Consider the following 56,072-nt stretch of genomic DNA (forward strand, 5'->3'; position numbering starts at 1 on the left):
GGCGGCCTCCCTCTTCGCCCTGTCCCTGTCGTCCGTCGCTCCCGCCCACGCGGCTTCGCCGTCCGGTCCCACTCCGGTGCCGGTGAAGGACCTGCCCGCGGGCCGTTACATCGTCACCCTCGCCGACGAGCCCATAGCCGCCTACCGGGGAGGGGTCGACGGCATACCCGGCACCGCCCCCGCGCCCGGCGGCAAGGTCGACCTGGCCGACGCGGACGCCGTGCGCTACCGCACGCACCTCACCGGCGAACACCGCGCCACCGCCGCGTCGGTGGGCGCGCGGATCGAGCGCCACTACTCGGTGGTCACCAACGGCTTCTCCGCCGACCTGTCCGCCAGGCAGGCGGCCCTGCTCACCAAGAGCCCAGGGGTGCTATCGGTCACGCCGGACACCCTCAACAAGGTCGCCGACGACACGAACTCCCAGGACTTCCTCGGCCTGACGGGGCGACACGGCCTGTGGGAGGCCCTCGGCGGCACCGAGGCGGCCGGCCGAGGCGTCGTGATCGGCGACATCGACACCGGGATCTGGCCGGAGAGCCGCTCCTTCGCGGCCGCTCCCCTCGGCGCCGCGCCGCCCACCGCGAAGGACCCCTACCGTCCCTACCGCAAGGGTGACAACGTCGTCATGCGCAAGGCGGACGGCGGCACCTTCACCGGGACGTGCCAGACGGGCGAGGAGTTCACCGCCCGCGCCTGCAACAACAAGCTGGTCGGCGCCCGCTTCTTCGGCGCCGCCTGGCTGGACATGGTGCCGCCGGAACGCCGCGCCGACTACGTCTCCCCCCGGGACGGCGACGGACACGGCACCCACACGGCGTCCACCGCGGCCGGCGACAACGGTGTCGACGTCACCGTCGAGGGACAGCACCTCGGGAAGGTCTCGGGCGTCGCACCGGGCGCGGCCGTCGCGGTCTACAAGGCGTTCTGGACGGGCAAGTCGCCCTCGGACTCCGGTGCCATGACCTCCGACATCGTCGCCGCCATCGACCAGGCGGTCGCCGACGGCGTCGACGTCATCAACTACTCGGCCGGCTCGATCATCGAGACCGGCCCCGACTCCCCCGTCCAGGGGGCCTTCCGCACAGCGGCGGCCGCGGGCATCTTCGTCGCCGCCGCGGCCGGCAACGCCGGTCCGGACACCGCCTCTCTTGACAACGTTGCCCCGTGGACGACCACGGTCGCCGCCAGCACGCTGGCCCCCTACGAGGCCACCGCGCGCCTGGGCAACGGCGCCACCTACGTCGGCGGCAGCACCACCGTCCGGTCCGCGCTCGGCCCGAAGCCGCTGGTCCGGTCCGAGAAGGTGAGGACGGCCGCCGCCTCCACGAGCGACGCGGCGCTGTGCAAGGACGGCACCCTCGACCCGGCGAAGGTCGCCGGCACGATCGTCGTCTGCGACCGGGGCGTCAACCCGCGGGCGGACAAGTCCCAGGAGGTCGCACGGGCCGGCGGCGTCGGCATGATCCTGGTGAACACCAGTGACCTCGACACCAGCGGCGACCTGCACGCGGTGCCCACGGTGCACCTCAACACCCCCGACGCCACCGCCGTACGGGCCTACGCCGCCACCGACGGGGCGCAGGCCAGTCTGGTGCCGGGCGGGAACAGCGGGCAGCCGTACCCGCAGATCGCGCCGTTCTCCTCGCGGGGGCCGTCGACGCAGAACAACGGTGACCTGCTGAAGCCCGACATCGCCGCCCCCGGCGTCGGCATCCTCGCCGCGGTGGCGCCCGCCTCCCACCACGGCCACGAGTTCGACTTCGAGTCCGGCACGTCCATGGCGGCCCCGCACATCGCCGGCCTCGCCGCGCTGTACCTGGCGAAGCACCCCGCGTGGTCGCCGATGGCCGTGAAGTCCGCGATGATGACGACCGCCTCCGCCACCTTGACGGCGAGCGGTGCGAAGAGCACCGACGCCTTCGCCCAGGGCGCCGGTCAGGTGCAGCCGGCCGACATGCTCGAACCGGGCCTGGTCTACGACTCCGCCGAGAAGGAGTGGCTGGCCTACCTCGCGGGGCTCGGCCTCGACACCGGCACGGACGTGAAGGCGGTCGACCCCAGCGACCTCAACTACCCGTCCATCGCGATCGGCCGGATGGTCGGCTCGCAGACCGTGACCCGCACCGTCACCGCCGTGGCCCCGGGCACCTACCGGGCCTCGGTCTCCGTGCCCGGTGTGAAGACCACCGTCAGCCCGTCCGTGCTGCACTTCAGCAAGGCCGGCCAGAAGGCCACGTTCACGGTGACCTTCCAGCTGACGACCGGGCGCTCCGGCGACACGGTCACCGGTGACCTCACCTGGCGGCACGGCCGTACCGAGGTGCGCAGCCCGATCGTGCTGACGCCGTGGAGCCTGATCGCTCCCGACAAGGTGTCCGGTCCCGCGGGGAGCGGCAGCGTCTCCTTCGAGGTGACGCCCGGCTCCACCTCGCTCACCCCGACCGCCCGCCGCCCGGTGGCGGGTGCCCCGGTCCGCGGCACGGTGTCCACGGACGACCCCGAGAAGTACTTCGAGCTCACCGTGCCGGAGGGCACGGAGGCCGGGCAGTTCTTCGTGACCCCCGACAACCCGGAGGCGAAGCTCAGCATGGTCGTCATCCACGACCCCGGCGACGGGCGCAATCCGTCCATCGTCGGGGACTTGGCACTGGACATGACGCGTCCGGTGGTGAGCGTGCCGAGCATGAAGCCCGGCACGTACCAGGTCGCGGTGATGACGCTGGGCAGTCAGCCGCAGCTGGGGGACATGACGTTCTCCCTCCAGTCGAACCTGGTCGGCCCGGGCAGCACCCCGGCGGGCGGCACCTTCACGGTGACCCCGCAGCGCGCCACCACGAAGCCGGGCGTCCCGCTGACGCTGACCGCCTCGTGGCAGGGGGTCCCGTCCGACCGGCCCGCCACCGCCTACATCGCCTACCCGAACGCGGCCGGCACCCTGGTCACCATCGGCTGACCCCACCGCACACCTCGGTGCCGGCCCCCCTCGTGACGAGGGTGGCCGGCACCGAGGTGTCGACCGGACTACCGCCCGACACGCCGGACGTGAGCGCATCCCCCGCATGGCCTGGTCGGTAGACGTTGCGTATCCGAATGACGAGCAAGTGCAACGCAGTTGCGCAGCATCTCGTGACATCCAGTTGATCCGCGTCACAAAACACTGACCACCGCCCAGGCATACCCCGCCGCCTTCCAGGACGACCTGGTACGCACCTACCGAGGCTTCCTCGACCGGCGTCGGGCCGAGCTCCCCAAGAGGAATATCGCGAGCCGACCGCGGCGGAGAGGCACGACTTCCAGCAGCACTTCGAGCTCCGCAAGGTCTCCCTCGGCACCCGCGGGCGCCCTTGTGGCACCCCCTGCAAGCACGAACACGCCCCGTTGACTGAACGAAGCCTGGAGATTGCCCAGTTCAGTGGGCGGATGGAGTCATTGGGCACTACGTTCACCGGTCGTGATGAACGATGCTCCCCGACGAGATTTGGCAGCCCTGGCGGTTCCCCAGTGGGGTCGGCTGATGGAGACCGGCAACCGGTACCAGCCGTACCGGCTGATCGATCCCGACGGAGCGGCCGTCGAGCCGGTCACCGTCTACTTCCAGGAGTTGCTGGCGGCCGGGAAAGCGCCCTCGACGGTTCGCTCCTACGGGATGGATCTGCTGCGGTGGTGGCGGTTCCTGCGAGCCGTGGATGTTCCCTGGGATCAGGCGACCCGCCGGGAAGCCCGGGATTTCAGCTGCTGGATCCAGCAGACCGTCAAACCCAGGAAGGCAAAGGCCCAGGGACCGCGGGCGGTAGGGGAAGCCGGTGCCGCGAACCCGGTCTCCTCCGGCCTGATCCGGCCCAACGGTCACGGCTGACTGACATCCGTGACAACCTGATCGCCCGGATCGCTGAGGCGGAGCGGGAAGGATGGCTGGGCGAAGTCGAGGGCCTCCAGGTCAGCCTCGCCGGCGCGCAAGACAAGCTGGACCAGCTCGATGCCGAAGCAGCCCGCCGACCCTCCACAGTCGATCTCGGCATGCCGACCTTCGCCGACGTCGCCATCCGCGCCACCACTACGTCGACGGACCAAAGCTGCCCCCGAAATCCATGGTCGCCACGAAGCTGAACTGCCTACGCTCCAACCCATGCGAACTGTTTTCGTGTTTCCCGCAGGTGAGCGAGCTGCGACCGTCGCCTTGCTCGATCGGCATCTGCCCGGGCAGCGCGATCCGTGGACTCTGGACGGCAACCTCTACATCGACATCGCCGATGAGCAGATCGGCTACCTCTTCTCCGATTGGGATCCTGAGGATGTGGCGATCCTCGAAGCGGCCGTCGGACATCACCCCACTTGGGCGGTGCAGATCGACATCTCCGGGCGGATCGACGGCACCACCCGCCCAGCGCGGCCGCCTGGTGGAGATCCGCGACAACCTCCTCGACCGGATCGCCGAAGCCGAGAAAGAGGGCTGGCTCGGCAAAATCGAGGGCCTGCGCGTCAGCCTCGCCAGCGCCGAATCCAGAATCGACCAGATCGACTCCGCGCCCGGCAGCGTGGCGATCAACCTCGGCATGTCGCGCAAGGCCCCGGCTCACCCCGCCCAGAAGGAGGGAGCAGCGTCGCTGAGACAATCGCGGGATGATCAGCAATGAGATCCGGTTCGATTGCCAGCACCGGGACGACAGGGGTCTGCTCGTGGTCGTCCCTCACATCGACGGAGCACCACTCACCGAGCTGATCGATGAGTACGAGATCGCGGCCGGGATGCAGCCTGCAGGTGATGCCTACGGTGGTCTGATTCCGGAGTTCTTCCGGTTCGGCCCGATGCAGGACCACTTCCTCGGACTGTCCACTAGCGCGATGGGGCCGAAGACCCCCGTCCTCGGTTGTGAATGCGGTGAGTGGGGGTGCTGGCCGCTCATGGCCCGCATCACCGCGACAGCGGATCTCGTAACCTGGGACGCCTTCGAGCAACCCCACCGCAAGACCCGCGACTACGTGGCATTCGGTCCGTTCCAGTTCGACCGCCACCAATACGATGGCGCCTTGCAGGCCCTGAGCGCGGTGATCTACTCCGCCGCCGACGACACGAGCGCATGAACACTGCCGTCAGTCCGTCTTGCCGCACATGAAGTCCAGGGGCGGAGGCCAGCGGCGGGGGACTCGTCCTCACCCGTCGGCGACGGGCAGGTTGTGCCACCAGTGACCGCATCCGCCGGAGCAGAAGCGTTCGCGGCGCCGTTCGTCTGCGACCGCGAGGACCTCGACCAGTAGCCGGAACGCCTTGCGTCGTTCGTCGACAGGGGTGAGGCCGGCGATCTTCCCCAGTTGCTGGTCGATCGGGCCGCAGGTGATCAAGACCGCCGGGGTGTGCGTCGGGCGCAGCCCGGCACGTCGGATGCTCTCCGGTCCGTCTTCGGTGACGTCGCGCGCCTGCACGCAGTGGTGGCGCAGGAACAGGAGTATCTCGGCCTGCTCCTCCGGGCTGTGGGTGTCGAACCACTCGATGCCCTGTGACATCGGGCGCAGTCCTTGGGCAAGTTCGTTGAGGATGATGTCCCGCTCGGTCATGATCAGCTCCCGCAGGCCAACGAGGCGAAGACCTCAGCGGTCTCGTCGACGAAAGCGCACAGTTGCTGCACGGCCTGCCGACAGTCATGCGGGTCGAGAGCCGCCACGGCCCGGACTTCAAGCCATCGGTCCCAGGGACCGGCCGGGGCAAGGAACCGTGTCGTGTACTCGGAGCCGAGAATCTCATCGAGGTAAAGAAGCGTCCCAAGGACGGCTGCCTGGTCGTAGTCGAGATCGGGACGCGACAAGTAGTGATCAAGGTATGCGCTGAGCAGTTCGGCATCCGCTGCAGTACCGAACTTCGCAAGGGCGACGCAGTATGCCGCGCCCGCATACGGCCCCTCGCTGGCCAGCAGGAGCCGACCTATGAGCTCGCGGAACTCGGACCTGTGGGCCACAGCAACCAGCCAGGCGGCAGTCTTGCGCTCGCGCCATCCACCCTCGAAGAGGACGCCGAGCTCCGCCGGAGTGATTTCGTACGCAGCCTGAGCCAGATCCCGCACAAACGCGGAGCGCTCAACCGGGCTCAACCGGAAAACGCTCCCGCCCAACCGAAGGTATCGCCGATCAGGCGTGACGAACCGCCGAACCAGATCCTGCAACTCGGGATCGCTCTGGACATCACGCATAGCCGCATCCTGGCCCGGGACGGTACTCATGTGCCACAGGTTTGCCGACTGCCTCAACGGACCGTAGTTACTGGTTCAGAGAAGCCTGCATTCGCTGCCCCGTTCTCCAGATGAACCCCCGCCGGCGGCCCCGCCTCATCGAGATCATCCAGAACCTCCGCGAGCGCATCACCGAAGCCCGCGGGAAGTCTTCACCGACGACACGCCGCCGCCTCACCTGGACGGGCGTGGCGACAGGGCTGACAGGGCTGACAGGGGCAGTGTCAACGGCGAGGACGGGCCATCGCTGGGGTGAGCCGAAAAGTGGCCATGAGAGGTAACGGGGCGCGTAGCGCAGGTCTGCGGCACCAGCAGAGCGCCGCGCTGAGCTCACCGCCCACAGCGACGACACCTCCGCTCACCGGGTGCTGGGGCCCCCGGCACACAGTGATTGTTCGATCAGCGCGCTGGCCGCGTCCTCCTGCTCCAGTATGTGCTCCTGGGTGTCGCCGCGGGCCTCGGACATGGAGACCACAGCGCTTCGACTCCCGTCGTCGGTGACGCCGTTGAGGGTGATGAAGCCGCCGTCCCCGCCCTCATGGCTCCAGTAGGTTCCCCCGCATCCCAGGGGGCGTTCGACCAGGCCGAGCCCGTATCGGCCGTCCGGCCACAGCTCTTGGACGTCCGCACTCACGGCGACGGTCCGCTTCATCTTGGCCAGCTGCCGTGCCGGCAGCAGGCGGCCGTCGAGCAGCGCGCGGAAGAAGCGGTTCTCATCCCGAGTGGTCGTGACCCATGAAAGGTTCGCGTAGTCCACCGGTCTGGTCGGTGACATCCACCCTGGAACCGGGGCCGAACAGCTGGTAACCCTGGGCGTGAGGCCGGGGCAGGGTGGGCGAGGCGCCCATCCACCGGGTCTGGTCGAGGCCCAGCGGCCGCAGGATGCGGTTTTTGATCTCCTGGTGAGCGGGGTGACCGGTGACCTTCTGGAGGATCATGTCGAGCAACACGTAGCCGGTGTTGGAGTACGCCCAGCCCTTGCCGGGCACGAAGTCCTCAGGCTCGTGAGCCATGGCGAGGTCGACCAGCTGCTCAGGTTCGTAGATGATATGGCGCTGCTGGTAGTACTCCTTGGGCGTGGTGTATCCGGGCAGGGCGTCCCGGATACCGCTGGTGTGCTGGAGCAGGTGGCGGATGGTGACCTGGCTGCCGTCGTTGCCGTTGCCCCGCACCACTCCGGGCAGCCAGTGGTCGACCGTGTCGTCCAGGGACAGTCTGCCCTCGGCCTCCAGTTGGAGGACCACGGTGGCGACCAGCGTCTTGGACGTGCTGGCCATCCGGAAGTAGCCGCTGGAAGAGACGGGGCGGCCGGTGTTCAGGTCGGCGGTACCGCTGGTGGCGACCGACTGCCGACCGTCAGGCGCGATCACGCGGGCCTGCACACCGCTCACACCGAGGGCGTGGATCGCCTCGGTGTCCCGGCGTAACTGCTCCGAAGGGGAGGTACCGGCGGGCTGAGCGATGGCGGGGACCACCTCGGCGCTGAGCAGCGTAGCGACACCGAGTGCCATGACCAGGTGCTTTCGCAGAGTCGAAGTCATGGCTGGACGCTAGTGTCACCCCCCACGGGGCGCGATCCGGCGGACCCCAAGATCGGAACGGGGGATACCCCCCGGGCCGTCGCCGGTCTGGTGTCGACCTGCCGAGCGCGGTGCCGGTTCTCGCATCCAAGAGCACCGAACGGCCCGCCCTCGGCCGGGGCCGCTCTCTTGTCGCAGGAGCCTCTACCTTGGTCGTTTCCCAGATCCGGAAAAGTTCCTCATCAGGAAGATCCTCTGTTCTCGGACACCTCGGCGATGCCGTACTCAGGGCTGAGCCCGTCCACAGCGAGGCGGAAGAGGCGGTCGGCCTGCGTCCCGGGGTCCTTGTGGTGCTCGGTGGCCAGGGCGATGCCGACGGCGAGGGTCAGCAGGTCGTGAAAGGTGACGTGCGGTGCAACCGCCTTGTCGCGAATGGCCCGCTGGAGAAGGGGCGTTCCGGCCGACCTTGTCCGCCGCCTGGGGTGTGCCCTTTACCGCGCCCTCCATGAGCCTGGAGGAGGCCCTCGACGCGGGCATGCCGGCGTGGGGAGCCGGACACGAGTGGAACAACACGGTCCTTCAGCCCGCCCGGCCCGAGTTCGCACGGGAGTTGGGCATCCCGGTCACCACCTTCGCCGAGTGGGCGGATAAGCAGCTGACACCCGTGTCCGGCTAGGGCCGCGCGCTTCGCGGGCGGGCACCTCCCGCAGGGACACAGGGCCGCGCCGGTCCGCTGTTTCGGTGTGTCCGCGCTGTGCAATGATCCTGGCGGGCCCAGGTGCGCGTGAGCCGCGGTGCCGTCGGCGGGCTCCGGCACACGAGAGGAACGGACGGACGTGACCGCGCAGGGACCGGACGACGGCGGAACGCCGCAGGATCGGGAGGACGGCGTGCCGCCCCTGTCCGACGACGTCTGGCAGCGGTTCCTCACGGACGACGAGCACGCCATCCGGGCCTCCGCCCCGAAGGAACCCTCCGCGCGGCAGCGGGCGTCCGGGCGCCTGCCGCAGCCGGCGGCCCGCACCGACGACGGCGCGGGGCGGCGCTACGACGCCGCGGACGCGGTCGGTGACCTGTGGCATCCGGACGACCCCTGGGAGGGCCCGTCCTGGCGGGAGCTGGACGGGCGCGCCCGGATGCGCCGGGTCGGCCGCGTCGTGGGCACGGCCGCCGCGATCGCCCTGGCCCTTGGCGCCTGGTCCCAGCTGTCCACCGGCGCGGGCACCCCGGCCGAGGGGCCCGGCGACACCGTGCTGCAGCAGTCGGAGGACGCCCCCGCGACCCTGCCCGCGGTGACGTCCCGGCCGGCGGGTCTCACCACACCGTCCGCCCCCGAGATCCAGGCGGGCTGACACGCCGTCGGCCCCGCACCGGCCACGACGGGCACGGCACGGGGCCGGGGTGCGCCGGTTCAGTCTCCCAGCGCGGTGAGGACCACCGACTTGGCCTCCTCCTGCACCTGGCGGAGGTGGTCGGCGCCCCGGAACGACTCGGCGTAGATCTTGTACACGTCCTCGGTGCCCGACGGCCGGGCGGCGAACCAGGCGTTCTCCGTGCTCACCTTGATGCCGCCGATGGACGCGCCGTTGCCCGGCGCCTCGGTGAGCACGCCGGTGACCGCCTCCCCCGCCAGGGTGTCCGCGGTCACCTGCGCCGGCGAGAGCTTCGCGAGGCGCGCCTTCTCCTCGCGGGTCGCCGGGGCGTCGATGCGCTCGTAGGCGGGCTCGCCGAAGCGCGCGGTCAGTGCGGCGTAGTGCTGGGAGGGCGTCTTCCCGGTGACCGCGGTGATCTCGGAGGCGAGCAGCGCCAGGATGATGCCGTCCTTGTCGGTGGTCCACACCGATCCGTCACGGCGCAGGAAGGACGCCCCGGCCGACTCCTCGCCGCCGAAGCCGAGGCTCCCGTCGACGAGGCCGTCGACGAACCACTTGAAGCCGACCGGCACTTCGACCAGGTCACGCTTCAGGTCGGCGGCGACCCGGTCGATCATCGCGGAGGACACCAGGGTCTTGCCGACACCGGCGCCGGACGGCCACCGCTCGCGGTGCGCGTACAGGTAGCCGATGGCGACGGCCAGGTAGTGGTTGGGGTTCATCAGGCCGGCGTCCGGGGTGACGATGCCGTGCCGGTCGGCGTCGGCGTCGTTGCCGGTGGCGATGTCGAAGCGGTCGCGCTGCCCGATGAGGGACGCCATGGCGTACGGCGAGGAGCAGTCCATGCGGATCTTGCCGTCCCAGTCCAGCGTCATGAACCGCCAGGTGGGATCGGCGAGCGGGTTCACCACCGTGAGGTCCAGGCGGTGCTGCTCGGCGATCCGGCCCCAGTAGGCGACGGACGCCCCGCCCAGCGGGTCGGCGCCGATGCGGACGCCGGCGGCGCGGATCGCGTCCAGGTCCAGTACGTTCGGCAGGTCCGCGACGTAGGTGCCGAGGAAGTCGTACCGTCCGGTCCCGGGCGCGGCGAGGGCGCGGGCGTACGGGATGCGGCGGACGTCCTTGAGGCCGCCGCGGATGATGTCGTTGGCCCGGTCCTGGATCCAGCCGGTCGCGTCCGAGCCCGCGGGGCCGCCGCTGGGCGGGTTGTACTTGAAGCCCCCGTCGGCGGGCGGGTTGTGGGAGGGGGTGACGACGACGCCGTCGGCGAGTCCCGTGCCGCGCCCCCGGTTGTGGGTGAGCACGGCGTGCGAGACGGCCGGGGTGGGCGTGTAGCCGTCGGCGTCGTCGATCAGCACCGTCACCCCGTTGGCCGCGAACACCTCCAGGGCGGTGACCCGCGCCGGTTCGGACAGGGCGTGGGTGTCCGCGCCGAGGAAGAGCGGCCCGTCGGTGCCCTGTTCGGCGCGGTACTCGCAGATGGCCTGGCTGGTCGCGGCGATGTGGTCCTCGTTGAACGCGGCCGCCAGCGACGAGCCGCGGTGCCCCGAGGTCCCGAACGTGACGCGCTGCCCCGGGTCGTCGAGGTCGGGGTGGAGCGCGTAGTACGCCGTGACCAGCCGAGCGACGTCGACGAGGTCCTCGGGGCCGGCCGGACCGCCCGCTCGCTCGTGCTGCATGTGCCCACTCCTCCGCAAAGGTCGGTTCTTACGCTTGCGGAGACATCTTTCCCCGCCGGAGCGTCGCCGCGCGAGTGGGCTCGATCCGCTCCGGCCCCCGTGGTGTCAGATACGTCCGCCGGTCATCCGGGTCAGCGGGCCGTGGGTGTGACGTTCCGCACGGCGGCCCACCGCGTAGGAGGCGGCGGTCAGCGCGGTCAGTCCGGCGGCCGCGCCGGCGGCGACGAGCCGGCGGTTGGCGACGACCGTCCAGGCGGTCTTGGCGCCCGCGGCGACCTGTCCGGTGGCGCTGACGACGGCGCGGCGGCCGGCCTCCACGCCCTTGGCCGCGGACTGCGCGGCGCCGTTGGCCACCCGTGCCGCGCGCTCGGTGCCGGACGCGGCGGCCGACGCGGCGTCACCCGCCTTGTTCGCCACGCCGTTGGCGGTGCTCTTCGCGGGCTCGGTCGCCTTGTCGGTGGCCGACTTGGCCTTGGACGCCGTGGACCGGGCGGTCGAGGTCTTCTGGTTCGCATTCTTGTTCTGTTCGGTCATGGACACCGGTTTGCCGCTGACTCCTTCGGCAAACACATCCGTGACACGAGCAGGGTCCGCGAGCGCGGTGCTTCAACGGGGGGGGAGGTAAGGGGGATTGACGACGGGGCCCCGGCGGGCTCCGGGCGTGCAGAAGGCGACGCACGCCGTCGAAGGTCCCGCCGGCCGCACGCGCACCGGACGACACACCCGGCCCCCGGCCTCCGTCGCGTCCGGTGGCCGGGGCGGTGAATCACCGCCCCGGCCCAGGGCTGTACCCGCGCCCAGCGGGTAGGTGGAAGGCGGCGAGTACACCGCCGACGCCCAGTGAGAGGAGCAACCATGCCCGGCATGGTGGAGCGCATCAAACAGTTCGCCCGAAGCCCCCAGGGACGCCGCACGGCCGAGCAGGTGCGGCGGGCCGCGTCCGACCCCCGTCGGCGGGCGCAGGCCCAGCGGCTGCTGGGACGGCTGCGCGGCGGCCGGCGCTGAGCCGTCCCCTTGCCCGAGCGGTCCGGTACGCATCCGTCCGGACCGCCGGCCGAAGACCCGAGAGGACTCCATGAACGAACAGTCGGTGCGCACCGTGGGCTGGGCCCGCTCCCTGCCGATGGGCCAGGGAGTGAAGGCGGCCCGTGACTGGGCGCAGGACCACCTCGCCTCCCTGGGGTGGGACGAGACCGCGCCCGATACGGCCCACGCCGTGCTGCTCACCGTGTCGGAACTGGTCACCAACGCGCATGTGCACGCCCGTACGGACGCGCAGTTGGTCATGTCGTGGGACACCCGTTGCCTGCACATCTCGGTGCACGACGGTTCCACCGCCCTGCCGACGCCCCGGGAACCGGACGACGAACGGGTCGGCGGACGCGGCATGCTCCTCGTCGACGTCCTCGCCGACACGTGGGAGGCCCGCCCCTGCCCCCACGGCAAGACGGTCACCGCCTGCTTCCGCGCTCCGGAGGGCGTCGGCGCCGTGTGATCAACCCCGCCGCGGGGCGCGGAGCCGGCCCGGCCTACGATCGGTCGGGCCGACCCCCGCAAGGAGCCCCGCCCGGTGACCGCCGTACTGCCCCCTCAGCCCACGACCCCCGCACTGCCGGCCCCGCGCCGCCTGACCCGTACCGAGGACGGTGAGCTGCTGCACGCGCTGCTGTGGACCGCGGGGCCCGGGCGGCGCACGATCAGCAGCGCGGTGCTGGGCGGCGGCATCGGCGAGCGGGACTGGATCCTCAACGCGCAGGTCGCGCACGGCTACCGGCGCACCGACCCCGAACGGCACCTGGCCGCCCTCGCCGCCGCGGCGGGGGTGCGAGGTGACGGGGTGGGGCTGATGACGGCGGCCGACGTGTCGGCGTACGCGCACGCGGGCGACGGCGGTGCGGAGGCGTTCGTGACAGCGGGGGTGGACGTGCGCGGCTGGGCCGCCCGCCCCGGGGAGGGCGCCGCGGGAGTGCAGGACCCGGGCACGATCAACGTCGTGGTGGCCGTACCGGCCGCGCTGACCGACGCGGCCCTGGTGAACGCGGTGGCCACCGCCACGGAGGCGAAGGTCCAGGCGCTGGTGGAGGGCGGGTACGACTGCTCCGGCACGCCCACCGACGCGGTGTGCGTGGTCGCCGACACCCCGGGCCCGCATCGGGAGGCACATGCCTTCGCGGGGCCCCGGTCGCTGTGGGGGGCGCGGCTGGCGCGCGCCGTGCACCAAGCCGTGCGGCAGGCCGTGGTGATCGCCGACCGGGACGGCCCCGCCGTCCGCGGCCAGGCATGACACGCCCGGTGGGGGGTACGCGGCGCTCCATGGACTTCCTCGCCGACCAGGCAGGTTGCCTCGCGAGCACGGATGGGGGACCGTTGCCGCCGTACCTGCTCACGCCGACGAAAGAGGGGGTGGGTGCGCGGCGCGCACCTCGTCCGTGATTTCTTCACCGGATTCCAGTGCCGGTCCGTGCCAAGCGCGCGACGGATCCATCCCCACGTGGGACGACGCGCCCTGCCCTGTTCTGGTGCTGGACCCACGCGGCCGCATCGTCGGCCGTAACCGCGCCGCCCGCCGCCTCATCGCGGCCTCCCCCACCACCGGCCTCCCGCCGTCGTGGCTGGCGGACGCGCACCGGCGCCATGTCGCCGGAACCTCCGACCCGACGGCGGCCACGCCGGCCGGGACCTTCGGCGACCGCGCCTACGAGGCGCGGCCGTCCCCCACCGGTGACGGTGCGGTGGCCTGGTGGCTGTTCGACCGCACCGACCTCGAACGGGCCGAGACCGCCGCGCGGGAGACCCGTAAGCAGGCCGACGCCACCTCCGACCTCTTCAGCACCCTCCTGTCCTCCCTGAACGTGCCGCGCTGCGCGGAGGTCGCCGCGCGGATGGCGACCGACCACCTGGCCGAGGCCGCCGTGCTGATCACCCCGCCGACCGGCCACCGGTACGCCGTCACCCACGCCCTGCGCGGGCGGCGGGTGGTGCAGGAGACCCGGCAGATCGACCCGCTCTCCGTCCCCGGCCTGGACGAGGCACTGCGCGGTTTCCCGCCGGTGCCGGCCCGCTGGATCAACCCGGCCGTCATACCGGACTGGGTGATCCCCGAGGGCTTCTCCGGACCGCTCGGGTCCGTGCTCGTCACCCCGCTGCCCGGCCACGGGGTGCCCGCCGGCGCGCTGATCCTGCTGCGGTCGGACACCGAGAAGGGGTTCACGCCCGAGGAGGAGGGATTCGCCCGGCTGTTCGCCTCACGCGCGGGCACCGCCCTGTCGGCGGCCCGCCTCTACAGCGAGCAGACCGCCATCACCGGCACCCTCATGCGGGAACTGCTGCCGCCGCCGCTGAGCCGCGTGCACGGCGTCGACTACGCGGGCCGCTACCGCACCGCCATGGACCACGAACGGGTCGGCGGCGACTTCTACGACGTCCACCCGGGACCCGACGCCTCCGCCGAGACCTTCGTGGCGCTCGGTGACGTGGCCGGCAAGGGGCTGGACGCGGCGGTGCTCACCGGGAAGATCCGCAACACGCTGCACGCGCTGCTGCCGCTGGCCTCCGACCACCTCCGGGTGCTGCGCATGCTCAACGGCGCCCTGCTCACCTCCCACCACGCCCGGTTCGCCACGCTGGTGCTGGCCTCCGTGAAACGCCAGGAGGGCTCCGTACGGCTGCGGCTGACCAGCGCCGGGCACCTCCCGCCGCTCGTGGTGCGCACCGACGGCCGGGTCGAGGAGGTCCCCACGCAGGGCACCCTCGTGGGCGCGCTGCCCGAGGTGACCGCCAGGACCGTGGAGACCGTCCTCGCGCCCGGCGACATCTGCCTGCTCTACACCGACGGCATCACCGAGGCCCGCGGCGGACCGCTGGGCGGCGAGCTGTTCGGCGAGGAGCGCCTGCGGCAGGCCCTCGCGAGGTGCGGGGGCATGCCGGGCGAGGCCATGGTGGAACACGTACAGATGCTGGCGGCGCAGTGGCTGGAGCCGGGGAGCCGCCACGACGACATGGCCGTCGTCGCCATCGGCGCCCCGCGCATAGGTCGCGCCACGGACGACGAAGCGACCGGTGCGGACGCACGAACGAGGAGGAACGGATGAGCGGCCCGCGGGCCTCGCACGCCGAGCCGGCGGAAGCGCTGTGGCGGGCGGTGATCGACGGCGACGAGTACGACGCCGTCGAGGTCGTCCGTGCGGCCCTGGCCGACGGCTGGCAGGAGGAGGACCTGCTGCTCGACGTGGTCGCGGCCGTGCAGGCGAAGATCGGCGTGGAGTGGGCCGCCGACCGGATCTCCGTCGCGCAGGAGCACGCGGCGACGGCGATCAACGAGCGGGTGATCACCGCCCTGGTGCACCAGCCGACGAGCACCCGCCCCACCGCGCGGCGGGGCCGGGTGACGGTCAGCTGCGTGGACGGCGAGTGGCACGCGTTCCCGGCCCGGCTGGTCGCCGAGACGCTGCGGCTGCGGGGCTGGCAGGTCGACTACCTCGGCGCGCAGACGCCGACGCCCCATCTGGTCGCCCACCAGCACCACACCAACTCCGACGCCGTGCTGCTCTCCGGGTCGATCCCGACCCACCTGCCGCGGGCGCACACCGCGATCACCGCCTGCCGGTCCGTCGGCGTGCCGGTGGTGGCCGGGGGCCGGGCGTTCGGCGTGGACGGGCGGTACGCGCGTGCCCTGGGCGCCGACGCGTGGGCCCCGGACGCGCGGGGCGCGGCGGCGGTGCTGGAGGCCGGCCTGGCACGGCCGACGGGGGCCCGGCAGGCCATCGACGACCTGCCGCACCTGGCCGACCAGGAGTACAGCATGGTCGCCCAGTCGCGCGGCCGGCTGGTCAAGGAGACGCTGACCGAGCTGGAACGCCGGTTCCCCCCGATGCGGGAGTACGACGAGGCCCAGCGGGAGCGGACGGCGGAGGACCTGGCGCACGTCGTCGACTTCCTGGCCACCGCCCTGTACGTGGACGACGTGGAGGTGTTCACCGACTTCCTCGGCTGGACGGCGGAGGTGCTGTCGGCCCGCAGCGTGCCGCCCCACTCGCTGGTGACCGGCCTGGACATCATCGGCGACCACCTCCACGACTTCCCGCGCGCGCTGTCCGTCGTCCGCGCAGGCGCGGCGCACCTCACCGGCAGAACGGACCCGGCAGTCACCGACACGGTGGTCTGACCGAGCGTGGCCGGCCCCGGGCCGGCACGAGGCGGAGCACCTGCCGAGACCACGGGCGGCCGGCCCGCAGCGGGGCGGCGGCAGGGGGCCGGCCGCCACCGTCCGCCACGCTCCGACGTCCCACCCGCGCGGCCACCGCGCCCGGATGCGGCGCTACGACCGCAGCAGCCCTCCGGTGCCCCGCGCGCACCGGACCCGGCCACGGACCCGCACGCCTCGCCCGGCCAAGGGCACGCCGCCCCCGCCGCACGGGCGGCCCGGCCACGGGGTGCGGGGGGCCGGGCCCGTCGGCCGGTCGTCAGGCCCGCTGCGGCGCGCTGCGGCGTCCCAGCGTCGCCGCCAGGCCCCGCAAGGGTGCGCTGCGGCCGCGGTCGGGGACCGTCCAGAGGGTCTGGCCGCGTACGCCCCAGCGTTCCAGCAGAGCGTTCGCCGCCAGGAAGCCGGTCGTCGCCGCGCGTTCCATCAGGGCGACGGGCAACGAGGTGCGGATCAGGTCGCCGGCCATCACCACCCCCGGGTCGGGGGTGCGGACCGTCGGCCGGTCCTGGTAGCCGCCCACCGGGAACAGCGGGCAGTCGGCGGCCCATTCGTGGCGGGCGTCGACGGTCCCGGCCCGGCGGGTCTCCGGGTAGACCCGGTGCAACTGGTCCAGCAGCCGCTTCTGTTCGACCTCCGGGGAGGAGTCGGCGGGCAGGGCGTAGGCGTGCAGCTCGACGACGGAGCCGCCGGTGCGGGACGCCCACCGGGCCGCCTCGTCCTCGTAGCGCTCCAGGACGGTGACGTTGTCGAGGGTGCCGTAACCGCTGGTGCCGAGGAAGCCGGGGCGGTCGGACGCCACCGGCCGGTCCAGCCAGAGCCGGGAGACCAGGAAGGGCGGGGCGTTGCGCAGGCGGGCGACGCGCTCCCGCCACGGCGCGTCGCCGAGCCGGTCGGAACGCCCCACCAGGCCGCGCAGCCCCGCGGCGTCCAGAGCGAGGACCACCGTGTCGTGGCGCCGCTCGTCCCGGGCGGTGGTCACCGCGTAGCCGCCCTCCGCGAGGGGTTCGACGTGTTCGACGGGGGTGGCGGTCCGCAGCTCGGCGCCGTGCCGTCCGAGGAGCGCGGCGAGGGGTTCCCACAGGGCGGCGGGGAAGGGCGCGCCGGGCACGTCGAACAACAGGCCCTCGGAGGAGCCGAGGAAGTAGATGTGGAACATCAACGCCATCTCGGCCGCCGACAGCAGTTTCGGGTCGGCGAAGAAGCTGCGGGAGAACACCTCGAACGCCAGGTGCCGCGCGCTCTGCGGGAAGCGCACCGCGTCGAGGAAGTCGTGCGCGCTGACCCGGTCGAGGCGTTCGTACACGTCGGGCACGCGGACGTCGAGCAGGGGCAGTGCGGCCGCCGCGTTCATCCGGGGCAGCTCGCGCAGCGGGAAGGAGGGGCTGAGCGCGGCGAACCCGAGCGCGCTCCACGGCGGGGTGCGCGGCACGTGCCGGAAGCTGTCGTGCGTGCCGTCGCTGTGCCGCAGCGGGTAGTCGGGCAGCGGCGTGAGGCGTTCGAGGGCGGGGTCGGTACGGCGCAACAGGCCGCGCAGGTTGTAGTACTGCCGGAAGAAGGCGTGGAAGCCGCGGCTCATCGTCGCGGGTGTGCCGTCCTTCAGGTCGACCGGCCGGCCTCCGACGCGCCCGCCCAGGTAGGGGCGGCTCTCGTACAGGGTGACGGCGACGCCCCGTTCGGCGAGGGCGGTGGCGGCGGCCAGTCCGGCGATACCGCCGCCGACGACGGCGGTGCTCGGCCGGCGGTCACCGTCGACGCGTGGCGCGCCGGGCGGGGCCACGAGGACCCGGGCGCGGCGGTCGCGTCCGCGGCGGGCGGCGGCGGGGCGGGACGGCCGGGTCATCGCGCGGCCTCCGCGGTGCGGGGGCGGCGCCCGGTGAAGGTGTGGGTGATGCCGGTCTGCCAGCCGGGCAGCGGCAGGCGGCGCACGCTGTCGAACCCTGCCGTCCGCATCCGGTCCGCGAAGCGGTCGGCGGTGTCGAAGTCGACGACGCTGCGCCACAGATGGCGGTACAGGTCGCCGTCGCCGAGCAGGGTGGCCACGGGCTGGACGACGCCCCGGCACACCAGGGTCCACACGGCCCGGTCGCTCCGGCGTCCGCCGAGGGTGTACTCGTGCACCGCGAGCCGACCGCCGGGCGCGAGCAGCCCGCGCACGATGCGCAGCACGGCGTCGGGGTCGGTGACGTTGCGGAAGAGGTAGGCGGCGAAGACCGCGTCGAAGGGGCCGGTCACGCCGGCCTCCGCGAGCCGCTCGGCGGGGGCGTGGGTGAACGTGACGTTCGGCGGCCAGGTCTTGGCGGCGGCCCGTTCCAGCATGCCGGCGGAGGCGTCGACGGCGGTGATGTCCGCGCCCGGCAGCACCTCGGCGAGCGCGGCGGTGGAGGCGCCGGTGCCGCAGCCGAGGTCGAGCACGCGCAGGCCGTCGCCGCCGCGGGGCAGTCCGAGCCGCCGTGCGGAGCGGCGCAGGTGGGCGTGGTAGCCGGGGTTGGCGGCTACCAGGGTGTCGTAACTGCGGGCGGCGTGGTCGAAGGCGGCGGCGAGGTGCTCGTCGCGCAGCAGCGTCATGGCTTCTCCGGGATGACGGGGGCGGGCGGTCGGGGCCGTCATGGGGGCGACGGGCGGTCAGGGACCCTCGTAGGGGCGGCGGGGCAGGCGGGGCAGTTCCAGCGCGGAGCGGAGCATCGGCCCGACCGGCGCGTGCAGGCCGACGGCGAGGTCCTCGTGCAGCCGGGTGCGGCCGTCGAGGAACCGCAGCAGCCGGCGCATGGGGACACGGTCGAACAGGCGGCAGAACAGGGCGGGCCCGTCGGCCCGGCCACCGGCCAGGGCGCGCAGCAGGACGGCGTCCATGGCCCGGGAGCGGGCCGAGTGGGCGGGCGGCGGCATCGGGCGCCGGCCCGCGCGCAGGGCGGCGGCGACGGCCCGGGTCTGGCGCTGCAGGCCGGCGAAGGTGTAGCCGGTGGACGGGCGGGTGGCGCCGCCGGCGGCGCCGATGCGGAACACGGACTGGCCGGTCTGCCGGGGCATCACCGCGTCGGTCATCGGGATGACGCCGGTCTCGGTGGACAGCACCTCCAGGTCGCCGAGGCGGAGGACGTCCTCGGTGTAGTGCCGTACGGCCGCGTCGTAGGCGTCGGGGGTGAGGGGGCGGGGAGAGAACTCCGTGTACTCCACCAGGGCGTCGTGCCGGCCGAAGGGCAGGACGTAGCCGAACGACAGGCCGTCGGCGGGCTGTGGGGTGCGGAAGTCCATCAGTTCGGCGGTACCGGGATCGAAGGCGGGCCGGGCGGTGCGCACGAACCAGCCGTGGAAGTGCTGCAGCAGCGTGGTGCGGGCGGCCGGCAGGCTGCCCGGCGGGCGCGAGTCGAACACCCAGCGGGCGCGTACGGCGCGGGCGTGCCCGGCGCCGTCCCGCAGCCGGACCACCGCTCCCCCGGGCACGTCCTCCACCGTGTCGACGGTCCCCTCCACACGCCGTACGTCCTCACGGTCCGCCAGGTCGCGGTCGACGAGGTGTTCGAAGTCGTCGGAGCGGATCATCTTGTAGCGCAGCGGCGCGATGTCCCCGTCGATGACCGCGTCCGAGGGGTCGCGGACCCTCAGGTGCCGCCAGGACGCGGTGACGGCGGCGTCGAAGCGGCCGGGGCCGGCCTCCCAGAAGCACCAGGTGCGGCGGGGCGGCCGCAGCGGGCCGGGCGGTGCGTCCACGAGGGCGACGGACGGCCCCCTGCCGCCGCTGCCGGGGCCGGCCAGCCGGTGGGCGAGGGACAGCCCCGCCGCACCCGCCCCGACGATCGCGACGTCCGCCTGCAGCACGGCGTCACCTCCCTCCTGCGTTCGACCAGTTGTTCCGTCCGTGTGCCCGGTCGGATCCGGGTCACTCGGGCGTGAGACGACGGGCGCGATCGGGAAGGCATGCGCCGGTCGTCCGGCGTACCGGAGCGATGTGCGTGCCGACGAGAGGAAGACACCGGATGCTCCCCACAGGGGCCAAGAGACACCGCGCGACGGACGGGTCGCGTGCGCCGCGCCCGGCCCACCCGCCGGGATACACCGTCCGGGTGCGGTCCGGTCGTGTGACGGCACGGCCACCGTACGGGCGTACGGCGGGGTGCGGCGAGCCGTCCGGGCGCGCGACCGGAGCGGGGGCCGGCCGGTGACCCGTACCGTTCCCGGGCGCACGGACCACGTCGTCGTCGTGGGGGCCGGTCTCGCCGGTCTGTCGGCGGCACTGCACCTGCTGGGCGCCGGCCGGCGCGTCACCGTCGTCGAGCGGGACGAACTGCCGGGCGGGCGCGCCGGGCGCCTGGACCTCGACGGGTACCGGATCGACACCGGGCCCACCGTGCTGACCATGCCCGACCTGGCGGACGAGCCGTTCGCCGCCGTCGGCGACAGTCTGCGCAAGCGGGTGGAGCTGGTGCCGCTGCACCCGGCCTACCGGGCCCGGTTCGCCGACGGCAGCAGCCTCGACGTGCACACCCGGGCGGAGCCGATGGCCGCGGAGGTGGAGCGGTTCGCCGGGGCGCGGGAGGCGGCGGGCTACCTGCGGATGCGGGAGTGGCTGGAGCGGCTGTACCGGGCGCAGATGCGCCGGTTCATCGACGCCAACTTCGACTCGCCGCTGGGTCTGCTGCACCCGGACCTGGTCCGGCTGGCGGCGCTCGGCGGTTTCGGCCGGCTGGACGCGCGCATCGGGAGCTTCCTGAAGGACGAGCGGCTGCGCCGGGTGTTCTCCTTCCAGGCCCTGTACGCGGGCGTCCCCCCGGCGCGGGCGCTGGCCGCGTACGCGGTGATCGCCTACATGGACACGGTCGCCGGCGTGTACTTCCCGCGCGGCGGCATGCACGCGCTGCCGCGGGCGATGGCGGACGCCGCCGCCGACGCGGGCGCCGACCTGCGGCTCGGGCGGGAGGTGACCCGGCTGGAGCGCTCCGGCGGCCGGGTCACCGCGGTGGTCACGGACGACGAGCGGATCCCCTGCGACGCGGTGGTCCTCACCCCCGACCTGCCCGTCACGTACCGGCTGCTCGGCGGGGCGCCGCGGCGGCCGGTGCGGCTGAGGCACTCGCCGTCGGCGGTGGTGCTGCACCTCGGCACCGACCGGACGTGGCCCGAACTGGCCCACCACACCATCTCCTTCGGGCAGGCCTGGCGCGGCACGTTCGACGAGCTGACCCGCGCCGGCCGGCTGATGAGCGACCCGTCGCTGCTGATCACCCGGCCCACCGCCACCGACCCCTCGCTCGCGCCGCCGGGGCGCCATCTGCACTACGTCCTGGCGCCGTGCCCGAACACCGACATCGGGCCCGGCGCGGCCGACTGGGCGGATCTCACGCCGCGCTACCGGGATGCGGTGCTGCGGACGCTGGAGGAGCGCGGCCTGGCCGGGCTGGCCTCCGCGATCGAGGCGGAGCGCGTGGTCACGCCCGCCGACTGGGCCGCGCAGGGGCACGCGGCCGGTACGCCGTTCGCCACGGCGCACACCTTCGCCCAGACGGGTCCGTTCCGGCCCCGCAATCTGGTGCGCTCCGCCGAGAACGCGGTGCTCGCCGGCTGCGGCACCACACCCGGCGTCGGCGTGCCCACCGTGCTGCTGTCCGGGAAGCTGGCCGCGGCGCGCGTCACCGGCGCCGGCGGCTCCGCCGGGCGCGTCTCCCCCCACTTCCGCACAGGAGGCCCGTATGACCGACCGTGAACTGGACGCGGCCGGCGTCACCGATCCGGCGCTGCGCGAGGCGTACCGCCACTGCCGCCGGCTCAACGCCCGGCACGGCAGGACGTACTTCCTGGCCACCCGGCTGCTGCCGGTGGAGCGGCGGCCCGCCGTGCACGCCCTGTACGGCTTCGCCCGCTGGGCGGACGACATCGTCGACGCGCTGGGCACGGGCGCGGACACCGCCCGCCGCGACGCCGAACTGGCCGTGCTGGAGGCCGAGCTGGAGAAGGGACTGCGGGACGGCGACAGCGCCGAACCAGTGGTGCGGGCGCTCGCCGACACGGCGCGGCGGTATGGCATCGACCACGGTCACTTCGCCGACTTCATGACCGCCATGCGCTCCGACCTGGTGGTCACCGACTACGCCGACTACGCGGCCCTGCGCCGGTACATGCACGGCTCGGCCGCGGTGATCGGGCTCCAGATGCTGCCGGTCCTCGGCACGGTCACCGACCGCGGGACGGCGGCGCCGCACGCGGCGGCCCTCGGTGTCGCCTTCCAGCTGACCAACTTCCTGCGGGACGTGGGCGAGGACCTGGACCGGGGGCGGGTGTACCTGCCGGCCGACCTGCTCGCCGCGCACGGCGCCGACCGGGAACTGCTGCGGTGGAGCCGGGACACCGGACGCCGCGACCCGCGCATCACCTCCGCGCTGCGCGCGTTCGAGGCGCTGACGCGAGGCGTGTACCGGCAGGCGGCACCGGGCCTCGCGATGCTCGAATCGGTGTCCCGCCCCTGCATCCGCACCGCCTTCGTGCTGTACGGCGGGATCCTGGACGCGGTGGCGCAGGACGGGTACGCGGTGCTGCACCGGCGGGCCGTGGTGCCGCGCCGGCGGCGCGCCGTGGTCGCCGCGGATGGGCTGGCACGGGTGGCCGCCGCCCGGCTGAAGGCGCGCGGTGCCTCCGCCCGGGAGCCCGGCGGTCCTCCGCTGACGGCGGCGGAACCGGCGGCCCCGCGGATGGTCGAGGAGGTCGCGTGATGGCCGGGAACGGACGCCGACGCGGGCGGCTGCCGCTGTCACTGCGCCGCGACGCGGTGGCCTGGGAGCGGCAGCACCCCACCTGGCGGGACGCCAGGCCCGCCGTCATCGCCGGGGCGCTGAAACGGGCGCAGGCGCGCCCCTCGGGCAACTGGTACGTCGTGGGCGCCTCCCGCGACGTCGGCGGCGACCGCCCGCTGGGCCGGACCGTCGCCGGGCAGGAGGTGGTGGTCTGGCGGGACGCGGGCCGCGGTGTGGTGGCCGGGCCGGGCATCTGCCCGCACCTGGGGGCGCCGCTGCGGGACAGCCCGGTGCGCTGCGGCACGCTCGTGTGCCACTGGCACGGACTCTCCCTGAACGGCGGCCCGTTCGCGGGCTGGGACCCCTTCCCGGCGTACGACGACGGGGTGCTGGTGTGGGTACGGCTGGACGCGGTGGGCGGCGAGGAGCCGCTCGACGCACCGGTGGTGCCGCGCCGGCCGGTGCCGGCCCGTGCCCTGACGGCGGTGTACGCCGGGGTGGGCGTCTGCGAGCCCGAGGACGTCGTGGCGAACCGGCTGGACCCCTGGCACGGGGCCTGGTTCCATCCGTACTCGTTCGTCGACCTCACGGTGGCCGACGCGCCGGACGGACCGGACGGGTCCGGGGATGCGGGCGAGGACGCCTTCGCCGTGGACGTGTCCTTCAAGGTGGCGGGCCGTCTGGTGGTGCCGGTACGGGCGGTGTTCACGGCTCCGGAGCCGCGCACGGTCGTCATGCGCATCACCGAGGGCGAGGGGGTCGGGTCGGTCGTCGAGACGCACGCCACTCCCCTGGGGTCGGACGCGTCGGGCAGGCCGCGCACCGCGGTGATCGAGGCGGTGGTGGCGGCCTCGGACCGCCGCGGCTTCGCCCTGGCCCGCGCCGCCGCCCCGCTCCTGCGCCCCCTCGTCCGGACCGCCTCCGCCCGCCTCTGGCGGGACGACCTCGCCTACGCGGAACGCCGCTGGGCACTCCGCTCGACGGGCCGCTTCCCGGGAGCCTGAGAAGCCCGCCCGATGCCCCCGGGCGGGGGCGCTGCCCCCGTCGAGGCTCACGCCCGGGTGGCGCCCCTCCCCGGCCGGCACCCCGTCCAACGTCCGCGCTGACGACACCGCTGTCCGAGCCCGGTCGAGGGAAGCGCCTGTGCCGCGCGGTGACGCAGCGCATCGCGGGCACAGGAGGAACCCGACGGGACGCGCGCCCGGCGACCGCGGCCGCCGTAACTGCCGACCCCCACGCCAGACGCCCGCGAGCCGGCCGCAGTCGTCAGCGCCGCCGATCCGGCGCCGGGGGGCACCGCTCCGGTACCGGCACACCGGGGCCGCAACCGCCCGGATCCGGCGGACATCGGGCCCAAGCAGCGCCCAGCCTGGTGTCCGGCCCAGGCCTGACGCGGGTCGTAGCGGTCTCCGGCCCGGCCGGGTCGCCGGCCGTCCGGACAGCCGCCGGACGGCTCCCGGCCTGACGGCCGTCAGCCGAGTGTCGGACCGCGTGCGTCCCGCATGGGCTCCCCCACCGGGCCGCCGGTGGCCGCGAAGAGTCGCGAAGCGGCTGGCCGGCCGCCACTCGGTCGGCGGCGTGATGGCCGTGTGCGGGACAGCGGGACGGTGCCGTGGACGGTGTCACGGCGCCGGTCCGGCCGTCGCCCTCGTGTCCGCCCGGCCTCCTCCGCCCAGGAGGTCCGTGGGGGGCAGCGGCTCGCGGGACTGCAGGCGGGGCAGGTAGTAGCGGGTCGCCCTGGTGACCACGGACGGCATCGCGGCCCGGACCGGCTGGCCCAGCCGCAGCCAGCGGGGGAAGTAGACGGCCGTGCTGCGCCGTTCGACGCCCGAGGCGAGGCGGGCGGCGGCCCGGTCGACCGGGTACACGTTCCGCACCGGCCAGGGCATGTGCCCGCGCAGCTCCCGCATCACGGTGTGGCGGTCGGCGTCGTGGATCAGGTCGGTGCCGATCCACGTCAGGTAGCCGAGGCCCACGGCGACGCCCAGGTGGGCGACCTCCGCGCGCAGGGAGTGGGCGAAGGCCTCCGCCCCCGCCTTGGAGGCGCAGTACGCGCTCATCATCGGGGCGGCGCCGATCGCGGCCAGGGAGGCGATCTGGAGGTGGTAGCCCTTGGTCGCCGTCAGGTCCGGCAGGAAGGTGCGGGCGGTCGCCGCGCTGCCGGTGAGATTGACGTCGATGATCCGCCGCCACCGGGCCGGGTCGGAGTCGGCGAACAGCCCGCCGTCCGCCACGGCGGCGTTGGCGACGACGACGGACGGCGTCCCGAGTCCCGCACGGACCGCCTCCGCCGCACGCGCCAGCGCCGCGTCGTCGGTGACGTCGACCTCGCAGGCGAGGGCCGGGCCGGGCAGCGCGTCCGCGAGTTCGCTCAGCCGGTCGCCCTCGTGGCCGAGCAGCGCCACGCGCATGCCGCGGCCGGAGAGTTCGCGGGCCAGGGCGGCGCCGATGCCGCGCGCGGCCCCGGTGACCACGGCGGTACGTCCGCGCAGCGGGCCGCCGCTCATCCGTCGTCCCCGCCCTTCCCGCCGGTCACCTGTGGGTCGGTGTCCGGGCGGGCCGTGTGGTGAGGGTGCCCGGCGGTCCTGCGGGCCTCCTTCATCTCCGCCTCGAAGAGGTGGTCGCGGCCGTCGGCCAGTTCCTCCACGGCGGCCTGTTCCAGCTCCCGGAACGGCTGGTAGTAGGTGCGGTCGTAGGCCTCGACGATCTGGAACGTCCAGTGGCCGGGGATCACGTTGCGTCCCAGCACCTGGGTCCGTACGGTCTCCGCCCAGTCCCCGTGCCCGGCCTTGTGCAGCAGGTCGACCGCCCTGTCCAGTTCCAGGTCGGCGGTGCCGGTGAGCTGGTGGAAGCTGTACAGGTGCCCCCGGGCCCGCTCGGTGGTCTCCAGGGCCTTCGACAGGGATCCGAGCGCCTCCACCGTCTCGTCGCTGACGCCCTCGGGGCGCAGGTGCTCCTGGTCGGGGCCGTCGCGCCGTCCGTCGTCGTGTCCGCTCATCGTCTCGCCTCCTTCTGTGGTCGATGGTCGTACGGCGGCCTCAGGGCCGCTGCCCGCCGCGGTTCGGTTGCCGGCTCCCGGTGCGGTCGCGGTGGGCCAGCAGCCGCTGGGCCCCGGCGAGGCCGGGGGCGAACGACCGGCGCAGCGCGCTGCGGGCCGCGTTGGCGCCCGGAGCGCCGTGCACACCGCCGCCCGGGTGGGCGCCGGCGGACGCCAGATAGAGACCCTTGACGGGAGTCTCGGGCCGCCCGGTGCCGGGGGCCGGGCGGAAGAACAGCTGCTGGTGCATGTTGGCGGTGCCGCCGTTGATGGCGCCCCCGTGGAGGTTGCGGTCCAGGGACTGGAGCGTGGGCGGGGCGAGGATCCGCCGGGCCTTGACGCGGTCGCGGAAGCCGGGGGCGAAGCGTTCCACCTGTTGTTCCACCCGGTCGGCCATGCGTTCCTGCTCGTCCTTGTCCCAGGAGCCGGTGAGTCCGTCGTCGCCCGCGTCGCCGACGACACGGTGCGGAACGTGGGTGTAGGCCCAGGCGGACTCGGTGCCCTGCGGGGAGCGGGTGGGGTCGGAGGTGGTCATCTGGCCGAACAGGGAGAACGGCCGGTCGGGGACGTGGCGCGTGGCGAGCTGCGCGGCGAAGCGGGTGAGCTCGTCGAGGCCGTCGGCGAGGTGGACGGTGCCGGCGCCCGCGGCCTGTCCGCACTGCCAGGGGACGGGGCCGTCGAGGGCCCAGTCGACCTTGAAGGTGGCGAAGTCCCACTGGAAGCGCTCCAGGTCGGACAGCATCTGGTGCGGCAGGTCCTCGGGGGCGACGAGGTCGCCGTAGAGGGCGGGCACGGCCACGTCGGCGAGGACGGCGCGCCGGGCGGCGACCGTCTCGCCGTCGTCGAGGCGCACGGCGACCGCCCGTCCGCCGCGCACGACGACACGCTCCACGCGCCGCCCGCAGCGCAGCACGCCGCCGCGTGCCTCCAGGCGCTGCACCAGGGCGTCGGTCAGGGCTCCGGCGCCGCCCACCGGCACGGGGAAGCCGTACGTCTGTCCGAGCATGGACATCAGCCAGCCGAAGCCGCCGCTGCCGGCGGCCTCGGGTGCCAGGTCGGCGTGGAGGGCGTTGCCCGCGAGCAGCAGCCCGCCGCCTTCGCCGCGGAACTCCTCCTCCGCCATGCGGCGCACCGGCAGCACCAGGGTGCGGGCCATGCGCAGCCCGCCGGTGCCGCGCAGCCGTACGGCGAGCCGCAGTCCGGAGCGGACCGGCGGGAAGGGCGTGAACAGGGCGTCCAGCAGGTCGGGGCGCAGGCTCTCCCACATGGCGTGCAGCCGTCGCCAGGCGTCGCCGTCGCCGGGCGCGAAGGCGTCCAGGGAGGCGGCGGTGACGCCGACGCTCCGGTCCAGGACGGCGCAGCGGCCGTCGGTCAGCGGGTGCGCGACGACGTGCGGGGCGTGGCTCCAGCGCAGCCCGTACCGTTCCAGGTGCAGTCCGGACACCACCGGGGAGGCGGCGGCGAGCGGGTAGAAGGAGCTGAACAGGTCGCTGGCGAAGTCCGGGTGGACACCGTGGTCGTGGCGGACGGCGCCGCCGGGTACGGGCTGTTCCTCCAGTACCTGCACGCTCCAGCCGGCGTCGGCCAGCAGGTTCGCCGCGACGAGGCCGTTGGGCCCGGCGCCGATGACGACGGCGTCAGCCACGGGCGTCTCCCGTCTCGGGCTCCGCCACGACCTGGCCGAGCGGCCGGTGCTCCTCCGCCTCGGCGGCCTCCGCCTCGACGAGGTGCGCCAGCCGGGCGAGCATGGCGCGGTGGCGGATCTGGATGATCGCCTCGACGGCCACGTTGTGCACGAGGCCGCCCGCCCCGCGCAGGGGGTGTTCGTCCACCTTGACGAGGCACTGGTCGCCCCAGGGCTGCACCTCGATGGCGATGCGGGCGGTGCCCATCGGCCCGGCCTTGGCCTCCAGTTCCAGCACCTCGCCGGGGATGCAGCGCCGGACGACGGTCTCGTTGTGCAGCTTCAGCGGGCCGATGCGCACCTCGTAGCCGATCGCGGAGCCGAGCTGCGGCCAGTGTCCGCGCACCGGCTTCGACTCGGACGTGCCCACCACCCAGTCCGCGTAGCGGGTGCCGTCCTCCAGCACGGCCCACACGGACCGTGGGTCGGTACGGATCAGACGATGACGAACCGCCACTGTTGCCTCCCGTGTCCTGAACGCCCCCGGTCGGCACGGACGTCTCCCTGAGCGCCGCCGGTCAGCACTGAGTGCCCCGTCTGCCCGGCGTCAACCGGAAGTGCCCGCCGGACGGGTCAGGCGGCGGGGCGGGTGGGAGCCAGTGCCCAGCGGATGCCGGCGGTGACGGCCGTGCCGAGCGGGCGGACGCACAGGCCCTCGGCGGGCATGCGGGGCACCCGCAGCGCGCGGGACGCCCAGGGCGGCAGCAGGGACACGGCGTTCGCGGCGAGGACGCCGTAGGGTATCCGGGCGAGCAACGGCACGGGCGGGTCGAGCAGCAGGAACCGGGCGGTGGACAGGGCCTCCGGGGTGGCGTGCAGCTCGTCCCGGTAGGCGGCCAGCCGTTCGGCGAGCTGGGCGCGGTCCACGGGTGGGTCGGGGACGCCGAGGGCGGTGGCGATGCGCGCCATGTCGGCGACGTAGGCGTCGCAGCCGTCGTCGTCGAGCGGGTGGGCGCCGTAGCGCTGGTGGGCGCGCAGGAACATGTCGACCTCGGCGACGTGCACCCAGCACAGCAGGTGCGGGTCGGAGGCCACGTAGGCGCGGCCGTCGGCGGCGGTGCCGCGGACCGTGTCGTGGACGGCGCGCACCCGGTCGACGGCCCGCTGGGCGCTGTCGGCGGTGCCGTAGGTGGTGACGGCGAGGAAGGTGCTGGTGCGCTGGAGCCGGCCCCACGGGTCGCCGCGGAAGCCGGAGTGCCCGGCGACGGCGGCCATGGCCAGCGGGTGGAGCGACTGGAGCAGCAGGGCGGACAGTCCGCCGATGAACATCGACGCGTCGCCGTGCACCTGGCGGACCGGTCGCTCGGGGCCGAACCAGCGGGGGCCCGGTGTGCCGTGGATACGGGCGCGGTTGTCGGGGCCGTCCGGTCCGGCCACCCGGGAGAAGATCGCCTGGCCGATCCGGCCGCGCAGCGCCGAGCCGCTGTCGGTGAGGGGTTTCATGGCCTGCCGCACCTCCCTTTCGTCGGCGACGACGACCGGCCGGTGTCCTACCGCTACGTCTGCCCCGGTGGCCCCCTCCGTACCCGCGAGGGGACGGTCAGGGGACGTCGCCCCGCCACTCGTACACCCGGTCGCCGGCCGAGCGGGGCGCGTACACCGCGCGGCCGCCCGGGCCGTAGCGGCCTATCTCGGTGGGCAGGCCCACGCCGTGCCGCCGCTCCGCGGGGCCGTGGTCGGTGACGTCCAGCAGCAGGCCGTCCAGCGGGCCGCCGGACAGCTCCGCGTACGCCCGTCCGTCGCGCGGGCCGGGGTCGTCGTGGTCCGCTCCGTACACCCTGCCGCGCAGGAACTCCAGCTCGTCCATACCGGCAGGGTGGCATCCGCCACTGACAACGGCCCGCTACGCCGGCTCCTCCCGCGGCACCGCCGCCCACGGCGCGAGCGCCCGGCCCTGGCTCCAGGCGAGCAGGCCGTCGCCGTCCACGCAGACGATGCCGCACTGCTCGGCGTACTCCAGTGCCGGGACGGTGTACTCACCGGTGGTGACGACGACGGCGACGTCCGCCTCGTGGACGGTGAAGCAGGTGCCGCCGAAGCGCTGGAGGTCCTGCGAGCCGACCTTGTTGTCCTCGCCGTAGCGCTTGCACTGGACGACGAGGCGGCGGCCGTCGGGGGTCAGCGCCGTCACGTCGGCGCCCAGGTCCCCCGCGCCACCCACCACCTGCACCCGGGTGCAGCCGTCCCGGGCGCACAGCTCCGCGGTGGCGGCCTCGAACTCGTCGGGGGTGAGGGCCTCGTGGTCGATGCCCTGGGAGACGGGCAGCGGCGAGGTGACCTCGTCGGGCGGCAGCTCGCCCGGGTACCGCGCCTCGTCCTCGTACGGGCCGGCCTGGGCGGGGATGGTGAGGGCGGCCGGCGCCGGGGTGTCCAGGGCGTCGAGCGCGGTGGAGGTGCCCCGGGCCAGCGCGTCCCCCGCCTGCCGGGCGAGCCGCGCCGCCGAGAGCCGCCGCCTCCTGCGGCCGCGGGCCAGGACGACGGCGAGCGCCACGCAGAGCAGGACGACCGCCCACACCGGGCGCCGCTGCACCACCCCGGCCAGCCCGCGCACCGCGAGCCCCCCGATGACCAGTGCCGCGGCGAGCAGGCCGAAGAACATGGCGGTGGAACGCAGATCGAAGCGCCGGCCGGGGCGCACCGGACGGGTACGACGCTCGGGCATGGTCACCGTGGTGATTCCTCTCTGTCGCGAGCCGGACACCGGCGCCCCCGGGTGGCCGGGGACGCCGAAGATCACGTACGCCGTGTGCCCGGGATCGGCGCGCTCACCGGGGGCGATGCGGCCGGGGTGCTTCCTGGGGGAAAGGCGCGGAGGCGTCCCGGGCGGCATGCAAGGATGGGCGGGGCGGGTACGGTCGCACGGAGGAGGCGGACGGTGGACTGGCAAGGCTTCGCGCGGCACATGGCGTCGATGGCCCGGGATCTGCTCGCGGAGCACACGCTGGACGCGACGCTGGAGCAGATCTCGCGCTCGGCAGTGGAACTCGTCGAGGGCTGCGACGCCTCCGGCATCCTCGTGCTGCGCGGGGACCGGGTGACGTCGCTGGCCCCCACGGACCAGTTCGTGACCGACAGCGACCACCTTCAGGGGGCGCTGCGGGAGGGGCCGTGTTTCGACGCGGCGCGGCCCGACCGGCCAGAGCGGGTCTTCCGCATCCCCGACATGACGGCGTCCCCCGAGCGGTGGACGCGGTTCGTCCCCCGCTGCCGGGAGCTGGGGGTGGGCAGCATGATGGGCTTCCTGCTGTACACGCGGGACGAGGAGCTGGGCGCCCTCAACATGTACTCGCGCAAGCCGGGGATGTTCACCGAGGACAGCGAGACGGCGGGCTGGCTGCTGGCCTCCCACGCGGCGGTCGCCTTCGCCACCGCCCGCACCGACGAGCAGATGAAGGAGGCCGTCGCCACCCGGCATCTGATCGGCGAGGCGATGGGCATCCTGATGGGCCGGCACCACGTCTCCGAGGACCAGGCCTTCGACCTGCTGCGCACCCGGTCGCAGCGGACCAACACCAAGTTGCGGGACGTCGCGCGGCAGGTCTGCGAGGCGGGCGGCGCGGAGAGCTGACCGCGCCGCCCGCCGTGGTGCTCAGCGGGCGACGGTCCAGGTGTGGGCGACGTCGATCACGAGGCGGCCGTCCAGCTGCAGCACGCGGAACGGCAGCCGGCCGCGCACGCCGAGGCCGAGCTGGGTCTCGCCCTCGAAGCTGCCGGCGAACCGCGCGTCCCGGAAGGTGCGGTACCCGCTCAGGCCGACGCCGGGCAGGGCGGCCCCGGCGCGCGCGGGGTAGGTGGCCGCGCCGGTCCCGGGGTCGTACGCCGGGGCGGTGACCCGCACCTCGAGGACGGCGCCGCCGGCGACGGGGATGTGCCGGCCGGATCCGTCCTGGTACAGCCGGTCGACGTAGCGGACCGAGTAGCCGAGGTCGGCGCGCGCCGCGCCGGGCACATCGACGACCATGCGGTCGTAGCAGTCGTGCCGGCCGGTCCTGACGTCCGTCACGGACGTGGTCGTGGCGGCGGTCGTCGACCTGTCGGCACTGCCCCAGCCGGTGGGACAGGCCGTGGTGGCGGCCGTCGCCGTCGCCGGGGCGGCCACGGCCGGGGCCGCCGCCGTCACCAGCGTGGCGCCGAGGAGCACCACGGTCGCGCAGATTGTTCTTGCTTGAAGCATTTTCGGCCCCCTGGGACGCCAACGTTCTGATATCGGGTGAGACGACCGGGATGCCCGTATGGTTGCGGTGCTTTCCGGCCGGTCGCCGTACCGGCCGGCATGGCACATCCTGGTGGGGAGCGGACGAACGTCCCGTTCCGTGTGCACCGGGAGGGCGCTACATGGGTGGTGCAGCCGCCGCACCGCGCGGGAAGCGGCCGGCGGGGCTGTCCGTACCCGACGCGGAGGACAGCCGGACCCGTCGTCCCGAGGACCGCATCGAGGACGCGCTCGCGGATGCCGTCGTGGCGGCGGTGCGGGGCACCGGGGGCTACGGCGGCGCGGTCTACCTGCGCTCGCGCGACCGCAGGTCGCTGGTGCTGTGCGTGATGTCGGGCGTCCCCCGCTCGCTGCTGAAGCCGTGGTGGCGGGTCCCGGTGAGCGGCGGGCTGCCGATGTGCGAGGCGTACCGCAGCGGGGAGACCCAGTACCTGCCCGACGACCGGGCGACGATGCTGCGCTTCCCGCAGTTCACCGCCGCCCTGCCGTACTCGTTCGCGCACGCCTACCAGCCGGTGCGGGTCGGCGGCGAGACGGTGGGCGTGCTGGCGGTGCTGCACTCCTCCGCCCGACGGCCGGCCCGCGAGGAGGCGGTGCGTACGGGTCTGCTCCGGGCCGGCCAGGACATGCAGGAGCGCCTCACCGAGTTCGCCCGCGGCGTGCCCGGCCGGACGGACGCGGACGCAGTGGCGTACGGCATCGAGTACGACGACCAGCCGGTCAGCGTGCGGCTGCCCACGCCGCCCGTCCAGGCGGTGTCGGTCGGCATGGTCGAGTGGGACCTGGACAGCGACCGCTGGTCGGGCGACGACGACGCGCTGACCCTTCTGGGCGTGTCCAGGGAGGAGTTCGGCGGCACCATGGCCGCGGTCGAGCGGCGGGTGTCCTCGGACGACCTGTACGAACTGCGGGCTGCGCGACGGGAGGCCGAGGACACCGGGCAGATCCGGGGCCGGCACTTCCGGGTGCTGGACGAGTCGCAGGACGACGTGGAGGCGGTGCACTACCGGCCCGTGGAGCTGTGGGGGCACGTGGTGCGGGCGGAGGGGACGGCCCGGCTGCTGGTCGGGGCCCTGGTCGACGTGGCCGGCGGCGTCACCGCCGCGGAGGCCGCCGAGCGGCTGCCCGACGGCCTGTTCTCGCTGGACCAGGACGGCAGGGTCATCTACGCCAACCGCCGCTGCCAGGACCTGCTCGGGTGCGATCTGGAGGAGCTGCTCGGGCACCATCCGTGGCGGGTGCTCACCTGGCTGCGCGACCCCGCCTACGAGGACCGCTACCGGGCGGCGATGCTGACGCAGGAGCCGGTGTCGTACCTGGTGCACGACCCGGACGGGGTCTGGCTGGGGTTCGTGCTGTACCCCGGGGTGCACGGGCTGACCGGCCGGGTGTTCCGGACGTCCGCGCCGGCCGGGTCGGAGCCGGGCCGGGTTCTGCCGCCGTCCGCCGGGGCGTCGGCGGCACCGCCGACGGGGCTGGTCACGACCGCCCGCGCGGGAGCCCTGTACCACGTGGTGCAGATGGCCAGCGTGCTGACCGAGTCCGTCACCGTGCGGGACGTGTGCCGGGCCGTCTCCGAGCAGCTGCTGCCTGCGTTCGGCGCGACGGAGGTCGCCCTGTACACGGTGCGCGACGGGCGGATGTACCTGCTGTGGGAGGACGGCTACCCGCAGCACTTCCTCGACCCCTTCGAGGGGGTGCCGCTGGAGGCGGAGCTGCCCGGTGTGCACGCGCTGACCGCGCGTCTGCCGCTGTTCTTCGAGTCGCCCGAGGACCTGGTGAGCGCCTACCCGCGGCTGGCGCTGGACCCGATGTCCTCCTGGGCGTTCCTGCCGCTGATCGCCTCCGGCCATCCGATCGGTTCCTGCATCCTCGGTTGGAACGCACCGCACCGCTTCACCACGGAGGAGCGCAGCGCGCTGACCGCGCTGGCCGGTCTGACCGCGCAGGCGATGGAACGGGCGCGGCTGTACGACGCCGAGTCCGCCGTGGCGCGCGGGCTGCAGGAGGGTCTGCTGCCGCACCGGCTGCCCGCCATCCAACGGCTGCGCAGCACCGGCCGCTATCTGCCCGGCACCAAGGGCATGGACATCGGCGGTGACTGGTACGACGTCATCCGTACGGGACACGGGGTGGCGCTGGTCATCGGCGACGTGGAAGGGCACAGCGTCGGCGCGGCGGCCGTCATGGGGCAGCTGCGCAGCGCCGTGCACGCCTTCGCCTCGAGCGGGCGGCCGCCGCAGGAGGTCATCTCCCACACCAACCAGTTGCTGGCCGAGCTGGAGACGGACGTCTTCGCGACCTGCTGCTACATCGAGCTGAACCCGGCGACCGGACGCGCCCAGGCCGCACGGGCGGGCCATCCCCCGCCGCTGCTGCGGCGCCCGGACGGGACCACGGAGACCGTGGAACTCGCGGGCGGGGTCCTGCTCGGGGTGCAGCCGGACGCGGAATACCCGGTCACGACGCTCACCCTGGAGCCCGGCAGCGTCCTGGCGCTGTACACGGACGGGCTGGTCGAGGTGCCCGGCAGCGACATCGCGACGGGCATCGAGACGGTCCGCCGCTGCCTGGCCGACAGCCGGACGGACTCGGTGGAGGAACTGGCCGACCGGCTGCTCGGAGCGGCCCGCCGCGCGGAGGACCGCCCCGACGACGTGGCCCTGCTACTGACGGCCTACGACTGACGCGCACTGCGACGCCGTGGTGCGGCAGTACGGCGCCGGGGTCCGACACACGGCGCCCCGCCTGACGGCCGGACCGTGCGGGTCCGGCTCCCGCGACGCCGGGCCCGGCCACGGCGGGCGGTTGCGGCGACTGCCGCGGGCGGCCGAGGCGGGCGGATCGTGCGGGTCCGCAGGCGGCCGACAGGTCGCTGCCACGACCCGCCAGACGGCCGAACCGTACGGGTCACGAGTCCGGCACCCGCGACGCCGACCGGCCCGGCGACGGCGGCCGGCGGGGGTCAGGCGCAGTAACGGATCAGCCATTCGTCGGGGTTGTAGGCGAAGCGGGACGGGTCGGGGGCGGCTGCGGGGCGTTCCTCGATCAGGTCCTCCGCCCGGACGGGTTCCGGCAGACGTCCGAAACGGGCCTGGCGGGCCTCGGCGGCCACGTCGTCCTCAGGTGCGCGAACAAGGTCCTGGCTCACGGCGACTTCCCCTCTCCGGCCGGACGGCGCTCCCCCCTCGGACAGTGCCGCGGCCACCTGCGACCAGTGTCACACACCGACGGCCGAACGCAGCAGGGGTGTTCGCCGCCCCCGGGCTGGGGAGGACGCCCGCCCGCCGAGCAGGAGCGCCCCCTCCCCCGCCCCGCCGCACGGGGATGCCGGGGTGACACGCCCGATCCCCAATGGGCGGCAGGCCCGGGACCGCCCGGCCGGGCGGAGGAGAGCGCGCCGATGCCGTCGAGACGCGGTGGGGCCCACGCCGCACCCCGGGCGGGTGTGGTGCGACGGCTGGGCGAACGGTGCGCGCGGCACTTCGTCGTCGTCATCGTCGCCTGGCTGGTCGCCCTGGTGGTGCTGCAGCTCGTCAGCCGTGCCGTGGGCGGCACCTTGCTGGGCCTGGGTCTGGCGGTGAGCGTGCTGATCGACGCCACGGTGGTACGGCTGCTGCTGGTGCCGGCCGTGATGACCCTGCTGGGCCCGCACGCGTGGTGGACCCCGCGGTGGCTGGACCGGGTCCTGCCGCACATCGACGCCGAGGGCGAGGGGGCACGCGGCGCGGCGGACCGCTGAGTGCCGGGCCCGCCCCGGAACGGCGCGACGGCGGCAGGGCCCCGAGGGGTCCTGCCGCCGTCGTGTTCCGAGGATGCCGGAGATACCGAGGGTCAGGCGCCGCGTCGCACGCTGCGCAGGACGAAGAACCCGAAGATCACCAGCACTCCGCCGATGGCGGCCGGCCAGAGCTGGGCACCGGTCTCGGCGAGGCTGCCGCTTTCGCCCTGAGCCTGGGCCTGGTCGTCCAGTTCGGGAAGGCTGCCGGGAACCTGGGCGGCCTGCGCCTCCTGGCCGCCGTCGTCCTGCTTCCCGTCGTCCGCGCCACCTTGGTCGCCGTCCTGGTCACCGGCGTCGCCGCCGGCCGCCGGGGTCGAGACCTTCACGTCGGGCTGCTGGGGCTGGGCCGTGCCCTTGTCGTCCGCGGGCTTCTCGGTCGCCGAGGGCTGCTCCTGGCCGTTGTCCTGGTCGTCCTTGCCGCCCTGGTCACCGCCCTTGTCGCCGCCCTGGCCGCCGTCGTTCTGGCCGCCGTCGCCGCCCTGGCCCGGCTCGGTGGGCGTGGCGGTCGGCTGCTCGCCACCGCCGTTGCCGGTGTCGCCACCGTTGCCGCCGTTGCCGCCGTTGCCGCCGTTGCCGCCACCGTTGTCGCCGCCACCGTTGTCGCCGCCACCGGCGCCGCAGCTGCGGCCCTCGTTGATGCACGCGACCATCTCGTTCATCAGGTCCTCTTCGAAGACGTTGATGAAGTCGCCGTGGTCGGTGATCGGCTTGTGCAGCTGCTCGGGGAAGGAGTCCACGGCGAACAGCGGGACGGTTTTGCCGCCGTCGTCCAGGCTCGGCGCGTCCACGTCGTAGACGATCCGCTGCACCAGCTGCGGGACGGGCTGGAAGCCGGCCGGGCAGTCGCCCTCGGCGTCCGTGAAGGCCATGTGCGTACGGTGGTTGGCGCTGTCGATGTTGCGGCCGTCCCAGCAGCTCTGGAACGCGAAGGTGCGGACCACGTCACTGCCCTGCGGGCACAGCGGGTATTTGTCCTTCAGCTGCCGGTCCTCGAAGCCGGTGCAGCTCCAGGAGGCGTTGGCGTTGGCGGGGCCGTTGACGAAGGACTTGGCGTCGCCGGTGATGATGCGCAGCAGCCGGGGCATGGCCGTGACCTCGCCCTTCGGGTTGCCGACGAAGGTCAGTGTGACGTCCTTGGGGGTGACGATCTCACCGGCGTTGCCCTCGATGCCGCCGCCCGGGGAGTCGGCGTCCCGCTCCTCGGTGCCGTTCTGCAGGCGCAGCACCGGCCAGTAGTACGAGGACTTGTCGCGCTGATCCTGGCAGCTGGTGTCCGCCCGCGCCAGGTCGTCGTCGCTGACGAAGGCGTTGGTGGCCTGGTTGCCGATGTAGTCGTGGAAGTGGTGGGCGCCGTTGCTCACGCCGGGGGCCGCGATGACGTTGTCCGAGTTGAACACGCCGTTCTCGTTGACACCGCACTCGCTGGTGAAGGTGCCGGTGGAGGCGTTCCCCGACGGCTGCGGGGCGGAGGCGTCGGGCTGGACGCTCTCGATGGAGACGTAGTCGCCGGGGACCGGGCCGTTGCCGGCCTGGCCGCCGTTGCCGCCGCCCTGGTCACCGCCGCCCTGCTGGCCGTCGCCGCCTTGCTGGTCCTGGCCGTCCTGACCCTGACCGCCCTGGTCCTGGCCGTCGCCGGCCTGCTGGTCCTGGCCGTCACCGGCCTGCTCGCCTCCGTCCTGGCCATTGTCGGCGGGGGCGTTGCCGGAGTCGCGCACGGCGCAGCCGGCGAGTTCGTCGAGGCCCTGCGGACGTTCGCCGCCCACCCGCTCGATGGCGGTGCCGATGCGGGCCAGCACCGCGGCGCGCTTGTCCTTCAGCGGACCGGCGATGGCGTTCTCGGCGAAGCCGGGATCCTGGCGGAGGGCGTCGGCCGACTCGCCGAGCCGCTTGTAGGCGTCGGCGATCTGCGCGTCCAGGCTGGCGAGTTCCTTGTCGACCTCGCCGCGGGCCTGGTCCGGCACCGCGGTCAGCCGGGTCGCCACGTCGGGGCAGTCGATGGTGGCGGCGCCCGACAGGACCTGCGCGTCACCCGTCCCGCCGTCCGTCGCGGAAGCGTAGACGTTGGCCGCCATCATGCCGCCGCCGCCGAGCATCAAGGCGAAAGCGGCGAGCGTCGCGCGCTGTTTGGGGCGTCTGCGTGTGTTGCGTGCCAAGGCAGTACTCCTACGCTTCTGTCGCGGGGGGTCGGGCATTCGATTCCCACGCCCCATACGCGGGCGGACCGGAGTGTGTTCAACCGGCTCACGATTTCTTCCGGAAATCTCAGCAACCGCAGGCCACTTGAGCCGCACGAGCCCCACCGGACGGAGTGCGTCCCATGGAGTCGGGGGCTCCGCGCGGCCGGGTGTCAGCGCGGGAGGAGAACCGTGCGGCCGAAGGGGCCCGGGGGCGCGGCGGCGTACCCGACGGCTTCTCCAGTACGGCGCTGCGGGTGCTGCGCCAGGTCGCCGAGTCGGGCAGCTTCACCGCGGCCGCCGCCCGGCTGGGCTACACGCAGTCGGCGGTCTCCCGGCAGGCGGCGGCCCTCGAACACGCCGCCGGCACGACGCTGTTCGAACGGCACTTCGACGGGGTACGGCTCACCCCTGCCGGGCTGACCCTGCTGCGCCACGCCCGCACGATCCTGGCCGGCCTCGACGAGGCCGAGCGGGACCTGTCGGGAGCCGCGCCCCGGCCGGAACCGGTACGGCTGGGCATCTTCCCGAGCGGCGGCGCCATGCTCCTGCCGCCGGCGCTCACCTCGCTCACGCAGACGGATCCGCGGATCGCCGTGACCACCCTGGAAGGCAGCACGCCCAGCCTGATCCGGTCCCTGCTGGCGGGTTCGCTCGATCTCGCCGTGCCGTCGTCCCGCCCGCCGCACCGGCCCTCGGACGGCGAGAGCCCTCCGCTGCACGTCGAACGGATCGAGGACACCGAGCTGTGCGTGGCGGTGCCCACCACGGGCACGTTCGCCGGCCGCACGGCGGTGGGGGCCGGTGAACTCGTCGACGTCCCCTGGATCGCCTCGCCGTCCTCCGGCGCCGAACCCCTGCTCGGGGTCTGGCCCGGTCTGCCGGGCCGCCCGCGCGTCGCCCACACCGCCCGCGACTGGCTGACGAAGCCTCCGGCTGGTCGCCGCGGGATGCGGCGTCACGACCGTCCCCCGACGCGTGGGGCCCGTACTGCCGCCCGGCGTGAGCCGGGCGGCAGTACGGGCCGCCGCGCCTCCCGCCGCGCAGCCGCCCGCTGCGCCCGGGTCAGAGCCGGTCGAGGTCGCCTGTCATGCGGCCCAGGCAGACGACGGAGTCGTCCATCGGCACTCCCTTGATCTCCTCGAAGCCCATGCGGTCGTAGAAGGCCCGGGCGGGCTTGTTGGCCACCGTCATCACCAGGTGCACGGCCGGCACGTCCCGCTCGGCGAGCGCCGCGAGCAGGGTCCGCACCAGCTGCCGTCCGTACCCGCGTCCCTGCCACTCGGGCAGCAGGTCGATGTGGAGATGGGCGGGCCAGGCGGCGAGTTCGGGGACGATCATCCGCTCGGGGTGGTGCAGCAGCCAGGCGATCTCCTCGTCCGGGGTGGCGGGCGGGCCGGACGGCTCGGGGTGTCGGTCGGCCACCAGCGGGAGCCACGCGGCACGGAACTCGCGGGTGAACCGTACGGTGTCGGCTGCGCCGACGACGTAGCCGACCGCCTGCCCCCGCCCGTCGTCCAGCACGAAGGCGAGCCCCGGCTCCAGATGGACGTAGGGGGCGGCGAACGTGTCGGGGAAGACGGTGGGGTCGGCGTAGTGGGGCCGGCTGTCCTGGCCGTTGTGCGCGGTGCGGACGCAGATGTCGTCGAGGGCCGCCCGGTCCTCGCGGCGGTACGGGCGGATCGCGGGTGACTCGTTCATGGGCGGCATCCTGTACCTGTTGGGAGCGCTCCCACAAGCGGTTTACGGCCACCGCGTCCACCCGTCCGCCGGGGCGTGACATGCCGGTCGCGGGGCACCCGGTGGCCATGAAGCTGCATATCCCGGGCCGGGACGACCGGCCGGCACACCAGAGCGCGCCGCACGAGTCCGCGTCCACGCGGACGGCCGGGCAGCCGGCGCAGGAGCCGGGCCCGAGCGACGCGGTGGAAGAGGCGGCGCCGGACACTCCGACCAAGCTCCCCAAGGGGGCGTGGAAGGGGGCGCTCAAGGGCAGCGTGCGCGAGTTCAAGGACGACGAACTGACCGACCGCGCCGCCGCCCTGACGTACTACGGGGTGCTCGCACTGTTCCCGGCGCTGCTGGCACTGGTGTCGATCCTGGGACTCACCGGGAAGTCGACGACGGACAAGGTGCTGGAGAACGTCCAGGAGCTGACCGCGCCCGGCGCCGCGCGGGACATCATCACGCAGGCGATCGAGCAGTTGCAGGGCAACGCGGGCGTCGGGTCGCTGGTGGCGATCATCAGTCTGCTGGTCGCCGTCTGGTCGGCGTCGGGCTACGTGGCGGCGTTCATGCGCTCGGCGAACGTGGTGTACGACATGCCCGAGGGCCGCCCGGTGTGGAAGGTGCTGCCGGTCCGGGTGGGCGTGACGGTCGCGTTGCTGCTGATGGCCGCGATCAGCGCGCTGATCGTGGTCTTCACCGGCGGGCTGGCCCGTCAGGCGGGCGATCTGCTGGGGCTGGGCGACACGGCCCTCACCGTGTGGTCGATCGCCAAGTGGCCCGTGCTGGTCCTGCTGGTCACCGTCATGATCGCGCTGCTGTACTGGGCGGCGCCGAACGCCAAGGTCAAGGGCTTCCGGTGGGTCACCCCGGGCAGCTTCCTGGCCCTGCTGATCTGGCTGCTCGCCTCCGCCGGGTTCGCCCTCTACGTCGCCAATTTCGGGTCGTACAACAAGACGTACGGCACGATGGCCGGTGTCATCATCTTCCTGATCTGGCTCTGGATCACCAACCTGGCGATCCTGCTGGGCCTGGAGTTCGACGCGGAGATCGCCCGGCAGCGGGCCATCGCCGGCGGGCATCCGCCGGAGGAGGAGCCGTACACGCAGCCGCGGGACACCCGCGCCTGGGACGAGCAGGACCGGCAGAAGATGGACGGCGCCTGACCCGCGGGGCCCGGCGGGCGTCAGTCCGCCAGCCCCGCCGCGAGGGTGGCGCCCAGCTCCCAGCAGCGTTGCAGGGCCGCCTTGCCGGGTTCGCCGGTGACGGTCACCGTCTCGGCGGCGCGGCGCCAGCCGAGGCCGGTGGTGACGGACTCGATCCCGCGCACCGCGCCGGTGACGTCGTTGCCGCCGTGCACGTAGTACCCGAACGGGCGGCCCGTCGTGCTGTCCAGGCAGGGGTAGTAGACCTGGTCGAAGAAGTGCTTGAGCGCCCCCGACATGTAGCCGAGGTTGGCCGGGGTGCCGAGGAGGTAGCCGTCGGCCTCCAGGACGTCGGTCGCGGTGGCGGACAGCGCGGCGCGGCGCACCACCCGGACCCCCTCGATCTCCGGGGCGGTGGCGCCGGAGACGACGGCTTCGAACATCGCCTGGCAGTTCGGCGAGGGCGTGTGGTGGACGATCAGCAGGGTCGGCACACCCCGACCCTGCCGTGCCGGACGTCCCGCCCGCAACCCGTGCCCGGCGAGGTGCCGTTGTGACGGCGGACCGGGGGTGGCACCATGCCGGGCATCGGCAATCACGGAGGCGGGTGCGTAGTGGGCGGCGAAGGTCACGAGTCACCGGCGGCGGCGGTGTTCGACGCGCTGGGCAGCGACTACGAGAAGGCGTTCGCGTCCTCGTCGGCCCACCGCGCGTCACTGAACTGGCTGCTCGAACGGCTCTCCCCCGGCAGCTCCGTGCTGGACGTGGGCAGCGGCACGGGACGTCCCACGGCCGCCGCGCTCGCCGGTGGCGGGCACCGGGTGCTGGGCGTCGACGTGTCCCCGGTGATGGTGGAGATCGCCGGCCGGCAGGTGCCCGAGGCGGAGTTCCGCTGCGCGGACGTCCGGCGGATACCGCTCCCGGAGGGGGCGTACGACGCGGTCTGCGTGTACTTCGCGCTGCTCCAGATGAACCGGGCGGAGCAGACCGAACTGGTGCGCCGGCTGGTGGGGGCGGTGCGGCCGGGCGGCCTGCTGGTGCTCGCGACGGTGCCGCTGGACGTGGAGGAGTTCGACGGCGTGTTCATGGGCCGGCCGGTGCGGGTGACCAGCTTCGCGGCGCAGGACATCACCTCCCTGGTGCGGGAGGCGGGACTGACGGTGGAGTGGGAGGAGAGCACGATGTTCACCCCGAGCCATCCGGAGGCCCGCCCGGAGCCGCATCTGTTCCTGCACTGCCGACGGGGCGAGGGCTGAGGCGCCGCACCGTCGAGGTCCGCACGGCCGGCGGTTCCGTCACGGCACGGGCTTGGCCTCGCCCTGGGTGGCCTGGAGGTCCGCGAGGAGTTCGGCCTGGCCGGCGAGGACGCCGGAGAGGATGGTGCGCGCCACCCGCAGCAGTTCCGCCACGTGCGGGTCGGTCAGCGAGTAGTGGACGGTCGAGCCCTCTTTGCGGCCGACGACCAGGTTGGCGCGGCGTAGCACCGCCAACTGCTGGGAGAGGTGGGCGGGCTCGATGCCGACGTGGGGGAGCATCTCCCCCACCGAGTGCTCGCGCTCGCTGAGCAGTTCCAGCACCCGGATGCGGGCCGGGTGACCCAGAGTTTTGAAGAACTCGGCCTTCAGCTGGTAAAGCGGCGTGGTCATCGTGCCGTCCCCTTTCCGGCGCGGCAGTACGGCCCGTTCACCCGGTCCCCGGCCCCTCGCCTCGTCTGTGCGTCGCCCTCGGCCTCGGCACTTTCCGACATTAGCAACTCGTCAGATGTCCGCCGCACGGAGGCCGTCTCCCCTGGCCGTCTCCCTGCTCTCCCCGCTCGCCCGGCTCTCCCGGCGTCACAGGGGAAGCGTGATCCAGATGCTCTTTCCGGGGCCGTCGGGGTCGCCCCGGACGACCGCGGTGCCGCCCAGGGCGTAGGTGAGTTCCATGACCGTGGCCAGGCCGCCGGTGCCGGCCGCGCGCGGGCCGGTGAGGTCCGGGCGCTGTGGGTGGCGGTCGTGCACGACGAGCACCAGGCAGTCGGGGCCCGCCGCGTAGACCACCGTGGTCTGCGGGGACGCGGCGGCCGCGTGCCGGACGCTGTTGGCGACGAGTTCGCCGAGGATCAGCAGGGCCGGGCCCACCGCCGGGTGCCGCCCGCCGATCCCCCACTCCCCCAGTGCCTTCTCGACCGTCTCGCGGGCGACGCGTACGGCGCCGGGGCCGGTGGGGAGGGTGAGCACGTGCCGGTGCGGCAGCGCGTACGGCGCGGGGGCGGGCGTCATGACGCCTCACCGGCGGGCCGGGAGGCCATGGCCGGGGACGGCGTCTCGCCTACGGGAGCGGAGGCCGTGGCCGGTGATCCGGCTGTCCGCAGCACGCCGTCGCGCTGCAGGTGCGCGAGGGCCGCGTCGATGGCCTCGGGGGTGGTGGCGTACTCCCGGCCCTCGTGCCGCATCAGGTCCAGGACTCCCACGGCGTCGAGGGCGCGGCGGTGGCCAGGACAGACCCCGGAGACCATGACGACGATGCCGCGCCGGCGCAGTTTGGTCACCGCGTCCTTGAGGACCAGCGCCCCGGTGGCGTCGACGACGCTGACGTGGGACATGCGCAGGATGACGACCCGTACCTCCGCGAGCTCGGTGAGTTCCAGGAGGAAGCGGTGGGCGGCGGCGAAGAACAGCGGGCCGTCGATGCGGTAGGCGACGATGTGCTGGGCGAGCAGCGCGTGTTCCTCGTCGGTGTGGTCACCCCGGTCCAGCGGCAGCGGGGCGAGCCGGGCCTGGCGGGCGACCGCGCGCAGGGCGAGCACGCCCGCGACGGCCAGGCCGATGATCACCGCCTGGACGAGGTCCAGGACGAGCGTGGCGACTGCGGTCAGGACGAGGATCACCGCGTCGGAGCGGGTGGCCCGGGTCATCGCCCTGAGCGAGCCGACCTCAACCATGCGGACCGCGGTCGCCAGCAGCACCCCGGCGAGAGCGGCCAGCGGGATGTGCGAGACGAGCGGGGCCGCGGCGAAGACGATCACGGCGAGCACGGCGGCGTGGGTGAGGGAGGCCAGCCGGGAGGTGGCGCCGGTGCGGACATTGACGGCGGTGCGAGCGATCGCGCCGGTCGCGGGAACGCCGCCGAACAGTGGGGCGGCGATGTTGGCGAGGCCCTGGCCGAAGAGTTCCCGGTCGGGGTCGTGACGCTGCCCGACGGTCATGCCGTCGGCGACGGAGGCTGACAGCAGCGACTCCAGCGCGGCCAGCGCCGCGACGGCGAGGGCGGGAGCGACCAGACCGCCCAGGGCGGACGTGTCCAGGAAGGACAGGGAGGGTGCGGGCAGCCCGGACGGCAGGTCGCCGATGGGACGTACGTCGTCGAGCCCGGTGGTCTCGACGACGACCGTGGCGGCGATCACGGCCAGTACGGAGAAGGGAACGGTCGGCTTCCAGCGGGCGCCGAGCAGCATCACGCCGGCCACCGCGGCCGCCAGGGCGGGCGCCGTCCAGTGAGGGTCGCGGGCGAACTCCCGCACGGCGTGGCAGGCGACGGCCAGGACGCGCTCGCCGTCCGGCTGGGCGACCCCGAGGGCGTTGGGTATCTGCTGCAGCCCGATGACGCAGGCGATGCCGAGGGTGAAGCCCTCCACCACGGGCGCGGGTACGTAGCGCATGCTGCCGCCGGCGCGGAGCAGGGCCAGGGCCACGAGGAGGACACCGGCCATCAGGCCGACGGTGAGGACACCGGCGGGACCGTGGTCGGCGACGATCGGCACCAGGACGACGGTCATCGCCCCGGTGGGGCCGGACACCTGGAGGTTGGAGCCGCCGAAGACGGCCGCAAGGGCGCCCGCGACGACCGCGGTGGCCAGTCCGGCCTCGGCGCCGAGCCCGGAGGAGACCCCGAAGCCGAGGGCCAGCGGCAGCGCCACGACGGCGACTGTCAGCCCGGCCGACAGGTCGCGGCGGGGGTGGCGGCGGGCCTGGTCAAGGTCGGCGCGGGCAGGCAGCAACGAGGTGATCCGGGACCGGATCCCGGCCGACGACAACGGTACGGACACGGCCCCTCTGCTTCGTTCACGACGATGTGTCGAGGCAAGCATGTAGTGACTTGCGCATTTTTGCAATTCAGCAGTTCCCGAGTGGGGCGTGGGGGTGGGCGGGCCCGCCTCGCCACGGGGATTGCCCTCATCGAGGGCAGTCCCGGCGACGGCGGAGGGACAGTTGACGCCGAGGAGAATCGCTCCCTGCGCATCCTGATCATCACCGCCGGTTCACGCGGAGACGTCGCACCCTCCACGGGCCTCGGGCGGCGTCTGTCGGACGCGGGCCACGAGGTCGCCGTGGCCCCTCATCCGTCGTTCGCCGCACCGGTCGGCGAATGCGGTCTCGGCCACCGGCTGTGCCGGGAGACCCGCGGAAGCTGGTCGAGGACCTGACCCGGACGGCATCACGTCGTCCACCATGCCGGGGCAGGCACCACCGCGGCCGGGCTGCGGGCCGGGGTGTCCGCGGTGCCCGTTCCCGTCATGGCCGACTTCAGCCGTTCTGGGCTTCCCGGCTGCACGCGCTGGGAGTCGCCCCGCGGCCGGTGCCGTTCCGGGAGCTCACCGCCGGCGGTCTCGGCGACGCGATCACGGCCTGCCTCTCCGAGCCGTCCCACCGTCACCACGCGGCCGGCCTCGCCCGCGGGATCGCCACCGAGGACGCCGCGGCCACACTCCTCGCCCGGACGTCGGGCCGATGGAACCCGGGTGACGCCGCTCCGTCGCTGCCGAGGCGCGTGTCGCGGGACCGAGCGGGCCTTCAGCCCTGCGGCTCCTGCGGTTTGACGTCGACCTCACGCAACGTCCGGTCCTTGAGCTCGGTGCGCGCCTCCGTGCGGTGGCCACGGGCGATGTAGTCCCGGACGATCGCCTCGACCGCGTCCTGGGGTGAGCCGATCCCCGCCAGGACCATCACCTCCACCACGAGTTCGGCGTCGAGACTGATGTTGACCTTGGCCACCCCGTGCCCCCTTGTCGCGTCGTGGCCGCACTCTAGTTGCTCACGCTCCATGAGGAAGCCGGTCAGCCGGTCATGCGTTTACGCCAGGCCGGTTCGACCTGTCGCCACTCCGCCTCCCACTGGTCCAGCCGCCGCAGCCGCAGCCGGGCGCGGACGAGCCAGCCGCCGACCAGAACCAGGCCCCCGACGACGACGGCGACCGTGATGCCGGCCATGGCGACCTGGAAGTCGGCCTCCGCGCCCTCGGGCGGCGCGGACACCAGCCGGCCGGAGGTGTCGTTCCAGACGGTGACCTCGGTGCCCTCCTTGCTGCCGGCGGGAACCTCGCTGCGCCCCGTGTGGCGGGTGCCGTCCGGGGCGGTCCAGCGCACCTCGGCCCAGACCCCGCCGTCGCCGCTCTCGGACACGGGCGCCGCGTCGCGGGCGTTCTCGACCAGGACGGCCGGGACCGGGCTGCTGCGCTCCCGCCGGTCGTCGAGCGACCCGTCGACCGCGCCGGCGGCCGCGAGCCCGCCGAACCCGGCGAGGAGCAGGGCGAGGACGAACGTCGCGATCAGCAGCCAGGCCTCGGCCACGTCGCTGCGGCGGCACAGCGGATTGCTCCGCCACCGCCACCAACGCACCCCGCGCCTCGCACCATGCGTCGCCATGGGAGGTCACCTCCTCGCACGGGTGCCGACCGCGCCACCTCTCCAGGGTGGACCGTTCCGTCCCGGCCCGCACGGGCGGAACGGGCCTTTCCGTCAACTCCCCGCGCACGCCCCGGAGTCGGTCCGGCGGCGGTTCCGTCACACCGTCGGGTGGACGGGGACCACCTCGTGCTGGGGGACGCCGAGGACGACCTTGAGTGCCCCCGTCTCGGCGGCGTTGCCGAAGACGTCGTAGGCCTCCTGCATCTGGTCCAGGCGGAAGGTGTGGGAGACGAGGCGGCGGGTGGGCAGCCGTCCGGCCGCCGCCATGCGCAGCAGGGTCGGGGTGGAGTGGGTGTCGACGAGGCCGGTGGTGATGGTGACGTTCTTGATCCAGAGGTCCTCGAGGTGCAGGGTCGCGGGCGCGCCGTGCACGCCGACGTTGGCCACGTGGCCGCCGGGGCGCACCACCCGGGTGCACAGTTCGAAGGTCTCCGGGACGCCCACCGCCTCGATGACCACGTCCGCGCCGAGTTCGCCGGTGAGGTCCCCGACGAGCTGTTCCGGCCCCTCGCCCGCGTCGGCCACGGCGTCGGCGCCGAACTCCTTCGCCGCCTGGAGCCGGGCGGCCGCCAGGTCCACGGCGACGATCCGCTCGGGCCCGAACAGCCGTGCGGTGGCGATCGCGGCCAGACCGACCGGCCCGGCGCCGACCACCACCACGGTGTCCCCTGGCCGCACCCGCCCGTTGAGCACGCCCACCTCGTAGGCGGTGGGGAAGATGTCGGCCAGCAGCACGGCGTCCTCGTTGGCGAGGGCGCCGGGCAGCGGGTACACCGACAGGTCGGCGAACGGGACCCGTACGTACTCGGCCTGGGTGCCGTCGACGAGGTGCCCGAGGATCCAGCCGCCACCGCCCCGGCACTGCCCGTACATGCCCTGGCGGCAGTAGCCGCAGCGTCCACAGGCGGAGACGCAGGAGATCAGGACCCGGTCCCCGGGCCGTACGGTGCGGACGTCGGGCCCGGCCTCGACGATCTCGCCGACCGCCTCGTGACCGAGCACGGTCCCGGGCCGCACCTCGGGCACGTCGCCCTTGAGGATGTGCAGATCCGTCCCGCAGATGGTGACGGCGTCGACGCGGACGATGACGTCGCCGGGCTCCCGGATCTCCGGATCGGGAACCTCCTCCCACGCGGACTGACCGGGGCCGTGGAAGACGTAACCCTTCATGCCGATCCTCACCTTCTCGCTGGGCGGCGGGCCCCGGCGCGGGGCGCGCGCCGCCCGCCTGCGTCGGCGGAGCCAGGGTGTGCCGGGCGCCGCCCCTGCCCTTCCAGTCTGTGCGCCCGACGCCGGTTCCGCCGCGCGCGTGGGCGACACGGGGCCCGGGGGCCGGTCGCTCCCGGAGGCGTTCGGTCACGCCCGGGGAGCGTGCGATCACCCCCGGGGGCGTCCGGCCACGCCGCGCGGGACGTCCGGCCACGGGGTGGGAGGCGTCCGGGGGGCGTCCCGCGGGGCGGCGTGGGACGTCCAGCCATGGGGCGAGAAGCGTCCGGGCGGACGGTGGGGTGCCGTCCACGTGGGCGTGAGACATCCGGCCGCGCGGCGTGGGGCGTCGGGCCGGGCGGTCGGGCGGCGCGTCAGGCGACGGGGCGGGCGATGCCCGTGTGCAGCAGGTGGCGGGTCTGCCGCGCCGAGTCGCCGAGGCGCAGGGCGAGGCGGGTGGCGAGGTCGTAGAGGTGACGTACGGCGGCGAGGTGTTCGAGCCGCGGGGCGAGCGCCGACAGGGCGATCGCCAGGGCGACGCCGGTCCAGGCGACCGGGCCGAGCGGGACGCAGCCGAAGAACTGGCTGACGCCGGGCGTCTGCACCAGGGCGGCGAGCACCGCGGCGGAGCCCAGCGCGGTCACCCACACCAGGGTGCTGTGGCGCCGTCCGGACAGGGTCTGGGCCAGCTGGGCGCCGACCACCCCGCACAGGGCCATGGTCGTGGAGCGGCGTTCGGTGCCGGGGGTGAAGCGGCCGATCAGATAGGCGGTCACCGCGCCGAGGCAGGTGGTCACACCGCGCCGCCGGATGGAGCGCAGCAGCGGCGCGCCGAGCACGTCGAGGCTCATCGGCCCGGTCGCGGCGTGCGCCGCCGTGGACGGGTCGTCGCTCGGGGTCACGGCCACCGCCATGGCCGGGAACATGTCGGTGAGCAGGTTGACCAGCAGCAGCTGGCGGGTCGACAGCGGCGAGGAGCCGGCGAGCAGGGTGCCCAGCACGCTGAAGCCGACCTCGCCCGCGTTGCCGCCGATGAGGATGCTCACCGCGTCGGCCACGCTGCGCCACAGCGCCCGGCCCTCGGCGAAGGCGTCCACCAGGACGGACAGGTCGCCGCCGGTGAGCACGATGTCGGCCGCGTTGCGGGCGGCCGCGGAGCCGCGGGCCTCGATGCCGACGCCCACGTCGGCGGCGCGGATGGCGGCGGCGTCGTTGGCGCCGTCGCCGGCCATCGCCACGACCCGGCCGGCCTGCTGCAGGGCCTCCACGACGTGCAGCTTCTGCTCGGGCGCGACCCGTGCGACGACCCCGGCGCCGTGCAGGGCGCGCACCCGGTCGGCGCGGCCCATGGCGACCAGCTCGTCCCCGGTGACCACCCGTGTCTCCTCGGGCCAGCCCAGTTGCAGGGCGATGGCGCGGGCGGTCTCCGGGTGGTCGCCGGTGAGCATGACGGGCAGGATGCCGGACGCGCGCAGCGCGGTGAGCAGTTCCCGCGAGGTCTCGCGCGGTACGTCGGCCAGCGCGACCAGTCCGACGAACTCCAGCCCGGTCAGGCCGTCCTGGAGCTCCGCCGCCAGGTCGTCGCCCCGGTACGGGCGGCGGGCGACGGCGAGGACGCGCAGTCCCTGGCCTGCGAGGGTGTGGGCGGTGCCGGCCGCCGCGTCCGGCAGGTCCGCGCAGGCGGGCAGCACGGTCTCGGGGGCGCCCTTCACGACGAGGTACGTCCCCTCGCCGTCGCGGCCGGCGGCCGCCGCGTAGCCGCGGCTGGCCTCGAAGGCCAGTTCGCCGTGCGCGGTCCAGGCCTCGTCCGGCGGGGCGGCGTCCAGCACCGCCTCGTCGGTGGCGTGCGCGACCTTGCGTCCCTCGGCGGTCTCCTCCCGCGGGCAGGCGCGCGCGGCCTGCCGGACGACCGGCACGGCCCGCTCCGCGTCCGGGGCCAGGACGGTGCCGTCGGCGGCGGCCACCCGCACCAGGCGCAGCCGGTTCTCGGTGAGGGTGCCGGTCTTGTCGAAGCACACGGTGTCGACCCGGCCGAGCGCCTCCAGGGTGCGCGGGGTGCGTACCAGCACACCCCGGCGGGAGAGGCGGCGGGCGGCCGCCATCTGGGCGACGGTGGCGACCAGCGGCAGCCCCTCGGGGACGGCGGCGACGGCCACGGCGACACCGCCGCTGACGGCGCGCCGCAGCGGGCTGCCGCGCAGCAGTGACAGCCCGGTCACCAGCGCCCCGCCGGTGAGGGTGACGGGCAGGGCCTTGCGGGTCAGCTCCTGCAGGCGGGCCTGCACACCGGCGGGCGGCGGGGTGCGGGAGGCCAGGGCGACCGCGCGGCCGGCCTCCGTGTGGTCGCCGGTGTCGACGACCAGCGCCTCGGCCCGGCCCGCGACCACGGTGGTGCCTTCGAAGACCATGCAGGTCCGCCGGGCCACCGGCGCGCCCGGTGTGGCGTCGACGTCCTTGGTGACCGGCAGCGACTCGCCGGTCAGCGACGACTCGTCGACCTCCAGCCCTTCGGCGCGTACCAGCCGGGCGTCCGCCGGTACGACGTCTCCGGCGGCGAGGTCGATCCGGTCCCCCGGCCGCAGCCGGACGGCGTCGACGGTGACCGTGCGGTTGCCGGTGACGTGCCGGCGGGCGCGGGGCTGCTGGTGGGCAGCCAGCCGGGCGAGTGCCCGTTCGGCGCGCAGCCGCTGCAGTCCGCCCGCGACCGCGTTGAGGTCCATGGCGCCGACGACGAGCAGGGCGTCGACGACGGAGCCGAGCAGTGCCGAGGCGACCGCGCCGGTGGCCAGGACGGGGGTGAGCGGGTCGTCGAGCTCGCGGCGGACCGCGCCGGCCGCCTCCCAGGTCCAGCGGGCGGGCGCCGCCGCGCCGGTCCGGGTCAGGCGGGCGACGCGCTGCCGGGCGCGGGCGGCGAGCAGGTCGAGTCCGACGGGTGCGGCCTCGGTGCGGGCGTCCCGGAGCAGGGCGTGCGCCTCGTGCGGTTCCAGGGCGTGCCAGGGCACGTGCAGCCGTGGCTCGGGCGGCACGGCCCGGGCCACGCGTACGGCCTCGGTCCAGCCGCTGACCAGGGCGCCGGCCGCCGCGACGTTCACCGGGGCGTGGCGGGTGAGCCGTTGCCACACCCGGCCGCCGGGGGTGCCGCCGCGGGCCACCATCAGCCCGGAGAGGGCGGCGCCCGCCCGGGCCAGGGTCTGCGAGCGGCGGCCGACCCGGCGGGCCGCGGGGACGGCGGTGAGCAGCCGCCAGACGTCCGCCAGTCCGCCGGGGGCGAGGGCGTCGGCGCCCCAGGGGATCGCCGAAGGGCCGTCGGTGAGGGCGATCGCCACGTCGCCCGCGGGCAGTCCGTCGGCGACGTCACGTTCGGCGTCGGCGGGCACGCGGGCGACGGCGACGACGATGTGCCCGTCGTGCTGGAGGGCGCGCACGATGTCGCCGAACGGCAGGTCGGCGGGGGCGACCTCGTCGGCGAGGCGGGTGATGTCCTTCAGCTCGGAGCCTCCGGTGACGACGACGTGCAGCCCGGCCCGGCGGGCCGCGTCGAGCACCGCCTCCGCCCAGGGGTGCACGGGGTCGTGGTACGGCGCGGGCTCCTCGTCCTCGCCCGGGGGGAGGTTGCGCAGCGCGTCGGCGTGCAGGACCAGCGAGTCGGCGATCTCCAGCTGGCGCAGCCGGTCCCCGCCGCGCACCAGCACGCCGGACCGGGCGAGCGCGGTGCCGAGCACGGCGTTGAAGGCGGCCGGGCCGTAGCGCGCGGCCTTCGGGGAGCCGGCGAGCACGGCCTCGGCGGCTTCTCCGGTGTCACGGGTGATGAGGAGCGTGGCGGCGGCCCCGGCCACGCTGCCGGTGCCGGCGTTGGCCGCGTAGGCCTGGGCGGGGGTCACGCGCAGCGGCGGGCGGATGTCCGGGGGGCGCGGGATGCCGGCACGCCGTTCGCGGCAGATGTCGTCGTGGACCGCCTCGAAGGCGACCGCGCGGGCCGTCGCCTCGGTGAGCTGCCCCGTGCGCACCAGCCCGTCGAGCAGCAGGGACACCGGGGACTGGGCGGCGCCGTGCGCGGCGGCGTTGGCCGCGGCGAGGAGCAGTTCCATGCCGCTGCCGCCGAGCCTCTCGCGCAGCCGGGCGCGGAAGCGGGGGTTCTCGCGCAGCAGTGTCACGGTGGCGGTGAGCGCCTTGGGGCTGCGCGGCAGCCGCAGCGACCGGCCCGCGAGGGCCCCCGCCACGCCGGCGGCGTCGAGCAGCAGGGCGGCCGCGGCGACCCGCACCTCGCGCGGGTCGCCGGGGTGGACGGTGGCGTCGTCCGGTTCGGGTCCGGCGTCCTCGGTGAGTCCGAGGCGGGCGGCGAGCGCGACGGCCCGCTCGGTCACGCGGTCGCCCGCCGCGTCCGTCGCGGCGGTCACCACGAGACGGGCGAGCCCCTCGTCCCAGTACGCGGCCACGACGTCGGGGTGGTCGAGCAGGCCGGCGGCGACCTCGCGGGCGAGAGGGCCGACGGCGGTGTCGGGGTGGCGCAGGGCGAGGTGGACGCGGTGCCCGGCCCGCCAGTGCCGGCCGCCGCCGAGGGCGTTGCGGGCGACGTTCGCCAGGCGGCGCGTCGTGACCTGTACGGACGTCACGCCCTGGGCGGTGCCGCGGACGGCTTCGGCGGCGGCCCCCGCCACGGCCCCGGCGAGCGGGGCGACGTCGATGAGTGCGAGCATTCCGGCTCCCGTGGTCGTGGTTCAGCCGGTGTGCCGGGACGTGCCGTCCCGGTCGCTGCGGGGGGCGTGCTGCGTGGTGGCCTCGGCGACCTGCCGCAGCGCGGAGGCGGTGGTGGTGTCGCCCACCTTGGCGGGCTGCTCACGCACCTGCCGGTGCCTGGAGGGGGTGAGACGGTCTCCGGGCCCGGCGGGCCCCTGCTCGTCGGCATCGCGCCCGCGGCCCGCGCCGTCGCCGGCCGCCGCGGCGGGCGCACCGCCCCTGCGGGACCCGGAGCCCCCGGGCCCAGCGCCGGCGGCCGTGCCCGAGGTACCGCCGTCCTGTGCACCCGCCGCGGCGGAATCCGGGCCCGCGAGCGCGCCGCCGCTGCGAGCGCCCGCCGTGGCGGCGCCCCGGCCGCCGGGCCCGCCGCCGTCGCGTGCGCCGGCCGTGACGGAGGTGCCACCGCCCTGCCGAGCGCTGTCGCCGGCGCTCGCGAGGAGCTCGTGCTCCGGATCGCCGTCGGCCGGGAGGTGTTCGCCGGCCGACGTGTCGTCCGTCAGGGCGGTCGCGGTGTCGGCGGCCTCGGCCCACTGCCCCTCCGTCCCGCGGGGGCGGGTCAGCCAGGCGACCGCCGCGCCGGTGAGGGCGACGGGCCACTCCACGAGTCCGGCGACGCCGAGCACGCCCGCGCCTGCGTAGACGGCCATCCGGCGCCCGCGCGGCGACACCGCGCCGAGGGCGTCGAGGGCGCCGCCCGCGGCCCTGCCCACCTGCCCGGCGCCCGGCAGCCGCCCCAGGTGGGAGGTGACGGCCCGCAGCGGCTGCGGAAGATCCGACGCACGCGACGTGTCCTGCTCCATGTCGACCTCCACCGGCGCGCACCGCCACCGGGCACACTCGTCCGTTTTCTGCCTTTCGCCCCATGGTCGGGCGTGATCGGCCCGGGCGCCTTCCCGGTACGCCCGAAGCGGTCGGGGGCCCCGCCCGTCCCGCCCTCGGACCCGTGTCGGAACGGGCGCGCCGGGTACCAGGAACAGGCACACAGGGTGCGCCCTCGAAGGGCACCGGGAGAGAGCGGCCGTACGGACCGTCCGGTCGCGAAGGGAGTGGTGGGGTCATGACGGAGCACGGCGAGGACGCCGCGGGAATGCGGCGCCCGGGGACACCGGACCTCCGTCTGGCCTCGGACGCACCGGGCGAGGCGCCGCCGCTCGACGTGCGGGCGGAGCCGAAGCTCGGGCAGACGGACGACTCCGGCCTCCCCCGGGACCGCAACCAGGCCATCCTGGAGGCGGCCAAGCAGGTCGGCGCGGTGCTGAAGCGGGGCGGGCACCTCTTCGCACTGGCGGGCAGCGTCGCCGTGCACGCCCACGGCGGCAGCGGCAACCTCCAGCACGACGTCGACTTCTGTGTCCGCCCGCAGGACGCGGGGCCGGTCGCCGCCACGCTCCGGGACGCCGGGCTGACCGTCTACACCCCGCCCGAGGACTGGCTGATCAAGGCGACCTGCTTCGGCCAGGACGTCGACGTCATCTTCGAGCTGGCCCACCGGCCGGTCTCCACCGAGATGCTGGAGCGGGCGCGGGAACTGCCCGTGGAGTCGGTCCGGATGCCTGTCCTGGCGCCGACCGACCTGCTGACCAGCCTCGTCGCCGCCTTCTCCGAGCACCACTGCGACTTCGGTGCCGTGCTGCCCATCGCCCGCGCCCTGCGCGAGAAGGTCGACTGGGAGCAGGTGCGGCGCGACTGCGGCGACGCGCCCATGCCGGCCGCCTTCTTCTTCCTCCTGGAACGCCTGAACGTCATCTGACCCGCCCGTGGAAGGAACGCCCATGAACACCCACGACGCCGGTCCGGCGGGCGGCGCCCCGCCCGCGGGCCCCGAGTACCGCATCGCCCACCTGCAGGACCGTCTCGCCTCGGAGGAGCTGGGCGAGCTCGGTGTGCGGGCCGAGGTCCGCGGTGGGGCCGTCCTGGTCACCGGCACCGTCCCCTCGGCCCGCTGCCGGGACGACGTACTGGAGGTGGTGCGCGAGGAGCTCGGCGGGCTGGACGTGCACTGCGACATCGTCGTGAGCGAACCCTCGTCGCCCGACCACGCGGAGGAGCTGTCATGATCCGGGTCGCCGCCGTCGGGGACATCCACATGGGGCCCGACACCCGGGGCGTGCTGCGCCCCGCCTTCGACACCCTGACCGACTGCGCGGACCTGTTGCTGCTGGCAGGGGATCTCACCCGGCACGGCACGCTCGACGAGGCGCGGGTGGTGGCCGACGAGATCCGGGGCCTCGGGGTGCCCGTGGTCGCGGTGCTCGGCAACCACGACCACCACGACGACCGGCAGGACGAGGTCTCCGGCCTGCTGCGGGACGCCGGCGCGCACGTCCTGGAGGGCGAGGCGACGGTGCTGCGGATCGGGGACGCGCGCGTCGGCGTGGCCGGCACCAAGGGGTTCGGCGGCGGGTTCGTCGGGGCGAGCGCCGGGGAGTTCGGCGAGCCGGTGATGAAGGAGTTCGTCCGGGTCTCCCGCCGCTGCGCCGACGGCCTGCGGACCGCGCTGGAGCGGCTGGCGGAGGAGGACTGCGACGTCCGGATCGCGCTCACCCACTACTCCCCCGTTCCGGAGACGCTGGCCGGTGAGCCGGCGGAGATCTATCCGTTCCTGGGCAGCTATCTGCTGGCCGAGGCGATCGACACGGCCGGCGCCGACCTCGCCGTGCACGGACACGCGCACGCGGGCAGCGAGCACGGCATGACCACCGGCGGTGTCAAGGTGCGCAACGTCGCCCAGCCGGTGATCGGGCGGGCCTTCCACGTCTACCACCTGCCGCTGCGCGAGCGGGTGGGCGCGGACGCCGTCCGAGTGCCCGGTTCCTGAAGCGCGGTCCGATCCCCCGGTTGCTGAAGCGCCGTCGGTCGTACCGGCGGCGCTTTCGTGTGCGCCCCTCCCCCGTACCGCCTGTGGTGTGAACGCCCCGCACGGCACGCGCCCGACACGCATCTGACGAGCATTTTGTCTGCTTAGCATGCAGATCTTCGTGTCCGCGGCCCCGCCTGCCTGCGGCTGCCGTCCACCCCGTTCCGTACGAGAGGACACCGCATGGCGCTGCCGGGCCGCACCGGACGACCAGCCTCCGCGCTCGCCCCCTCCCCGCACGACACCGCACTGCGCACCGCCGCCCGCCATGTGTCACGCCGTCGCTTCCTGACCGTCGGCGCCGCGGCCGCCGCCCTTGCCTTCGGCACCAACCTCCCCACGCGCGGCGCGTTCGCCGCGCCCCGGCTCGACGCGGCCCGGATCACCGAGGACCCCTTCACCCTCGGCGTCGCCTCCGGGGACCCGCTGCCGGACTCGGTGCTCCTGTGGACCCGGCTCGCCCCGGCGCCCTTCGAGCCGGACGGCGGGCTGGGGCAGCAGCAGGTCGATGTGGCCTGGGAGGTGGCGCTCGACGACTCGTTCGCCCTCGTGGTGCGCGGCGGCGCCGTCGTGGCCCACCCCGAGTACGCGCACAGCGTGCGGGCCGACGTGCGCGGGCTGGATCCCGGCCGCCCCTACTACTACCGGTTCCGCACGGGTGCCTGGATCAGCCCGACGGGCCGGACCCGGACCGCTCCCGCGGCGGGCGAGGACGTCACGCGCCTGCGGCTGGCCGCGGTGGCCTGCCAGGCGTACCACGACGGCTACTACACCGTGCACCGGCAGCTGGCCCGGGAGGACGTCGACGTGGTGTTCCACCTCGGCGACTACTTGTACGAGTACGCCGTCAACTCCGCGGGCGGCGCCCGCAACTACACGGACCGGGTGCTGCCGTCCGTGTTCAACCGGGAGACGACGACCCTCGCCGACTACCGGATGCGCTACGCGCTGTACAAGAGCGACCCCGACCTGCGGGCCGCGCACGCCGCGCACCCGTTCGTCGTCACGTGGGACGACCACGAGACGGAGAACAACTACGCGGCCGAGCACGACGAGAACGGCAGTGACCCGGCGCTGTTCCTGGCCCGGCGGGCCGCCGCCTACCGCGCCTACTGGGAGAACCAGCC

At 74.3% G+C, this 56,072-nt stretch carries 51 protein-coding genes and 5 pseudogenes (2 of these 56 only partly in view); 25 read left to right on the plus strand and 31 right to left on the minus strand.

Annotated elements, in window-relative coordinates:
- Positions 1–2,956: the 3' portion of a S8 family serine peptidase gene (locus B100_RS0127405; protein WP_024887602.1), read on the plus strand. The gene continues 20 nt to the left of window position 1, outside the view; the window shows 2,956 of its 2,976 coding nt (coding positions 21–2,976); the start codon falls outside the window, past its left edge; the stop codon is at positions 2,954–2,956.
- Between the two features lie 561 nt (positions 2,957–3,517).
- Positions 3,518–3,859 carry a site-specific integrase gene (locus B100_RS34325; RefSeq protein WP_051490075.1) on the plus strand — a complete coding sequence of 114 codons (342 nt, stop codon included), beginning with the start codon at positions 3,518–3,520 and terminating at the stop codon, positions 3,857–3,859.
- A gap of 198 nt (positions 3,860–4,057) precedes the next feature.
- Here B100_RS34325 and B100_RS37315 read toward each other — a convergent pair whose 3' ends face one another.
- Positions 4,058–4,327 carry a hypothetical protein gene (locus B100_RS37315; protein ID WP_199785291.1) on the minus strand — a complete coding sequence of 90 codons (270 nt, stop codon included), beginning with the start codon at positions 4,325–4,327 and terminating at the stop codon, positions 4,058–4,060.
- Positions 4,328–4,400: 73 nt separating this feature from the next.
- Here B100_RS37315 and B100_RS34935 point away from each other — a divergent pair, with 73 nt between their 5' ends.
- Positions 4,401–4,637 (plus strand): hypothetical protein, encoded by a 237-nt coding sequence (locus B100_RS34935; protein WP_064751485.1) that lies wholly within the window; start codon positions 4,401–4,403, stop codon positions 4,635–4,637.
- On the plus strand, positions 4,624–5,085 hold the full coding sequence (locus tag B100_RS0127425) for a hypothetical protein (RefSeq protein ID WP_024887605.1): 462 nt from the start codon (positions 4,624–4,626) through the stop codon (positions 5,083–5,085). The genes B100_RS34935 and B100_RS0127425 overlap by 14 nt, the downstream gene beginning before the upstream one ends.
- A gap of 69 nt (positions 5,086–5,154) precedes the next feature.
- Here B100_RS0127425 and B100_RS0127430 read toward each other — a convergent pair whose 3' ends face one another.
- The 5 genes and pseudogenes from B100_RS0127430 to B100_RS37740 form a co-directional block, all read right to left on the minus strand.
- Positions 5,155–5,556, minus strand: coding sequence for a DUF5958 family protein (locus B100_RS0127430; protein WP_024887606.1), 402 nt, complete (start codon positions 5,554–5,556; stop codon positions 5,155–5,157).
- Positions 5,557–5,558: 2 nt separating this feature from the next.
- Positions 5,559–6,215 (minus strand): DUF6000 family protein, encoded by a 657-nt coding sequence (locus B100_RS0127435; protein ID WP_486585707.1) that lies wholly within the window; start codon positions 6,213–6,215, stop codon positions 5,559–5,561.
- A 367-nt stretch (positions 6,216–6,582) separates the two neighbouring features.
- On the minus strand, positions 6,583–6,981 hold the full coding sequence (locus B100_RS37735) for a serine hydrolase (RefSeq protein ID WP_486585708.1): 399 nt from the start codon (positions 6,979–6,981) through the stop codon (positions 6,583–6,585).
- Positions 6,938–7,765 carry a serine hydrolase domain-containing protein gene (locus B100_RS34335; protein ID WP_486585709.1) on the minus strand — a complete coding sequence of 276 codons (828 nt, stop codon included), beginning with the start codon at positions 7,763–7,765 and terminating at the stop codon, positions 6,938–6,940. Before B100_RS34335 ends, B100_RS37735 begins: the two co-directional genes overlap by 44 nt.
- A 221-nt stretch (positions 7,766–7,986) precedes the next feature.
- Positions 7,987–8,208: pseudogene (locus tag B100_RS37740) on the minus strand (SbtR family transcriptional regulator); the annotation flags it as partial.
- Here B100_RS37740 and B100_RS0127445 point away from each other — a divergent pair.
- Positions 8,208–8,420: pseudogene (locus B100_RS0127445) on the plus strand (NmrA/HSCARG family protein); the annotation flags it as partial. The pseudogenes B100_RS37740 and B100_RS0127445 overlap by 1 nt on opposite strands.
- Before the next feature lie 160 nt (positions 8,421–8,580).
- Positions 8,581–9,096, plus strand: coding sequence for a hypothetical protein (locus tag B100_RS0127450; protein WP_024887609.1), 516 nt, complete (start codon positions 8,581–8,583; stop codon positions 9,094–9,096).
- Between the two features lie 59 nt (positions 9,097–9,155).
- Here the strand turns inward: B100_RS0127450 and pgm are convergent, their stop codons facing one another.
- Together pgm and B100_RS0127460 are read right to left on the minus strand one after the other, a co-directional pair.
- Positions 9,156–10,796 carry a phosphoglucomutase (alpha-D-glucose-1,6-bisphosphate-dependent) gene (pgm, locus tag B100_RS0127455; protein ID WP_024887610.1) on the minus strand — a complete coding sequence of 547 codons (1,641 nt, stop codon included), beginning with the start codon at positions 10,794–10,796 and terminating at the stop codon, positions 9,156–9,158.
- 105 nt (positions 10,797–10,901) lie between these two features.
- Positions 10,902–11,330 (minus strand): hypothetical protein, encoded by a 429-nt coding sequence (locus B100_RS0127460; protein WP_024887611.1) that lies wholly within the window; start codon positions 11,328–11,330, stop codon positions 10,902–10,904.
- A 321-nt stretch (positions 11,331–11,651) separates the two neighbouring features.
- On the opposite strand from B100_RS0127460, the gene B100_RS36625 reads away from it, so the two are divergent.
- The 5 genes from B100_RS36625 to B100_RS0127485 all read left to right on the plus strand — a co-directional run bounded on the left by B100_RS36625 (position 11,652) and on the right by B100_RS0127485 (position 15,960).
- Positions 11,652–11,801: a hypothetical protein gene (locus B100_RS36625; RefSeq protein WP_106967106.1), complete on the plus strand. Its 150-nt coding sequence runs from the start codon at positions 11,652–11,654 to the stop codon at positions 11,799–11,801.
- A 70-nt stretch (positions 11,802–11,871) separates the two neighbouring features.
- Positions 11,872–12,291, plus strand: a complete 420-nt coding sequence (locus B100_RS0127470) for an ATP-binding protein (protein ID WP_024887612.1) — start codon at positions 11,872–11,874, stop codon at positions 12,289–12,291.
- 75 nt (positions 12,292–12,366) lie between these two features.
- The gene (locus B100_RS0127475) at positions 12,367–13,080 is read left to right on the plus strand and encodes an adenosylcobinamide amidohydrolase (RefSeq protein WP_024887613.1); all 714 of its coding nucleotides are present in this window, start codon (positions 12,367–12,369) and stop codon (positions 13,078–13,080) included.
- Positions 13,081–13,315: 235 nt separating this feature from the next.
- Positions 13,316–14,887 carry a SpoIIE family protein phosphatase gene (locus tag B100_RS0127480; RefSeq protein WP_024887614.1) on the plus strand — a complete coding sequence of 524 codons (1,572 nt, stop codon included), beginning with the start codon at positions 13,316–13,318 and terminating at the stop codon, positions 14,885–14,887.
- The gene (locus B100_RS0127485) at positions 14,884–15,960 is read left to right on the plus strand and encodes a cobalamin-dependent protein (RefSeq protein WP_024887615.1); all 1,077 of its coding nucleotides are present in this window, start codon (positions 14,884–14,886) and stop codon (positions 15,958–15,960) included. Before B100_RS0127480 ends, B100_RS0127485 begins: the two co-directional genes overlap by 4 nt.
- 298 nt (positions 15,961–16,258) lie before the next feature.
- Here the strand turns inward: B100_RS0127485 and B100_RS0127490 are convergent, their stop codons facing one another.
- Genes B100_RS0127490 through B100_RS0127500 form a run of 3 tightly spaced genes read right to left on the minus strand, consistent with a single transcriptional unit; the run spans position 16,259 to position 19,815 of the window.
- Positions 16,259–17,839 carry an FAD-dependent oxidoreductase gene (locus B100_RS0127490; RefSeq protein WP_024887616.1) on the minus strand — a complete coding sequence of 527 codons (1,581 nt, stop codon included), beginning with the start codon at positions 17,837–17,839 and terminating at the stop codon, positions 16,259–16,261.
- Positions 17,836–18,564, minus strand: coding sequence for a class I SAM-dependent methyltransferase (locus B100_RS0127495; RefSeq protein WP_024887617.1), 729 nt, complete (start codon positions 18,562–18,564; stop codon positions 17,836–17,838). The genes B100_RS0127490 and B100_RS0127495 overlap by 4 nt, the downstream gene beginning before the upstream one ends.
- Before the next feature lie 57 nt (positions 18,565–18,621).
- Complete coding sequence (locus B100_RS0127500; protein ID WP_024887618.1) at positions 18,622–19,815, minus strand: lycopene cyclase family protein; 1,194 nt, start codon at positions 19,813–19,815, stop codon at positions 18,622–18,624.
- A gap of 340 nt (positions 19,816–20,155) precedes the next feature.
- Between B100_RS0127500 and B100_RS0127505 the strand changes: the two genes are divergently transcribed.
- From B100_RS0127505 to B100_RS0127515, 3 genes are read left to right on the plus strand one after another with little or no spacing between them, the layout of a single operon-like run.
- A complete protein-coding gene (locus B100_RS0127505; RefSeq protein ID WP_024887619.1) occupies positions 20,156–21,697 on the plus strand; it encodes a phytoene desaturase in 1,542 nt (513 codons plus the stop codon).
- On the plus strand, positions 21,684–22,700 hold the full coding sequence (locus tag B100_RS0127510) for a phytoene/squalene synthase family protein (protein ID WP_024887620.1): 1,017 nt from the start codon (positions 21,684–21,686) through the stop codon (positions 22,698–22,700). The genes B100_RS0127505 and B100_RS0127510 overlap by 14 nt, the downstream gene beginning before the upstream one ends.
- A complete protein-coding gene (locus B100_RS0127515) occupies positions 22,700–23,725 on the plus strand; it encodes a Rieske (2Fe-2S) protein (RefSeq protein ID WP_024887621.1) in 1,026 nt (341 codons plus the stop codon). Before B100_RS0127510 ends, B100_RS0127515 begins: the two co-directional genes overlap by 1 nt.
- 618 nt (positions 23,726–24,343) lie before the next feature.
- Here B100_RS0127515 and B100_RS0127520 read toward each other — a convergent pair.
- The 7 genes from B100_RS0127520 to B100_RS0127550 form a co-directional block, all read right to left on the minus strand.
- The gene (locus tag B100_RS0127520) at positions 24,344–25,228 is read right to left on the minus strand and encodes an SDR family oxidoreductase (protein ID WP_024887622.1); all 885 of its coding nucleotides are present in this window, start codon (positions 25,226–25,228) and stop codon (positions 24,344–24,346) included.
- Positions 25,225–25,719: a hypothetical protein gene (locus B100_RS0127525; RefSeq protein WP_024887623.1), complete on the minus strand. Its 495-nt coding sequence runs from the start codon at positions 25,717–25,719 to the stop codon at positions 25,225–25,227. The genes B100_RS0127520 and B100_RS0127525 overlap by 4 nt, the downstream gene beginning before the upstream one ends.
- Before the next feature lie 40 nt (positions 25,720–25,759).
- On the minus strand, positions 25,760–27,403 hold the full coding sequence (locus tag B100_RS0127530; RefSeq protein ID WP_024887624.1) for a phytoene desaturase family protein: 1,644 nt from the start codon (positions 27,401–27,403) through the stop codon (positions 25,760–25,762).
- Positions 27,396–27,899 carry an SRPBCC family protein gene (locus B100_RS0127535; RefSeq protein WP_024887625.1) on the minus strand — a complete coding sequence of 168 codons (504 nt, stop codon included), beginning with the start codon at positions 27,897–27,899 and terminating at the stop codon, positions 27,396–27,398. The genes B100_RS0127530 and B100_RS0127535 overlap by 8 nt, the downstream gene beginning before the upstream one ends.
- Before the next feature lie 116 nt (positions 27,900–28,015).
- Complete coding sequence (locus B100_RS0127540; protein ID WP_024887626.1) at positions 28,016–28,885, minus strand: oxygenase MpaB family protein; 870 nt, start codon at positions 28,883–28,885, stop codon at positions 28,016–28,018.
- A gap of 97 nt (positions 28,886–28,982) precedes the next feature.
- On the minus strand, positions 28,983–29,249 hold the full coding sequence (locus B100_RS0127545) for a hypothetical protein (RefSeq protein ID WP_024887627.1): 267 nt from the start codon (positions 29,247–29,249) through the stop codon (positions 28,983–28,985).
- A gap of 36 nt (positions 29,250–29,285) precedes the next feature.
- Positions 29,286–30,110 carry a restriction endonuclease gene (locus B100_RS0127550; protein ID WP_024887628.1) on the minus strand — a complete coding sequence of 275 codons (825 nt, stop codon included), beginning with the start codon at positions 30,108–30,110 and terminating at the stop codon, positions 29,286–29,288.
- A 207-nt stretch (positions 30,111–30,317) separates the two neighbouring features.
- On the opposite strand from B100_RS0127550, the gene B100_RS0127555 reads away from it, so the two are divergent.
- Positions 30,318–31,010, plus strand: a complete 693-nt coding sequence (locus B100_RS0127555; protein WP_024887629.1) for an ANTAR domain-containing protein — start codon at positions 30,318–30,320, stop codon at positions 31,008–31,010.
- Between the two features lie 21 nt (positions 31,011–31,031).
- Here the strand turns inward: B100_RS0127555 and B100_RS0127560 are convergent, their stop codons facing one another.
- Positions 31,032–31,616 (minus strand): AMIN-like domain-containing (lipo)protein, encoded by a 585-nt coding sequence (locus B100_RS0127560; protein ID WP_024887630.1) that lies wholly within the window; start codon positions 31,614–31,616, stop codon positions 31,032–31,034.
- A 161-nt stretch (positions 31,617–31,777) separates the two neighbouring features.
- On the opposite strand from B100_RS0127560, the gene B100_RS0127565 reads away from it, so the two are divergent.
- The gene (locus B100_RS0127565; RefSeq protein ID WP_024887631.1) at positions 31,778–34,342 is read left to right on the plus strand and encodes a SpoIIE family protein phosphatase; all 2,565 of its coding nucleotides are present in this window, start codon (positions 31,778–31,780) and stop codon (positions 34,340–34,342) included.
- 278 nt (positions 34,343–34,620) lie between these two features.
- On the opposite strand, the gene B100_RS0127570 is transcribed toward B100_RS0127565, so the two are convergent.
- Complete coding sequence (locus tag B100_RS0127570; protein ID WP_024887632.1) at positions 34,621–34,806, minus strand: hypothetical protein; 186 nt, start codon at positions 34,804–34,806, stop codon at positions 34,621–34,623.
- Between the two features lie 408 nt (positions 34,807–35,214).
- Here B100_RS0127570 and B100_RS36630 point away from each other — a divergent pair.
- Positions 35,215–35,397: pseudogene (locus tag B100_RS36630) on the plus strand (hypothetical protein); the annotation flags it as partial.
- A 92-nt stretch (positions 35,398–35,489) separates the two neighbouring features.
- On the opposite strand, the gene B100_RS0127580 reads toward B100_RS36630, so the two are convergent.
- Positions 35,490–37,511, minus strand: a complete 2,022-nt coding sequence (locus B100_RS0127580) for a DUF1996 domain-containing protein (protein WP_106967111.1) — start codon at positions 37,509–37,511, stop codon at positions 35,490–35,492.
- Between the two features lie 350 nt (positions 37,512–37,861).
- Here B100_RS0127580 and B100_RS34340 point away from each other — a divergent pair.
- Positions 37,862–38,645 (plus strand): annotated as a pseudogene (locus B100_RS34340) (LysR family transcriptional regulator); the annotation flags it as partial.
- Positions 38,646–38,675: 30 nt separating this feature from the next.
- Here the strand turns inward: B100_RS34340 and B100_RS0127590 are convergent.
- Positions 38,676–39,311 (minus strand): GNAT family N-acetyltransferase, encoded by a 636-nt coding sequence (locus tag B100_RS0127590; RefSeq protein ID WP_024887635.1) that lies wholly within the window; start codon positions 39,309–39,311, stop codon positions 38,676–38,678.
- 107 nt (positions 39,312–39,418) lie between these two features.
- Between B100_RS0127590 and B100_RS0127595 the strand changes: the two genes are divergently transcribed.
- On the plus strand, positions 39,419–40,501 hold the full coding sequence (locus tag B100_RS0127595) for a YihY/virulence factor BrkB family protein (protein WP_024887636.1): 1,083 nt from the start codon (positions 39,419–39,421) through the stop codon (positions 40,499–40,501).
- 20 nt (positions 40,502–40,521) lie between these two features.
- On the opposite strand, the gene B100_RS0127600 is transcribed toward B100_RS0127595, so the two are convergent.
- Positions 40,522–40,974: a flavodoxin family protein gene (locus tag B100_RS0127600; RefSeq protein ID WP_024887637.1), complete on the minus strand. Its 453-nt coding sequence runs from the start codon at positions 40,972–40,974 to the stop codon at positions 40,522–40,524.
- 84 nt (positions 40,975–41,058) lie between these two features.
- Between B100_RS0127600 and B100_RS0127605 the strand changes: the two genes are divergently transcribed.
- Entirely contained in the window at positions 41,059–41,736 is a 678-nt protein-coding gene (locus tag B100_RS0127605; protein ID WP_037723607.1) for a class I SAM-dependent methyltransferase, read from the plus strand.
- 39 nt (positions 41,737–41,775) lie between these two features.
- On the opposite strand, the gene B100_RS0127610 is transcribed toward B100_RS0127605, so the two are convergent.
- The 3 genes from B100_RS0127610 to B100_RS0127620 all read right to left on the minus strand — a co-directional run bounded on the left by B100_RS0127610 (position 41,776) and on the right by B100_RS0127620 (position 44,507).
- Entirely contained in the window at positions 41,776–42,126 is a 351-nt protein-coding gene (locus B100_RS0127610) for an ArsR/SmtB family transcription factor (protein ID WP_024887639.1), read from the minus strand.
- 186 nt (positions 42,127–42,312) lie between these two features.
- A complete protein-coding gene (locus tag B100_RS0127615; RefSeq protein ID WP_024887640.1) occupies positions 42,313–42,741 on the minus strand; it encodes an ATP-binding protein in 429 nt (142 codons plus the stop codon).
- Positions 42,738–44,507 carry a SulP family inorganic anion transporter gene (locus B100_RS0127620; RefSeq protein ID WP_106967107.1) on the minus strand — a complete coding sequence of 590 codons (1,770 nt, stop codon included), beginning with the start codon at positions 44,505–44,507 and terminating at the stop codon, positions 42,738–42,740. The genes B100_RS0127615 and B100_RS0127620 overlap by 4 nt, the downstream gene beginning before the upstream one ends.
- Before the next feature lie 393 nt (positions 44,508–44,900).
- On the opposite strand from B100_RS0127620, the pseudogene B100_RS37745 reads away from it, so the two are divergent.
- Positions 44,901–45,071, plus strand: a pseudogene (locus B100_RS37745) (glycosyltransferase); the annotation flags it as partial.
- A gap of 181 nt (positions 45,072–45,252) precedes the next feature.
- On the opposite strand, the gene B100_RS0127625 reads toward B100_RS37745, so the two are convergent.
- The 5 genes from B100_RS0127625 to B100_RS37750 form a co-directional block, all read right to left on the minus strand.
- Positions 45,253–45,453, minus strand: a complete 201-nt coding sequence (locus B100_RS0127625; RefSeq protein ID WP_024887642.1) for a type II toxin-antitoxin system VapB family antitoxin — start codon at positions 45,451–45,453, stop codon at positions 45,253–45,255.
- A 62-nt stretch (positions 45,454–45,515) separates the two neighbouring features.
- Positions 45,516–46,103, minus strand: a complete 588-nt coding sequence (locus tag B100_RS0127630) for an Rv1733c family protein (RefSeq protein WP_024887643.1) — start codon at positions 46,101–46,103, stop codon at positions 45,516–45,518.
- 138 nt (positions 46,104–46,241) lie between these two features.
- Positions 46,242–47,315: a zinc-dependent alcohol dehydrogenase family protein gene (locus tag B100_RS0127635; protein ID WP_024887644.1), complete on the minus strand. Its 1,074-nt coding sequence runs from the start codon at positions 47,313–47,315 to the stop codon at positions 46,242–46,244.
- A gap of 410 nt (positions 47,316–47,725) precedes the next feature.
- Entirely contained in the window at positions 47,726–52,048 is a 4,323-nt protein-coding gene (locus tag B100_RS0127640; RefSeq protein WP_024887645.1) for a cation-translocating P-type ATPase, read from the minus strand.
- A 21-nt stretch (positions 52,049–52,069) separates the two neighbouring features.
- A complete protein-coding gene (locus tag B100_RS37750) occupies positions 52,070–52,888 on the minus strand; it encodes a hypothetical protein (protein ID WP_024887646.1) in 819 nt (272 codons plus the stop codon).
- 257 nt (positions 52,889–53,145) lie between these two features.
- On the opposite strand from B100_RS37750, the gene B100_RS0127650 reads away from it, so the two are divergent.
- The 4 genes from B100_RS0127650 to B100_RS0127665 form a co-directional block, all read left to right on the plus strand.
- Entirely contained in the window at positions 53,146–53,838 is a 693-nt protein-coding gene (locus B100_RS0127650) for a nucleotidyltransferase family protein (RefSeq protein WP_024887647.1), read from the plus strand.
- Positions 53,839–53,860: 22 nt separating this feature from the next.
- Positions 53,861–54,145, plus strand: a complete 285-nt coding sequence (locus B100_RS0127655) for a BON domain-containing protein (protein ID WP_024887648.1) — start codon at positions 53,861–53,863, stop codon at positions 54,143–54,145.
- On the plus strand, positions 54,142–54,906 hold the full coding sequence (locus B100_RS0127660; RefSeq protein ID WP_024887649.1) for a metallophosphoesterase: 765 nt from the start codon (positions 54,142–54,144) through the stop codon (positions 54,904–54,906). The genes B100_RS0127655 and B100_RS0127660 overlap by 4 nt, the downstream gene beginning before the upstream one ends.
- 222 nt (positions 54,907–55,128) lie before the next feature.
- Positions 55,129–56,072: the 5' portion of an alkaline phosphatase D family protein gene (locus tag B100_RS0127665; protein ID WP_024887650.1), read on the plus strand. It continues 724 nt past the right edge of the window; 944 of the gene's 1,668 nt are visible here — the first part of the coding sequence; the start codon lies at positions 55,129–55,131; the stop codon falls past the right edge of the window.

The organism is Streptomyces sp. CNH189, assembly GCF_000527195.1.

What these genes read in the sequence shown, in the direction of transcription:
- B100_RS34325 (WP_051490075.1), top strand. Translation starts at nt 3,518, where the DNA reads ATGGAGACCGGCAACCGGTACCAGCCGTACCGGCTGATCGATCCCGAC.
- B100_RS37315 (WP_199785291.1), bottom strand. Translation starts at nt 4,327, where the DNA reads ATGTCCGACGGCCGCTTCGAGGATCGCCACATCCTCAGGATCCCAATC.
- B100_RS0127425 (WP_024887605.1), top strand. Translation starts at nt 4,624, where the DNA reads ATGATCAGCAATGAGATCCGGTTCGATTGCCAGCACCGGGACGACAGG.
- B100_RS0127430 (WP_024887606.1), bottom strand. Translation starts at nt 5,556, where the DNA reads ATGACCGAGCGGGACATCATCCTCAACGAACTTGCCCAAGGACTGCGC.
- B100_RS0127435 (WP_486585707.1), bottom strand. Translation starts at nt 6,215, where the DNA reads ATGAGTACCGTCCCGGGCCAGGATGCGGCTATGCGTGATGTCCAGAGC.
- B100_RS34335 (WP_486585709.1), bottom strand. Translation starts at nt 7,765, where the DNA reads ATGACTTCGACTCTGCGAAAGCACCTGGTCATGGCACTCGGTGTCGCT.
- pgm (WP_024887610.1), bottom strand. Translation starts at nt 10,796, where the DNA reads ATGCAGCACGAGCGAGCGGGCGGTCCGGCCGGCCCCGAGGACCTCGTC.
- B100_RS0127460 (WP_024887611.1), bottom strand. Translation starts at nt 11,330, where the DNA reads ATGACCGAACAGAACAAGAATGCGAACCAGAAGACCTCGACCGCCCGG.
- B100_RS36625 (WP_106967106.1), top strand. Translation starts at nt 11,652, where the DNA reads ATGCCCGGCATGGTGGAGCGCATCAAACAGTTCGCCCGAAGCCCCCAG.
- B100_RS0127470 (WP_024887612.1), top strand. Translation starts at nt 11,872, where the DNA reads ATGAACGAACAGTCGGTGCGCACCGTGGGCTGGGCCCGCTCCCTGCCG.
- B100_RS0127485 (WP_024887615.1), top strand. Translation starts at nt 14,884, where the DNA reads ATGAGCGGCCCGCGGGCCTCGCACGCCGAGCCGGCGGAAGCGCTGTGG.
- B100_RS0127490 (WP_024887616.1), bottom strand. Translation starts at nt 17,839, where the DNA reads ATGACCCGGCCGTCCCGCCCCGCCGCCGCCCGCCGCGGACGCGACCGC.
- B100_RS0127495 (WP_024887617.1), bottom strand. Translation starts at nt 18,564, where the DNA reads ATGACGCTGCTGCGCGACGAGCACCTCGCCGCCGCCTTCGACCACGCC.
- B100_RS0127510 (WP_024887620.1), top strand. Translation starts at nt 21,684, where the DNA reads ATGACCGACCGTGAACTGGACGCGGCCGGCGTCACCGATCCGGCGCTG.
- B100_RS0127515 (WP_024887621.1), top strand. Translation starts at nt 22,700, where the DNA reads ATGGCCGGGAACGGACGCCGACGCGGGCGGCTGCCGCTGTCACTGCGC.
- B100_RS0127520 (WP_024887622.1), bottom strand. Translation starts at nt 25,228, where the DNA reads ATGAGCGGCGGCCCGCTGCGCGGACGTACCGCCGTGGTCACCGGGGCC.
- B100_RS0127525 (WP_024887623.1), bottom strand. Translation starts at nt 25,719, where the DNA reads ATGAGCGGACACGACGACGGACGGCGCGACGGCCCCGACCAGGAGCAC.
- B100_RS0127540 (WP_024887626.1), bottom strand. Translation starts at nt 28,885, where the DNA reads ATGAAACCCCTCACCGACAGCGGCTCGGCGCTGCGCGGCCGGATCGGC.
- B100_RS0127545 (WP_024887627.1), bottom strand. Translation starts at nt 29,249, where the DNA reads ATGGACGAGCTGGAGTTCCTGCGCGGCAGGGTGTACGGAGCGGACCAC.
- B100_RS0127560 (WP_024887630.1), bottom strand. Translation starts at nt 31,616, where the DNA reads ATGCTTCAAGCAAGAACAATCTGCGCGACCGTGGTGCTCCTCGGCGCC.
- B100_RS0127565 (WP_024887631.1), top strand. Translation starts at nt 31,778, where the DNA reads ATGGGTGGTGCAGCCGCCGCACCGCGCGGGAAGCGGCCGGCGGGGCTG.
- B100_RS0127580 (WP_106967111.1), bottom strand. Translation starts at nt 37,511, where the DNA reads ATGATGGCGGCCAACGTCTACGCTTCCGCGACGGACGGCGGGACGGGT.
- B100_RS0127590 (WP_024887635.1), bottom strand. Translation starts at nt 39,311, where the DNA reads ATGAACGAGTCACCCGCGATCCGCCCGTACCGCCGCGAGGACCGGGCG.
- B100_RS0127595 (WP_024887636.1), top strand. Translation starts at nt 39,419, where the DNA reads ATGAAGCTGCATATCCCGGGCCGGGACGACCGGCCGGCACACCAGAGC.
- B100_RS0127605 (WP_037723607.1), top strand. Translation starts at nt 41,059, where the DNA reads ATGCCGGGCATCGGCAATCACGGAGGCGGGTGCGTAGTGGGCGGCGAA.
- B100_RS0127610 (WP_024887639.1), bottom strand. Translation starts at nt 42,126, where the DNA reads ATGACCACGCCGCTTTACCAGCTGAAGGCCGAGTTCTTCAAAACTCTG.
- B100_RS0127615 (WP_024887640.1), bottom strand. Translation starts at nt 42,741, where the DNA reads ATGACGCCCGCCCCCGCGCCGTACGCGCTGCCGCACCGGCACGTGCTC.
- B100_RS0127630 (WP_024887643.1), bottom strand. Translation starts at nt 46,103, where the DNA reads ATGGCGACGCATGGTGCGAGGCGCGGGGTGCGTTGGTGGCGGTGGCGG.
- B100_RS0127635 (WP_024887644.1), bottom strand. Translation starts at nt 47,315, where the DNA reads ATGAAGGGTTACGTCTTCCACGGCCCCGGTCAGTCCGCGTGGGAGGAG.
- B100_RS0127640 (WP_024887645.1), bottom strand. Translation starts at nt 52,048, where the DNA reads ATGCTCGCACTCATCGACGTCGCCCCGCTCGCCGGGGCCGTGGCGGGG.
- B100_RS37750 (WP_024887646.1), bottom strand. Translation starts at nt 52,888, where the DNA reads ATGGAGCAGGACACGTCGCGTGCGTCGGATCTTCCGCAGCCGCTGCGG.
- B100_RS0127650 (WP_024887647.1), top strand. Translation starts at nt 53,146, where the DNA reads ATGACGGAGCACGGCGAGGACGCCGCGGGAATGCGGCGCCCGGGGACA.
- B100_RS0127655 (WP_024887648.1), top strand. Translation starts at nt 53,861, where the DNA reads ATGAACACCCACGACGCCGGTCCGGCGGGCGGCGCCCCGCCCGCGGGC.
- B100_RS0127660 (WP_024887649.1), top strand. Translation starts at nt 54,142, where the DNA reads ATGATCCGGGTCGCCGCCGTCGGGGACATCCACATGGGGCCCGACACC.